Source organism: Acidaminococcus sp. HCP3S3_H5, from assembly GCF_052122235.1.
Taxonomy (GTDB): domain Bacteria; phylum Bacillota; class Negativicutes; order Acidaminococcales; family Acidaminococcaceae; genus Acidaminococcus.
This window is the reverse complement of sequence record NZ_JBQKCS010000007.1, coordinates 1-57,671: the sequence shown is the minus strand read 5'-3', so window position 1 is coordinate 57,671 and position 57,671 is coordinate 1. Positions and strand designations below refer to the sequence as shown.

43 protein-coding genes (1 of these 43 running past the window's edge) are annotated in these 57,671 nt (G+C 46.1%); 3 read left to right on the top strand and 40 right to left on the bottom strand.

The features are described from left to right. Positions 1-385 carry the beginning of a glucose-6-phosphate isomerase gene (locus ACTQY5_RS09360; protein ID WP_441369121.1) on the bottom strand. Its footprint begins 1,052 nt before the window's first position, so 385 of the gene's 1,437 nt are visible here — the first part of the coding sequence; its start codon is at positions 383-385; its stop codon lies off the left edge, out of view. A gap of 472 nt (positions 386-857) precedes the next feature. Next, entirely contained in the window at positions 858-2,369 is a 1,512-nt protein-coding gene (locus ACTQY5_RS09355; RefSeq protein ID WP_441369120.1) for a capsule assembly Wzi family protein, read from the bottom strand. Positions 2,370-3,114: 745 nt separating this feature from the next. On the opposite strand from ACTQY5_RS09355, the gene ACTQY5_RS09350 reads away from it, so the two are divergent. Next, positions 3,115-3,318 carry a hypothetical protein gene (locus ACTQY5_RS09350; protein WP_195839591.1) on the top strand — a complete coding sequence of 68 codons (204 nt, stop codon included), beginning with the start codon at positions 3,115-3,117 and terminating at the stop codon, positions 3,316-3,318. 985 nt (positions 3,319-4,303) lie between these two features. Here the strand turns inward: ACTQY5_RS09350 and ACTQY5_RS09345 are convergent. The 30 genes from ACTQY5_RS09345 to ACTQY5_RS09200 all read right to left on the bottom strand — a co-directional run bounded on the left by ACTQY5_RS09345 (position 4,304) and on the right by ACTQY5_RS09200 (position 43,170). Then, a complete protein-coding gene (locus ACTQY5_RS09345; protein WP_074707775.1) occupies positions 4,304-4,687 on the bottom strand; it encodes a protein-export chaperone SecB in 384 nt (127 codons plus the stop codon). Positions 4,688-4,698: 11 nt separating this feature from the next. Further along, complete coding sequence (locus tag ACTQY5_RS09340) at positions 4,699-4,959, bottom strand: hypothetical protein (RefSeq protein WP_022488212.1); 261 nt, start codon at positions 4,957-4,959, stop codon at positions 4,699-4,701. A gap of 12 nt (positions 4,960-4,971) precedes the next feature. Then, complete coding sequence (locus ACTQY5_RS09335; protein WP_154487418.1) at positions 4,972-5,493, bottom strand: hypothetical protein; 522 nt, start codon at positions 5,491-5,493, stop codon at positions 4,972-4,974. 722 nt (positions 5,494-6,215) lie between these two features. Then, positions 6,216-8,183, bottom strand: a complete 1,968-nt coding sequence (locus ACTQY5_RS09330) for a hypothetical protein (RefSeq protein ID WP_441369119.1) — start codon at positions 8,181-8,183, stop codon at positions 6,216-6,218. Positions 8,184-8,317: 134 nt separating this feature from the next. Continuing rightward, positions 8,318-10,288, bottom strand: a complete 1,971-nt coding sequence (locus ACTQY5_RS09325) for a hypothetical protein (protein WP_154487422.1) — start codon at positions 10,286-10,288, stop codon at positions 8,318-8,320. Between the two features lie 58 nt (positions 10,289-10,346). Further along, complete coding sequence (locus ACTQY5_RS09320) at positions 10,347-10,787, bottom strand: P-loop NTPase fold protein (RefSeq protein WP_441369118.1); 441 nt, start codon at positions 10,785-10,787, stop codon at positions 10,347-10,349. 76 nt (positions 10,788-10,863) lie between these two features. Further along, positions 10,864-11,724, bottom strand: coding sequence for an abortive infection family protein (locus tag ACTQY5_RS09315; RefSeq protein ID WP_074739810.1), 861 nt, complete (start codon positions 11,722-11,724; stop codon positions 10,864-10,866). Between the two features lie 231 nt (positions 11,725-11,955). Beyond that, positions 11,956-13,476: a UvrD-helicase domain-containing protein gene (locus ACTQY5_RS09310; RefSeq protein WP_441369117.1), complete on the bottom strand. Its 1,521-nt coding sequence runs from the start codon at positions 13,474-13,476 to the stop codon at positions 11,956-11,958. Continuing rightward, positions 13,473-15,158 carry an ATP-dependent nuclease gene (locus ACTQY5_RS09305; RefSeq protein ID WP_074739812.1) on the bottom strand — a complete coding sequence of 562 codons (1,686 nt, stop codon included), beginning with the start codon at positions 15,156-15,158 and terminating at the stop codon, positions 13,473-13,475. The genes ACTQY5_RS09310 and ACTQY5_RS09305 overlap by 4 nt, the downstream gene beginning before the upstream one ends. A 481-nt stretch (positions 15,159-15,639) precedes the next feature. Continuing rightward, a complete protein-coding gene (locus ACTQY5_RS09300; RefSeq protein WP_441369116.1) occupies positions 15,640-19,347 on the bottom strand; it encodes a YobI family P-loop NTPase in 3,708 nt (1,235 codons plus the stop codon). A gap of 281 nt (positions 19,348-19,628) precedes the next feature. Next, positions 19,629-20,870 (bottom strand): nucleotide sugar dehydrogenase, encoded by a 1,242-nt coding sequence (locus tag ACTQY5_RS09295; protein WP_441369115.1) that lies wholly within the window; start codon positions 20,868-20,870, stop codon positions 19,629-19,631. Positions 20,871-20,927: 57 nt separating this feature from the next. After that, a complete protein-coding gene (locus ACTQY5_RS09290; RefSeq protein ID WP_292297931.1) occupies positions 20,928-21,839 on the bottom strand; it encodes an ATP-grasp fold amidoligase family protein in 912 nt (303 codons plus the stop codon). 17 nt (positions 21,840-21,856) lie between these two features. Beyond that, a complete protein-coding gene (locus ACTQY5_RS09285; protein WP_441369114.1) occupies positions 21,857-23,317 on the bottom strand; it encodes a flippase in 1,461 nt (486 codons plus the stop codon). Between the two features lie 8 nt (positions 23,318-23,325). Further along, positions 23,326-24,075, bottom strand: coding sequence for an SGNH/GDSL hydrolase family protein (locus ACTQY5_RS09280; RefSeq protein WP_292297933.1), 750 nt, complete (start codon positions 24,073-24,075; stop codon positions 23,326-23,328). Between the two features lie 3 nt (positions 24,076-24,078). Next, positions 24,079-25,335, bottom strand: a complete 1,257-nt coding sequence (locus ACTQY5_RS09275; protein WP_441369113.1) for a glycosyltransferase family 4 protein — start codon at positions 25,333-25,335, stop codon at positions 24,079-24,081. A 3-nt stretch (positions 25,336-25,338) separates the two neighbouring features. Next, entirely contained in the window at positions 25,339-26,739 is a 1,401-nt protein-coding gene (locus tag ACTQY5_RS09270; protein ID WP_441369112.1) for an O-antigen polymerase, read from the bottom strand. A gap of 20 nt (positions 26,740-26,759) precedes the next feature. Next, positions 26,760-27,950, bottom strand: a complete 1,191-nt coding sequence (locus ACTQY5_RS09265) for a glycosyltransferase (protein ID WP_441369111.1) — start codon at positions 27,948-27,950, stop codon at positions 26,760-26,762. Between the two features lie 149 nt (positions 27,951-28,099). Then, positions 28,100-29,266 carry a non-hydrolyzing UDP-N-acetylglucosamine 2-epimerase gene (gene wecB, locus ACTQY5_RS09260; RefSeq protein WP_441369110.1) on the bottom strand — a complete coding sequence of 389 codons (1,167 nt, stop codon included), beginning with the start codon at positions 29,264-29,266 and terminating at the stop codon, positions 28,100-28,102. Between the two features lie 15 nt (positions 29,267-29,281). Next, the gene (locus ACTQY5_RS09255) at positions 29,282-30,523 is read right to left on the bottom strand and encodes a polysaccharide biosynthesis C-terminal domain-containing protein (protein ID WP_441369109.1); all 1,242 of its coding nucleotides are present in this window, start codon (positions 30,521-30,523) and stop codon (positions 29,282-29,284) included. A 24-nt stretch (positions 30,524-30,547) separates the two neighbouring features. Next, positions 30,548-31,111, bottom strand: coding sequence for a PglD-related sugar-binding protein (locus tag ACTQY5_RS09250; protein ID WP_292297940.1), 564 nt, complete (start codon positions 31,109-31,111; stop codon positions 30,548-30,550). Between the two features lie 17 nt (positions 31,112-31,128). Then, positions 31,129-32,184 carry a polysaccharide biosynthesis protein gene (locus tag ACTQY5_RS09245; RefSeq protein ID WP_441369108.1) on the bottom strand — a complete coding sequence of 352 codons (1,056 nt, stop codon included), beginning with the start codon at positions 32,182-32,184 and terminating at the stop codon, positions 31,129-31,131. Between the two features lie 18 nt (positions 32,185-32,202). Beyond that, on the bottom strand, positions 32,203-33,414 hold the full coding sequence (locus ACTQY5_RS09240; RefSeq protein WP_441369107.1) for a glycosyltransferase family 4 protein: 1,212 nt from the start codon (positions 33,412-33,414) through the stop codon (positions 32,203-32,205). Between the two features lie 14 nt (positions 33,415-33,428). Beyond that, on the bottom strand, positions 33,429-34,835 hold the full coding sequence (locus ACTQY5_RS09235) for a sugar transferase (RefSeq protein ID WP_308664654.1): 1,407 nt from the start codon (positions 34,833-34,835) through the stop codon (positions 33,429-33,431). A gap of 133 nt (positions 34,836-34,968) precedes the next feature. After that, entirely contained in the window at positions 34,969-35,694 is a 726-nt protein-coding gene (locus ACTQY5_RS09230; protein WP_308664655.1) for a CpsD/CapB family tyrosine-protein kinase, read from the bottom strand. Then, positions 35,682-37,130: a GumC family protein gene (locus tag ACTQY5_RS09225; protein WP_441369106.1), complete on the bottom strand. Its 1,449-nt coding sequence runs from the start codon at positions 37,128-37,130 to the stop codon at positions 35,682-35,684. The genes ACTQY5_RS09230 and ACTQY5_RS09225 overlap by 13 nt, the downstream gene beginning before the upstream one ends. Before the next feature lie 14 nt (positions 37,131-37,144). Then, positions 37,145-37,798, bottom strand: coding sequence for a polysaccharide biosynthesis/export family protein (locus tag ACTQY5_RS09220; RefSeq protein ID WP_308664657.1), 654 nt, complete (start codon positions 37,796-37,798; stop codon positions 37,145-37,147). 419 nt (positions 37,799-38,217) lie between these two features. Next, entirely contained in the window at positions 38,218-39,012 is a 795-nt protein-coding gene (locus ACTQY5_RS09215; RefSeq protein ID WP_441369105.1) for a tyrosine-protein phosphatase, read from the bottom strand. Positions 39,013-39,473: 461 nt separating this feature from the next. Further along, positions 39,474-40,916, bottom strand: a complete 1,443-nt coding sequence (locus ACTQY5_RS09210) for a TrkH family potassium uptake protein (protein ID WP_441369104.1) — start codon at positions 40,914-40,916, stop codon at positions 39,474-39,476. 15 nt (positions 40,917-40,931) lie between these two features. Further along, positions 40,932-42,287 carry a Trk system potassium transporter TrkA gene (trkA, locus tag ACTQY5_RS09205; protein WP_441369103.1) on the bottom strand — a complete coding sequence of 452 codons (1,356 nt, stop codon included), beginning with the start codon at positions 42,285-42,287 and terminating at the stop codon, positions 40,932-40,934. Between the two features lie 322 nt (positions 42,288-42,609). Continuing rightward, complete coding sequence (locus ACTQY5_RS09200; RefSeq protein ID WP_441369102.1) at positions 42,610-43,170, bottom strand: hypothetical protein; 561 nt, start codon at positions 43,168-43,170, stop codon at positions 42,610-42,612. A 300-nt stretch (positions 43,171-43,470) separates the two neighbouring features. On the opposite strand from ACTQY5_RS09200, the gene ACTQY5_RS09195 reads away from it, so the two are divergent. Then, entirely contained in the window at positions 43,471-44,547 is a 1,077-nt protein-coding gene (locus tag ACTQY5_RS09195; RefSeq protein ID WP_326831139.1) for an acyltransferase, read from the top strand. A 301-nt stretch (positions 44,548-44,848) separates the two neighbouring features. Here ACTQY5_RS09195 and ACTQY5_RS09190 read toward each other — a convergent pair whose 3' ends face one another. The 8 genes from ACTQY5_RS09190 to ACTQY5_RS09155 all read right to left on the bottom strand — a co-directional run bounded on the left by ACTQY5_RS09190 (position 44,849) and on the right by ACTQY5_RS09155 (position 56,872). Further along, entirely contained in the window at positions 44,849-45,208 is a 360-nt protein-coding gene (locus ACTQY5_RS09190; protein ID WP_154488622.1) for a four helix bundle protein, read from the bottom strand. A 207-nt stretch (positions 45,209-45,415) separates the two neighbouring features. Next, complete coding sequence (pyk, locus tag ACTQY5_RS09185) at positions 45,416-47,164, bottom strand: pyruvate kinase (RefSeq protein WP_022487062.1); 1,749 nt, start codon at positions 47,162-47,164, stop codon at positions 45,416-45,418. Positions 47,165-47,278: 114 nt separating this feature from the next. Beyond that, positions 47,279-48,301, bottom strand: a complete 1,023-nt coding sequence (locus ACTQY5_RS09180) for an electron transfer flavoprotein subunit alpha/FixB family protein (RefSeq protein WP_022487063.1) — start codon at positions 48,299-48,301, stop codon at positions 47,279-47,281. 12 nt (positions 48,302-48,313) lie between these two features. Next, positions 48,314-49,105, bottom strand: coding sequence for an electron transfer flavoprotein subunit beta/FixA family protein (locus tag ACTQY5_RS09175; protein WP_022487064.1), 792 nt, complete (start codon positions 49,103-49,105; stop codon positions 48,314-48,316). A 303-nt stretch (positions 49,106-49,408) separates the two neighbouring features. After that, on the bottom strand, positions 49,409-52,825 hold the full coding sequence (locus tag ACTQY5_RS09170) for a DNA polymerase III subunit alpha (protein WP_441369101.1): 3,417 nt from the start codon (positions 52,823-52,825) through the stop codon (positions 49,409-49,411). Positions 52,826-52,887: 62 nt separating this feature from the next. Continuing rightward, positions 52,888-53,217, bottom strand: a complete 330-nt coding sequence (locus ACTQY5_RS09165; protein ID WP_279128416.1) for a cell division protein SepF — start codon at positions 53,215-53,217, stop codon at positions 52,888-52,890. Positions 53,218-53,317: 100 nt separating this feature from the next. Then, on the bottom strand, positions 53,318-55,138 hold the full coding sequence (gene typA / locus ACTQY5_RS09160) for a translational GTPase TypA (RefSeq protein ID WP_154488624.1): 1,821 nt from the start codon (positions 55,136-55,138) through the stop codon (positions 53,318-53,320). 126 nt (positions 55,139-55,264) lie between these two features. After that, on the bottom strand, positions 55,265-56,872 hold the full coding sequence (locus ACTQY5_RS09155) for an MBL fold metallo-hydrolase RNA specificity domain-containing protein (RefSeq protein WP_154488625.1): 1,608 nt from the start codon (positions 56,870-56,872) through the stop codon (positions 55,265-55,267). Positions 56,873-56,984: 112 nt separating this feature from the next. Here ACTQY5_RS09155 and ACTQY5_RS09150 point away from each other — a divergent pair, with 112 nt between their 5' ends. Next, positions 56,985-57,506, top strand: a complete 522-nt coding sequence (locus ACTQY5_RS09150) for a surface-adhesin E family protein (RefSeq protein ID WP_022487070.1) — start codon at positions 56,985-56,987, stop codon at positions 57,504-57,506. The last annotated feature ends 165 nt before the right edge of the window (positions 57,507-57,671 follow it).

Here is a 57,671-nt window from a genome sequence, read left to right as displayed (position 1 = left end):
GATGACGGTGCCAATAGCTGCTGGCGCAGCAGTCCGCCAGCACCTTGCCCCCCAGATAGGAGCCGCCAACGCCGCAGAATACCACCGCATCCTGCTTTTCCCGGACCTGTTCCCCGAATTCCTTCAGTTCCTGGAGCAGTTCCGGGGTGTTGGGAGAATCCGGTCCTGGGTAAGGCAGCCGGGGAAACAGTACCGATTCCGGAGTCCCATCCTTGGAAAGATGGTTTTTGGCCCGTCCTTCCTTCCGGATCTTGTCCACCCCTTCCGCCGCCTGCCGGATCCGGGGAGCCAGTGCCTCCACTTCCGCCGGCTGGATCCGGCCTTCGCCCAGCATGTTGGTCACATCAAAAGAAAATCCCGATGGTAAAACAATTGTCTGCTGCATGGGTATCAACTGCTCCTTCATCTGTAAAGTTATGACAGTTTATGTAAAATATCATACCATCTTTGCAAAAGAAGTGCAACAAAAAATGTACAGCAAGTGATTATTTTTTAACGATTCCGAATATTCCGTTTATTTAAATGAACCGGGTTTATTCCATAGCAGACAAATGACAAGACAATAGAAAAATCGTTCATCGTGAGTCGTTTTGGTATCACAGATCCAACGAGAAATCACAGAAACGGGTTTCTCGTAGACACCATTCCTGTGACCGTTGTATCCAACATCCGACCCCACCCACATATATCCGCCCTTTGCAAGGGCGGGGGACCATTGCGCTTGCGCAATGGTGGTGGGTTAGCAGCCCCCGGCTGCGTTCTCCTTCAAGAGCATCTGCCTCCGGCAGATGCTCTCCGACCGCGTAAGACGTGAGATGCCCCCTCGGCCAGAGGCCTGCTCTTCACTCTTCACTCGCCTATAAATCCCACTCTACCTCCGCACCGGCAAACAGCGCATGGTCCTTTGCCCCCTGTTTGATGGAGGCATACCCCAGCGTCCCGTTGAGATACACCGCGTCCTTCAGCTTCTTCCGTCCCGTAAGCCCGGTTTCCTGGATCACCGGCCCGTCACTGCCCCGGTCCTTCTCCGTCCGCTGGTAGTACAGCCCCAGCCGGTCCGCTCCCGGGAAATAATGGTTCACCCGGACATAGTACTTCCGGGCGTCATTGCCCATCCAGTCCCCCAGTATGTCCCCGCTGTAGGTCCAGCCGTCCTGGTAGGTGCCATGGACATACCAGTCCTTGTTGGTGTGGGCCATTTCCGCCACCAGATCCCAGGATCCGTCCCGGGTCAGCTGAGGCAGGTACACTCCGCCCCGCCAGCCCCAGTCCGACGGCATGCCGTGAGCCTGGTCCTCCCCGTACATCTCTCCGTAGAACTGGACCCCGGGCAGCCGCAGCCGGAAGTCGAAGCCCCCGATATCGTTCCATTTGTCCCTGGTATCCGCATTGTGGCCGTAAATCCATTTCCCCCAGTCGTGAGAAGAAAGACCGTTTTCATCCCCGCCCAGCATGGAAATCCGGGAAGCCCCCAAGGTCAGCCACCGGGTGGGAGTCACATCCAGCCGCAGCCCCAAAAGCCCAGGATGGTTGTAATCCTTCCGGCCCCACCGGGCCGCATCCTCCGCCCGGTCCCCGTCCAGACGGCCGTAAAAGGCATGGAAATCCACCTGGCCCAGAAACTTCAGGAAGCCCCCGGCCTGGATGGGTTCATTCAGATGGGCCTGGAGAGTGGTAAGAGGCTTCATCCCGTTCCCCAGCAGCAGATGGCCACTGGCCCCCTGTCCCCAGGTCATGGCCTGCCGGCCCAGTTCCCAGGCCCAGGCCCCGGTCCGGGTCTTCACATAGGCTTCCTCCAGGCTGGCCGTGCCTTCGTTGTCCTTGTCCCAGGACGCCCGGCCCCGGATTCCCAGGGCCACCTCATGGCCCAGGTTCCCGGACGCCTCCACTTCCCCGGCCATACTGCCGTTCCGTCCCTTTTTGTGGCCGTTGGTCCCGGCAAACGGAGCCCATTCACTGGCCGTCCGGCTGTCCCGGTAGGAGAATCTGTCCCCATGGAGATACCCGGTGCCCACCTGGAAAGACCGGAGCCGGAACCCGTCCCCGCCGGTGCCGTTGCCCTGGAGGGCCGCCACCTCCGGCGCCACATAAGATTCCAGATCCGCCAGATCCGCCTCCAGGTACCCGGGAAGAGGCTTCTCCGCCGCCTTTTCCTTCGCTTCCAGGGCCCATTGGGCCATCTGGAGACGGCTGTAGGGCCGGGCCCCGTTGGGCAGCGAAGACAGGTACCCCATCCCCGAAAGTTTGTCAATGGTCTCATAATACCGGCTGTCCACCGGCACATTGGCCGCCACCTGGGCCAGTGCCGTCCCCGGCCCCCCAGCCAGGCCCAGCCCCAAAGCAAGCACCACAGCAAAAGTATGTTTCATAGCACAAAAGCCCCCTTTTTCAGCAAAATCATCCCAGTACTGGGATTTGTGTAGACAAGTAATTATACCATATATGCAGGTGAATGGACGAGGAATTGGAGGGGGGATTAGGTGATTAGGTGATTAGGTGATTAGGTGATTAGGTGATTAAGTGGGTAAGTGGGTAAGTGGGTAAGTGATCACGGGTCCGTAGGGGCCGCACGCCGGGCGGCCCGCCAGGATCAGGAGCAAGATGGAACGGCCACCGTAAAATCCGGCGGCCGTTTGTTCATCGTTGGTCGTTCATCGTTCATCGTTTCGGATGCCAGATGCTGTGCATCTGCCTTTGAACATGAAACCCGGCGGCCGGGATGGGCTCCCCTGCGGGAAGCCCCTACCACGTTGGGGTCAGAGATACAACAGAAAATCAGAGAAACGGGGTTGTCAAAAACTCCGTTCCTGTGACCGTTGTATCCAACATCCGACCCCAACGCCGTAGGGGCGAGCCGCAGGCACGCCCGTCCCGGCCTCCGGTTTTTATACATTCCCAGGAACCCGCCCGGCGGGTTCCCTCCTTCCGCTAGAGACCAGAGACTAGTGACTGTCAGCTCATGACCATCTGCGTGAGACAGAAAAGCGGCCCTGCCGCTTTTCCCCTTCCTCCCATCCCCATCAAATATGATAAAATTAACAATATAGAAATCGTATTCTTTAGCTAAAATACAACATCCCTATGACCGTAGCGATGAAAAAGGAGGCGGAAACCATGTGCGGTATCGGACACGCCATTGCAAGAAAGAACCTGGAAAAAGGCCGCTTAGAAGGAAAACAGGAAGGCCGTCAGGAAGAACGGGAATCCAACATTGTCGCCATGCTGAAGGAAAAGATCCCCATGGAAACCATTTCCCGGATCACCCATTACTCTCTGGACCAGATCCAGAAACTGGGGAAATTGCATGGATTGCTTTAGGTTGGAAAACGCCCCGGCGTTTTCCTCCCCAATGGAAAGGCCGCCGGAAAATCCGGCGGCCTTTTGGTTCATCGTTGGTCGTTCATCGTTTCGGATGCCAGATGCTCACGCATCTGCCTTTGAACATGAAAAACCGGCGGCCGGGACGGGCTCCCCTTCGGGAAGCCCCTACCACGTTGGAATCAAAGGACCAACGGAAATTCACAGAAACGAAGTTATCGAAGATTCCGTTCCTGTGACCGTTGTATCCAACTTCCGACCCCAACGGCGTAGGGGCGAGCCGCAGGCACGCCCGTCCCGGCCTCCCTTTTTTATACGTTCCCAGGAACCCGCCCTGCGGGTTCCCTCCTTCCGCTAGAGCCTAGTGCCTGTCAGCTCATGATCATCGGCATGAAACGTGAGACGCTGAGCGTGAGACTGAAAAGCGGCCCTGCTGCTTTTCACCTCCTAATCACTTTCTCCCCCTGTGTGACTCACTTTTTCATGATCACAGTGGCTCAATTTTTGGCAAGCGCGTGGCTTACTTTTTCTTTGACATTCACATCAGCGACAACCATTTTAGACAGATTGCTGCACCATGCACATGTGGTGAACACAAAACCGGGACACAATAAGGCCCCATCTGCTTTGTCAGTGGGAATTTTTGAAAGAGGCATGTACCATTATGTACTATGCCACTTTCAAAAATTCCCACTTTCGCGCATCTGGAACCTCCTTGCGCCCCGGGAACGAGTCGGAGGAAAGAAAACTGAAAAATGCCAACCGCCTGCCGGGCGTCCCGCCCCCCCCCGCACCTTTTCTGTCGAACACATGCTGTTCTATCGAAAATTCTCCATCCCTGTAGGGTGCCGCCCAACGGGCGTCCCTCCACCAGGCCGCCTAGTGGTCTGTATTCATTCGTTCGGCAATCACCTGATTCCTAAAAAATAAAAGAAAGCCCTTTAAAGATGGAAAATGATATTCCAGCTTTAAAGGGCTTTCCTGGTTATTTTACCAGATTATTAATATTAATAATTGGTAATATGATCGGTCTGAAATTTGGTTGTGATGTAACCAAGGTAACTTGACTTCTTAAGAATGGAAACATGATGGCAATCGCATTTTTTAGCATGCTTTCAACTGGAACATTCCCATCTGTCTCAAAATCAGCAGCTAATTTTACTTGCATTTGAGCAATTTCGGGAATATCAATATCACAACTTAATTCCACTGCCATTTTACTGTCAGATTGGACATTTTTATCCACATGAAATGCAACATTCATTTTAGTAGGTCGAACTGGTTCTTTTCCAGTTGCAGAGAACTTTATATCCTTGACATGCAAATGCTGCATCTGCAAACTGCTTAGCTGTTTTTCCTGAAAATCCATATTGTCTCCTTCTATGCGGCCTTTAAAATTTCATCTGTAGTATCTACTAAAATATCAACAGGCAAATCTGAATCCATCTCATTCCCATCATTTCCGTCAGGATATTCCAAAACTAAAGCAATATCCTTCGTATCAGGAAAAATGGTATGATCTTTGAAATACTCGTCTGCCTTTTGCCCATCTATCACAGCAGGACCCGGTTCATCTACCCATTCAATGCCCAATTCCAAACAGCATTCTTTTAATAATGCGTTAAGATCACTGTTTTTCATTTCGACTGCCTCCTATCGAAACTTTTTCACTTCCCCAATATTTTTATTACTGCTCACAGCATATTGTCTTTGTTTCAAACAAACACGAAACCCAAGTTTATTAACCATGATTCTTTTAGGAAAAGAATAGGCCAAAATTTTTATTCCTTTCAATTTCTTGTAGAAATTGCATGCTAGGCATCGCAGTTTTACACCGCTATTGTCGCCATTAATAACAGGATGTCCTTCTTCTCCTTTTTCCAAAAATGGAAGAATTGTTCTTTCCATTTCAGCCATATTCTCTTCTATATCCAAGTCAAGAAATTCGTCATCATTACAAAAGATATTAGCTTGCAGAAGACACGGTTTTGTTACTTTATTCTTTTTCTTCGCAGCCTCATTTTCTGCCCACAATTCAGCATCTTCCCGCTTGGCAAAAAAATAGATTCCTGTACCAAGCCATTCAATATCTTTACTGCTTTCTATGAATCCCTCTTTTACTATAGCGTCAGCTTTTTGCTGTATTGTTCCATGATAGACTGTTTCTTTGAACATTGCTGGCTCCTGAAATCATGAAAAATGCTTATACTGTTCCATTTAATTATTCTAACAAAGTTCTCTCATTTTGTAAACTCCGAACAGGTATTCTTGAATCAATTGATAAAGTAAGTTGATATTTTAAAATTTTCCCTACTAAAAGACCTCTATACAGACTCTCGATAAGCAAATCGGCTCAACGACCCAAATCACCTAGCCACTTATCCACTTAACCACCTAATCACTATTATTAGGGCCCATCTGAAATCGCCATTTTCAGCCCAACCAAGTCGCCACACCATACTTCCCCCATCCTATATGATCTTGGAAAGCAGCTGCCTGGCCACATTCCATTTAAAATGTCTCCAGGCAAATTGGCTGTTTTAATCCGACTGAAATTGGTCATTTTAACCCGACTCTACTTGGTCAAATTAACCCGACGCTAGAACCCTGGTGAAAATGGGGAATTTCCCATGATGACAATGGGGAAAAGTGGTTGATGAAGAACGCCTTTCTTTTATGCTGAACCTGTAATTATATCTCCGCCCTTTACAAGGGCGTAAGCAGGGCGCATCCGCTTTAGCGGATAGCGAGGTCGCATATGCCGTAGCTGGGGTATCCATGCGCCAGCATGGGTGGTGGGTTAGCAGCCGCAGGCTGCGTTTCCATTCAAAGGAATCCACTGGTGGGTTCCCTCCATTGTTGTAAGCATGAAAAGCGTCTCCCACTTTCACGCCCCATCAGCACCACTCAATAAAATTCTCCTCCGGATGCTTCAAACAGAACTCCTCATTGATTTTTAAGACCGTCACAATAACAATCAATAAAATCATCAGATAATCATTATATTGCGTGTTCCTATCTAGGGAATAAGTTCCATGAATATATTTATTTCGTAAATCAGTGCCATCACTGTATTGTGATTTATTCAAAATATAATTTAAAATATTTTGTTCCGGAATGCTAAATAAAGTATTCTCATATCTCACATCTTCAGTTGCTATCATATTTTCAATACATTGTTTTCTACGGGGATTTCGGTTATAGTAATATGCATTAATTACCCCATATTCATAAAGCTCCCATAAAATGCTGCACTTTATTTTATTCAATTTAATTAACCCATTCGAGGCTATTTCAATAACATTTTTCTTTTTCAGAAGCTGTAATGCGCCTCGTTGATAATTCTCAAAATCTTGATCAAATACTTGATGTTTCTTTATCAAAGAAACAAAATTTTCTTCATATGTATATTTTTCATCACTTTGTCCTTTCTTTGCTATTATTGTTAAATCACTTTGATCCGAGAAGAGTTGAACCATAGTATACTTTATTTCAGGGCTATTCGCATATAAATATTTATCCTTTAACAAAGAAGATATTGCTTTAATGGGAACAGGATTCGATGACATCTCCATAAGTTCTTGATTAATGGTACCATCCGAAGCATAATAATGAAATTCTTTCAATACCCGGTCAAATTGAGTCAATAATTGTATTGAGGAATCAGCATCAGCATCAATGATAGTTGGCACTCCAAATAAGAAACCCTCGGCTTGAAACTCATTTTTTAAGTACTCTTTAAAGAACCAGGGTATAACATCTTCCAATCGCACATGGAAGTTTTGTAAAAAATCTCGATAGGCTGCTAAAGATGAAACCATTGCATTTATTCTCATATGTTGAACAAGGCTCATTTGATATTCTTTTTTCCCTCTAACGCCTATAAATTTTAAAAAGCTTGGTTTATCAGTGGCATATTCAGTTAAAATACATCTTCCGTCCAAATCAATCAGCCCAACTAAATATATAAAATTATTAAGAATGGTTGGAAAATCTAAATATTTTTTCAGCCAACTTTCACTATAAATAATTTTTAAGTTTAGTGGAACTGAATATTCTGTATCTACAGGATTTCGGGTTTTTCCAATGCCTATTGTAATCGAGGTGTGTATTGCAGAATTTGGATCAAATATCTTTTTTTCGATATCTTCTATCCTTTTTTTTACTTTAAGTCTAATGTGCTCATCTATAGGAAATTCTCCTGAATTCGGCGCATTAAAAATAGCCCGCAAATAATTTAAATTAGCTCCAGGATAATCTATATATTTATTCAAGATTGTTTTATAATCATCGCCAGTAAACGTATCAGGTATATTTATTGTAGGTTGAGTCGGGGGCTTTTTTTCAATATATTTACGAATTAAGATTTCAGCGCTTTTTTCTGCTGCCAGCATATACTCCCGCAGGCATTTTCCATAAGATTGCGTGGTGTTCCTATTTTGCAGGATATAATAAATGGTTCGATTTTCACAATCTAAAAGTTGCCTGATAATGCTTTCATCAATAATTTTATATTTGTTGCTCTTTTCAAATAAGCTCCAAAAATCATCTAAATATCTAATATTAATTGCTTCATAGATTTCCACCATATTTGTATTCGTTATTTGATTAAAGAAACGAAAGTACTGTTTTTTCAATTTTTCTTGTACTTCTTTTGAATTTTTTATACTCTTAATCTCAACATCCGGGTTTGATAATATTTTTCCCACATTATATGCTTCTATCGCATCATTAACATTTTTTACAGGTTCATCGAGCGATAGTTTTTGCAATAATTTTTCTGCTCTGGAAACATTCAAACCAAAAGACCAATCATTTCTATCATATGCTTTAACTCTATCATATTTATTTTCTCTGTCAGCCATTCCAATACTCCTTCGTATCGCATAAAAAAATATTAATTTATTTATAAGCCATTAAAACTGCCTGGAAACTGACTCAGGCTGCCTTTCGAAAGCAATCCCATGTTCCCAATTCCCCTAGTCACCTCCACTTCCCATCAGCACCACTCAATAGAATTTTCCTTTGGATACTTCAAACAAAACTCTTCATTAATTTTCAATATGACTGAAACAACAACAAGAAGGACAATCAGATAATCCCACTCTTGTTTTCTTTCATCTTTGGAATAACTGCCATGGATATATCTGTTTCTTAAATCTAAGCCATCACTATATTTGGATTTATTCAAAATATAGTTAAAGAAATCTGCCTCGGGTTCACTAAATAAAGTATCTTTATATTCCAATTCACCATTCTGAAGTAATTCTTCTATATACGCTTTGATCCGAGTATCTTTTTTCAAACAATAAAAATTAAGCACCCTATACTCATATAATTGCTTCAAAACCTGGCACTTCATTTCATTTAATGAAATCTTACCATCATCTTCAATTTGAAGAACTCCTTTATCTTTTAAGACATTAACTATTGCTCTAGGTCTCTGAAAAAAGTCATTGTAATAGATCGGATTCTTTCTGACCAATGAGTAAAAGTTATTTTCATGAATAAAATTATTACCTTTTGGGGTATCTCTAGCAATAGACGTTAACCCACTGCTTGCAGAAAAAATCCAAAAGAGCATATTCTTCAGATCTTCACTTTTAATATATAAATACTTTTTTTCCAAAATAGACGGTATTTGACCTATTGTTATAGGGCTGGAAGATATTTCAAATAATTCCTGGTTTATGAATCCATCGGTAACATAAAGGCAATATTTTCTTAATATCTCATCTAGCTCAATAAACATTAATTTTATCAGTTCTAAAATAGATTTTCCTTCGACTGAAACATTGAATGTAAAACCAGTTACATTAAATTCATTAGGCAAATAGTTTTCAAAAAACCATACGAAAACATCTATAAGGTTAATGCCTCTTTGTTTCAAAAAATTGTAATACGCTTGAAGAGATATCAACGACTTCGTAAGACGATGTTGCTGCGAAGGCTCCATTCTATATTCATATTTACCATGTACTCCTATAAAATATGAAAGACTGCCTTCATCGCATTTTTGCTTAACAAAATCTAATCTTCCCATATAGTCTGTAACTTCAAATACATGAATAAAGTTGTTTAATATAGTAGAAAAATCGGTGAATTTATTCAGCCAATTAGAATCATAACCAATTTTCACATCCAAAGGATTATCTAAATCTGTAGCACAAATTGAAGTTAATGGTTTTATTTCAACAGTAATAGAAGAAATAATCTCCTGATCCTTTTTAAAAATTGTTTTTCCCAATTCTTCCATTCTTTTTTTGCACTTATATTTGAATCGATCTGAAACAGGAAATTCTCGAGTTGATTTCGCTTTTGAAAGGACGTCCAAATAGTTCCATTTCACTGTTTCTGATTCAATGTACTTTTGTAAAATCAGCTCATATTCATTCGTTTTAAGCGTACTAGGTATATAAAATATTGGTTGAAAGGAATCACTTTTCTCTATAAATTTTTTAATCAGTATCTCTGCACTTTTAGGATGCGCAAGCATATACTCTCTTAACTGTACGTTATATTTTTCAACAATCTTCCTGTTCTGCAAAATATAAAAAAGAGCATTGCCATTTTCCATTGTGAGAATCCGTTCGATTAAATCAGAAGAAATTCGCTCATATACGCGTCCCTTTTCAAACATCTCCCAAAAATCATCAAAATAAAGACAATTGACCCTGCTATATTCTTCTATTATGTTACTATCATGGATCTCTTTAAAATACCGAAAGCATGCTGACTTTATTTTTTGTATCCAAGATTCGATATTATCCAAATCGGCAGTTTTGATTTCCGCTCTTTCTATAATTTTAACGATATTGTATTCTTCAAGTACATCATTGATATTTTTACATATTTTACCATTCGGAAATTGCTTTATATACGCAATAGATTCATCATAATAAATTTTAAATGCCAAATCAGTCCTGTCATAGGCTTTAATTCTTTCAGATTTCCTTTCCCGTTCATCCATGTCTATCACTCCTATTAGAACCCATCTGTTTTGATTATTTGGCTACTTTACCCCTTGGCTACATCCCTTTTAAAATATCCCCAGGAAAATTATCTTTGTTCTTAAAATTTTTTTCATTAAAATGCTTATATCCTGCCGTGATACTGCAAATCAAAGAATAAATTGGATCCAGATCACAATCACTTTTCCATGCGTCGTAATAAATGCAGCATTGATTTTTAATTTGCTGATCTTTCAGTTTGAGGCTATCTTTTATTGCATTTCTTTTTTCATCTATCATATCGAAGTCTGTATTATAAGCATCCAAAACCATTTTTGCCTGTTTCACGAAGAATGTTTTTCCACTTCCCCAGGTTCCATTTACTGCGATACTATAGGGACCTTCAATACTGTTTAATAACTTTATGAAATACTGCAACTCCTGATTCCGTTCAAATATATCTTCTTGCAGCGATTTTAAAATATTCTCATCTGTTGGCATCAATTCTAGTCTCTTCATATTTATTTTCCCTCTCTAAGAAGCTATTATGCGCTTACGGTAGAAAGCACATCTGCTGCTTCCTACCGCTCCCCTATTATCCTTGCTTTTGCTGTTTCCATGTACTCCATATAAATTCACAAAATGTTGCAGAACAGTCTACAGCAAGACGAGCATGCCTTGCTTCTAACCCTTTAAACCCATCTCCTTTTCCATGACCACTTCCATATACATTTCGAATTTCAGCGATTTTCGTAACGATGCCACGCAAATTTCCACAAATTGCTTTTAATTGCGAACTCACAGGACTATTACCATCTATCGTCTTGGGAGTTAATTTTAATAAATCTAAGGTCTTATTCGTTAAAATCGATAAGTCCCATTTCTTATCATAGTCTACATGCATTTCAGATAGAATTGTTTTACAGCAAGATTCTATAAGTTCTTTCGATTTTCCTATTGCATCCGTAGGATTTGATTGTATTTCACTTATCATCAAATCTATTTCATTCTTTAAATATGCACTGGTAAATAAATTCTTTTTGATTAAATCTGATTGAGCTATACAGCTTGTTCTTATTTTATTATGCTCTATTAATAATTTTTTACATTTAAAATATAAATTTCTATATCCTTTATTAAATTCTACTCCAAAAGCATGAACTCCAGGCACATAATCATCTGCCCCTAACTCTGGGTTATATTCCTGCTCATATTTTTGCTCATAATATTCTAAGAAATCCGTTACCAATTTCCACTTTTCGTTTTTCTTAACACCTGGATCATACAAGTATTCTCTCAATGATTTGCCTTTTGATAATTTATATTTTGCTTGAATTGCCGTTCCTACACATTTGGCAGTAAATGTATCGAATCTGGCATTACTAAAATCAAGAACATATCCATCGCGATTAAATAACCCAATAAATAAGTCGAATTTATTTTCATTGTTTGTCATGATAATCCTCACTTTTAGAACCCTATTAAAGCCTATCTGGTTTAGCCAATTAGAGCCAATCTGAAATTGCCATTTTCATTCCAACCAAACAGCCACATCCTATTTTTCATTACTCTTGCTTCTTTTAGAACTGAAGGTTTTAGACGCATTCATTTTAAAAAATTTCCTGGGAATTTAAAAATGTCTTTTTAACACTGTCTCCTATTCTCTTTTCTAAGCTTCTCTTCTTTTTTACTCAATAATTTGCATCACATCATCAGGACGAATTCCTGCCTTTTCAAACATCTTTGTCAGATTATCAAAATATTTCATCCCATTATATTGCTTATAATCACAAAGTTTAACGATTATTACCCTTGATTTTGCTCTTGTTACAGCAACGTAATGATTGCAAATACTATCATTATCATCTAACTGATAGTCGTTCGCAAAAACAATTACCTGATCAAATTCAAGTCCTTTTGAAGAATGAAATGTTATAGAAACATGTTGCAATTCGTCCATTTTAAATGCTGCATGATATTCTTCATCATTAATTGTAGCTATCAATTTTTTTATATTATTTTCTGAACTAGTGTATCCGAAATAAGCTGCAATGTTTTCTACTTCTTGAATTACATCTCCATAAAGCTTATTATTCAATGCTTTCTCTATAAAATTTAACTTTTCCTTAAGATATTGTTTGATTTTTCTATCACCAACAGATTCTTCTGGTATTTCGTCCATAAAATCATAAATAGAATATTCTTTTAGGATAAAATACTGCGCAATTGCATTATATAACCAAGAAACATCTGTTGTAATATCCGAAATCGGAGTTCTTGGTATATATGTAAATGGAGTTCCCATTTGACTTAGTTCTTCTGCACCTATTTGAGCATTTCTATTACTAAATCGCAGCAAAGCACATGTCTTATTCAAATCTAAATGGTCACAGACTTTCCCAACCCAATTATACGAATTTGCGTTAACAAGCAAAATAGCACTTTTATCGCTACAAGGCGTATATAGACTTCGGGTTTCATCCGTCAGCAGATTGGAATAATTTTGTATTTGTTGGCAGGATCTATAGTTATCTCTTAATACTTTTTTCTGGAAATCGTCCATCAAAAAAATACTCCTAAAAGCCTCCGGATATGCTCCCCGCCAAATATAAATAGATTGTTTGGGGTCCCCTAAGACAAATAAATCTATCTTAAGTGTTTTACAGATATACATAAAAAATTCATGCATCATCTGGTCACAGTCTTGATACTCATCAACATAAATTTTGATATATTTCGCTTTTAAAAAGAGTCTGCATGCTGCTGATTGTTTTACTATTCTCAGGGCAAGGTCAAATACAAAATTCTTTTCGTTGTCAGCATAAGAACAAATTGTTTTATACTCTGAAAGGTAAGCTAGGCCCTCTTCAAACGTATTTTTCTTTATAGAGTAGTCCGTATTTATGTCACCTTTGAATTCATCGCCATATACATCCTTAGCAAATGGTTTTATGATTTCTTCGATAACAAAGCTATTATTTGTTCCAATAAAGTGATCAGAGCTATCTATTTTCAATCTTTCTTTTATTTCTTTTGCCGCTTTCACTGTAAAGGTAATTGCAGCAATCACCTTATGCGTATGGTTGTCTTCAATTTCCTTCTCTATCTTGGCAACCATTGTATGCGTTTTACCTGTCCCTGCGCTTGCGCTCACAATCATATTGCCATGCGTATCTACAATTTCCTGTTGGATTTCCGATAAACTCATTTCAGAATTTCCTCCAAACATGCAAAATTATAATGATGGAAAATTTTCTCACAATCTTCGTTTGTCAGCTTCTCTACAAGCTTTATCATATTATATTTCTTATGCCCTTTAAGATATGCTATGATATCTCCATCTGCTTCCGGTAAATACTGAACCATATTATCATGGAGGACTTCATCCAAATCTTCTTCCAAGCTTACTCTTGATAAATAGATATGGTGATTTTTCCTGATATCATCTAATTTTTCTTTGTTCAAATCATATAGATTTCTTCTACTTTCAATACCATCTTCATCAACAGGATCTACGGGCAACAGCTCTTCGCCAATCATGGTATTAATTCTAGAAAATCCGATTGGTTTATACTTATTTTTATTTCCTGATTTTCGCAGATCATTATCTGTTTTAACTACGTACGGTATTTGTAGTTCCTTAAGAAGTTTTACATAAGGACTAAAATCAATTCCATTTACTGCCAATATATATACACCCATAATTGGGTATTTTGGCTCTTTTTCATCTAATACTTTTTCGAAAAGGACTTCCTCTGAAGGGCCTTCAACCAGTAAAACTTTGTCCGCAAAAATTGCTTCAACAAGTCCTTTATTTAATTGTTTCTTTAACTTTTCGAATCCTTCCGGTACTGTATAAAATGAACTAGCTGAATCGACTTTTGTATCATTGAATATTCTCACCAAATTTACTTTATCCATTTCTGCTAAGATATATGAGGAATGAGTAGTCATGAAAGTATATTTATATTTTTTCCCAACAAAAATTTCATGGGACAGTGCTATTTGTATTGCTCTATGAAGATGGTTTTCCGGTTCTTCAATAAGAAAAAGGTTTATTTTGGTTTCATCTTTTTCTCTTGCCAATATATTGTAAATTGCATAAACCAATAATTTTTTCCGTCCCTCTCCTGAAGTTGGGTAGAGTTCTTCACTCCCTGCAACCTTTATATAAGGGACAACATTCGAATATAATCCATTAACAGCCAGTTCTGATTTTATAGTAACTTCGATATCATCACCACGAAAATTACCATAAATTGGAGTCACTTCTTTCTCAAAATTCTTTATCCCAGATAATGATGATATTTTGTTATTTAGCGTTTTAATTCCTTCATTGATTTCATTTAATGTATCTCGATCCTGATCTTCATCGTTTTTCAGTAGTATTGCGGTATTCTTCTTGAATAACCCATATAAATTAACGTAAGCATCTATATATATGACATTAAACACACTATCAATATCGAAAGTATAGCCTTTCGCTCTTATTGGCTCTAATTGGGTAACATCTCCGCCCCATGATAGTTCTATATTTGCGCTCATATCTTTAGAATCATATTGTGCTTTTAATTGGATAAAAACAGTGTTTTGACCGCTTCTCAAGGCGCCTTTAACTTTTGCCCGCAGTTTTTCACTATCTGGATCATTTATATCACTGATATCGATGCTAACCGTAATTTCAATAGGCTTATTTGTATGTTTTTTATAGAAATCCGTGTCAATAAGATTCCTTTTTCGAATTTCTCTATCGAATAAATACCTTAGAGCATAGAGAAAGTTGGTTTTTCCCACATCGTTCATCCCAAAGAACACATTTTTATTGTCTAGTTTAACAGTAATATTATCGAAATTTCGGAAATTTTTAATAGTAATCGAATCGAATTTCATGAATTACACCTTCCTTTTTTCTATTACAATAAATGGCCAAACCAAGTGCACAAAACCTTAAATGATAAGATTGCTAAGCCTTCGTTTAAATATATCCTGCCAATGCATCTGTAAAATCTGCTATTTATAAATGAGCCGTTAGGTAAATGGTCATTTGTATTTTTGTTTGTAATAAAAATATATCTCCGTTCATTATATCACGAGAAAACGTCCTTCTGTGGACAATCCGGTATATTGTTAGTATTTATGTCATTAAAGAAAAATGCCACCGCCCATCACAGTAATGGCATTTTTCCTTTTCAACCTCTCCAGAACAAATCCCTGATATCTCCCTTCTTCCTCGAACTCTCCAAATAAGGAACAACCCATTCAACACTATTATTGCAGCTTTCAGAATTAAACCCCACCTGATTTAATTATTTGGCCGTTTTCCCTCAACTTTCCATGGTTAAACTGTCCCATCACCTTAGCACAACTTAAATCATTGTACTTTCTTTATTCGCATTTCAATTTCAGTATCACTCTCGTTCCAAGGAGTAATATATTTCACTTTCACTAGACAATTCGCCAGTTTCCTATTATCAGGTGTATTGGGAAGTTTTACTAGCTTTCTTGCCTCACGTTGAGCCAACTTCTCAAAAGCAGGATTCTGATCTTTTAGCTGTTGGAAAATATCTTGGAAATCATTGGCTGTTAGCAATTCAGCATACTGGTACAATAACTTAATTCTTAGTTCTTGATTGACTTGATCAGCTTGATCAATTTGATTCCACATCTCATGAAATTGCTCTCTATCAATTTTTAACTTCAGCTCAATTATCTTTACTGCAATTTTTAAATCAATAGTACCTGCATCTATTGATGCAATCAATTTATTTTTATTTTCAGTACTGATTTTATCTTGACAAATCAAGTTTAAAATTAAATTTTGATATTCCAAAAGATAATCTACCCATGCACTGCCTTTAGAAATTTTGCTAAAGAACAAATCTTGATGAGCGATAATAAATTTAGCCACTATTTCTTCATCATCAAAATTATCATGCAGTAAATATAAGTTATCTAACGTAAATGGGATAACACCTTTTTCTAACAAAACTTTAACTTTATCCTTGGGAACTCCCTTAATAATATCTTCTGCATCTGTAAAGACTAAGCCAAGGTTTATTTTTTTCAACAAAGAAGCATCAACCAAATCTGACTTAATGAATTGAATAACGAATTTCAAATTATCATCTTCATTATCCAATTTGTCTAACTTTGCACAATTTACACCAACAAAAGAAACCAGATTTTTAGTGACTCCAAAGTATTTCCAGTAGACTAGAACATTATTCCAGGAAGCTGCGACTTTATTTTCTTCCAAGATAAGATCCCAAATTGCCTTTACGGAATCTTTATGTTTTTCCATCTGTTCAATATTACAATCTGCCAAATCGTTAAACTTTATTTTCTCCTCGTGCCTGATAACATCACAGCAAAGTTCCTTATTCTCAATAGTCTTAGTTAATAACCCAACAACCGCTTTATTACTTTCTTGGGTATTTTCTTTTGCTAGAGTAACTTTTCTTACGTATTCTTCAATATTCTCATCTATGTATTCCAGTACGGGGCCTATATCTGAAGCTAAGATTACCGTATAATTTTCTTTCAATGCTGCATTTTCCTTTTGTGGAAACTTCCAGGAAATAATCTGATTCAGCATATATGGATTCAGAAGATACATTCGTTGCTGTATGATATGATCTACCAGCTTTTCTCTGACCCCATTCAACTCGGTTTGGCTAAATTGAATTTGCAGCTGATCTATTAAATCAATCAATTTTTCTTCATCAACATCATGAAGCTTCTGTAAAATATCATGAGTTTCTCTAAAATACGTGCTTAATGAACCAGATTTATCCATGAGACAAAGATCATCAACATTAGCATCATCAATTAGTAACTTCAAGTAAAATATCTTACGCTGCTCTAATAACGAGGATTCAAAAATATAATTCCACATGTTCGGCCAATAATGTGCTAAATATTTTATAAAAAGAGCTTGTGATGAAGTATTCTCAACAAATTCATCTATAAAATTCCATCTGTTCTTATCATCTCTCCCCAATTGTTTCATAAATTCTTCAATCTTCTCTTTGTAGGATTCTACGTGCAGGAGCATTTCATTAAGTAAATCAAAATTATACACTGCCGGATAGTCAAAATCTCCAAGCTTTAATTTTTTAATGACTTGAGAGATTTTGGCCAATCTGTAGTTAAAAGGCAAAGATTCCCTATTCTTCACCGACAAAATGAAATTTCTATCGTCATAAGTTGTACTGTTTGCCTGGAAATAGTTGATATAAGAGGCATATGTCTCATCCAAATAACCATTACGCAGCAAAAATACCAACAGTTTATTTTCCTTGATTTTTTCAGGAAAAACATCATTTTCTTCACTGTCTAAAAGCTCTTTCATTGTCATATTACGGCATTTTTTTATTTTCTCACGTGCAACATTGATTTCAAGTTTAAGTTCTTCTATCTTTCCATCATACTTATAATGACGCTGCCATACTGGATAATACTTTTCAACTTTTTCATAAAGAGAATTTTGTGAAAGTTCACCTTGATAATAATGTATTTCACATCTATTAATATTTTTTAATTCCCTCAAATCAAAATTTGCATTCATGATCTCTTTAAAATCAAATGATGAAGAATCAGACGAGGTTTCATTATCTTTCCATGAGAAGACGTAAATCTTCGTAGCAATTCCCTTCCAATCTGTAAAATCAGCAAGCATTGCACTTTTAATCGCATTTACACTTTTCAACTCATCATTTTTTAAATTTTTAAATGTTACTTCTTCTTTTTCAAGCAAATCATTTAACTCTTGTATTTTTTTCTTAATGATTTTTTCTTTTTCTGAAAAGGCTTCCTTTACTATCCCTTTCTCATCCTGTAAATCGGAAAAGTCAGATGGATATATATTTTTAAATGCGATAATCGAAAACAATTTCTTTTTCTCTAAATACAATCCAGTCCTATTGATAATTTGATCTTTATAAATCTCATATTCATTAAAAATATTTTGAAGCACACGCATATCATCAATATACGGAGCAATATCATCAATAAAATCTTCATCAAAAAATTTTCCATAATTGCGCTCTGTTACCCATTGGCGAATCACTTCCCCTGAATTCGTAGCATTAATAATAGGAATCACCGGTAAAATAAATTCAAAGAATTTAGTACGGTCTTCTTTTTCAAAAATATCATCTTTAACAGCATACACAAACCGAATCGGCTGTTCTAAAACATCGCATTGGTTCAACATATTATTAAGAGACCTTAGGTGCACAAACAATCTGTTATTTTGCAGACGATCGAGGTCTTCAAAAAATATAGTAGTATATTGGGTACTCTCAAAAAAATAAATAATTTCATCCATATTTTTATCAAATACGGACTCTTCATCATTTCCTGTTTCTGCTTGAATTGAACCTTGAATGGTTACTCTTTTCAGATGAAAAGATATTACTATCCATTTTACTATTTTTTTTACTAAACAGATTCCTGCTAAAATAAGGCCAATAAAGGTAACAAAGGAAAATATGTTAATTAGATTTTTGCATAAAACGGGAAAAATACGGTAATATCCATAATAAATTGATTTGGTTAAATAATTAAATTTTTGAGGCCAAAAAAAGTAAATACAGAAAAAGAGAAAAATAAATACACTCACAATATTAAAGAAAATGTCCTCATCTTTTACTATACGGATTCGATGAAAACGGCTTTGTGGTATTTTTAAAGGATCCACTTTATAAAAAAGTTGCTTTAAAATACTTTTTTCAATCTCATCAATATCGAGTCTGATAGTCTTATCTTCAGTAGAATTCTTATCTTGATTCTCCTGTAACTTATCGATAAAGCTTGCCAAAGATATGGTCAATGTATTTTTTCTTATGTTGTCATATTGTTTCAAAAAAGAAAGTAAAATACTGCTTTTACCGGCTCCATATGGCCCGGTTAATGCAATATTTTTAATTGAGGAATCATTAAAAGCCCAATTTAAAGCCTGAATATAGACATCATCCTGTGATAAAGTATTTATAGGGGCAAGATTATTATATTTGTTCTTGTAATCTTTTTTCATTTCATTTTGTTCAATTTCTTTCATAGCTTTTTTCAAGGCCATATTATCCCTCCTAGCTGTGCAATATTGTCATTGTACAATCTGTCCAATTAATATTTGATATTTTATAGCGATATGGAATTCTAATTCTTACAACTTCCAGAGCCATTGGTTCAAAATATAATAAGGACTACCGGTTTTATTTTCCTACTTGCCTAATTAAATTTATGTAAGTATTATATCATAGCTAAAATTAGATCTGTGGGAAATCCTGTGTATTGTCAATATCCCTATTACAAAAAGGGAATGCCACCGCTCATCCCAGCGGTGGCATTCCCTTTTCCTCAATCTCTCCCAAACAAATCCCTGGTATAAACCTTCTCTCTTACATCATCTAGGCAGCGATCATAGCGGTTAGCGATGATACTATGGCTTTTAGACTTGAACTGATCCAAATCATTGACCACTTCACTGCCAAAAAAGGTCGTCCCATCTTCCAGTGTTGGTTCGTAGATAATAATTTGAGCCCCTTTAGCCTTGATTCGTTTCATGACACCCTGAATGGAACTTTGGCGAAAATTATCGGAGTTGGATTTCATAGTCAACCGATAGATACCTATGGTTATAGTCTGTTCTTTTTTCGGATCATACTTGCTGTTGTCGTGATAATATCCTGCCATTTCCAAGACCCGATCTGCAATGAAATCTTTCCGAGTCCTGTTGGAATCGACGATAGCCTTGATGATTGTTTCGGGAACGTTAGCATAATTGGCCAGCAGTTGCTTGGTATCTTTGGGAAGGCAGTATCCGCCGTAACCAAAAGAAGGATTGTTGTAAAACTCTCCAATCCGGGGATCCAAGCAGACACCATCGATGATTTCCTGGGTACTCAACCCTTTTACTTCTGCATAGGTATCCAGTTCATTAAAATAAGACACCCGCATGGCCAGGTAGGTATTAGCAAACAGCTTCACAGCCTCGGCTTCAGTGAATCCCATAAAGCGAGTTGGAATATCTTTTTTGATGGCCCCTTCCTGTAGCATACCAGCAAAGGTGTGAGCAGCTTGTACCAGTTTCTCATCATCTGAATCCGTTCCTACAATAATACGGCTGGGATAGAGATTATCATAGAGTGCTTTGCTTTCCCGCAGGAATTCAGGACTGAAAAGGATATTTTTCGTTCCCATCTTCTCCCGGATCTGTTTTGTGTATCCCACCGGAACGGTAGATTTAATGACCATAATGGCATTCGGGTTGGATTCTTTTACCAGCTTAATAACAGCTTCTACAGAAGAAGTATCAAAAGAATTCTTCTGAGGATCGTAGTTAGTAGGGGTTGCAATGATAACAAAGTTTGCATTCTTGTATGCCCCGGCTGCATCCGTAGTAGCTGTCATATCCAGCTCTTTCTCAGCCAGATATTTTTCAATATATTCATCCTGGATAGGAGATTTCCGGTGATTTACCAGTTCCACTTTTTCCGGAACGATATCCACTGCAGTTACATGATGATGCTGTGCCAAAAGGGTTGCCAAGGACAGACCTACATAGCCTGTGCCGGCTACTGCGATATTTATTTTAGACATTCTTTATTTCTTCTCCTTATCAATTTTATTCTTAACCTGTAAGTCCATTATTTTAACTCAATTGTGCTTCATAGTTTTCAAGTCTAATAATTGTCCCAATTTGAAATCCCACTCTTTGGGATAAAAAGGAGCAAAACCACTCTCGTGATAAAAAGTTAACTCTCCAAAATAAATTTCTCCATCTATATCATAAAAATCGACCCTCACCTCTGGGATATCCGCAGAAAGTTGCTTTGCTAAATTCTTCATCTCATCAAATTTCGCAGGACGTTTAATCTTCTTATTTCCGCAACTGGGATGGACCCATTCAAAAGGCAGGTGATTGAAATTCATATCAAAGTAATCGAATGACAAAGCATTTTTCTGTCTATCCATGCATATACACAATACTTTAGGTTCACCATTGATGCAAAGCCACTTATAATCAGTCGGATTTAAATCAACCAATTTCTCCGCGATAATTCTTGGCTTTACATTTTTATATGGCCATTCCCTGCCGGACCAATAATAATTTCTGGCAAGCCTACGTTCCAGTTTCTTTTTGGCAGCATCTTTATCCCAATGATTCTTATCCTTAACCAAAACCACACTACCGCTGTCATGAGTACATTTCAGGACAAACGAAGTAGGGAACTGTGAAAAGTCAATATCATCAAAATGTTCCCATACTCCCAATGTAGGAATAATATATTTTTCTCCAAGAAGTTTACTTACATATTTTTTAGCCTCATATTTATCTACCATAACAGTATATATGTCTTTCCGATCATGGAGTTTCAACCATTGCATTTTTTCATTTAAAGTTTTAGGATGTTTTAAATCTGGTTCATAGCCATGAAAAGCTTTGAAAGCTCTTTTTAAATACTCTTCATCAGAAACATCTCTATTCATCCCTAATCGACTGGTATTTATCACCAAACGATAATTACTGTCTGAAATATATCTTATTAACTTCTTGATAATATCCATAACAAATCACCAACTTCTTACCTACTATTCTTTCCTCTTAATTTTAATTTATCCATCATTTTTGAAAATGATTCTATCAAGAGCAACGCCATTTTATCCTTTGATATTATTAAAACCATCCCATATAATAATCCACCAGCCAAAATTTGTACTAAAGTTGTTGTATGAGCTGCAGGCATTACTTTTGCTAAATATAATACCAACAGCAACATGGGAAGAGATTTCCATAAATATTTAAAAGAATCAAGGATACTATCTAACAACGAGGTTCTTTGAAGCAAAACTTTATACTGGATAATTAGGATAACCCCATAAGCACAAATTGTAGCAATGGCAGCCCCTACTTCAGCATATCGAGGAATTAAAACAATATTGACTAAAACATTTACCAATGCTGCTATGACATATGACAATGTGAGTACCCGTGTCTGGCCAGTGGCCACCAAATACTGATCCCCTGAGATACCTACCATAGATGCGAAAATGATTAACGGAGCCAAAGCCCAAATAACTGGGATAACAGGCAAAAATTCTATTCCCAAGAACCAAGGAATCAAGTTAGAAGCAATCCCCATAATTCCAAGCATCATAGGAAAAGCCAGCATTGAAGAAAATTGAATCGTTTTTGAAAGATATTCCTTAATATTATCTACATTGTGACTGGCAAACTGATTAGCCAGCCGGGGCATCATAACCGTACTCAATACCGTTATAAAGGAAAGAGGAATTTTTATGATTTTTTCTGCTTGATCATAATAAGCCACGGAAGCAGGCGAAATAAAATATTCCAATAAAATTTTATCTGCAGAAAGATAAACCAAAATTGCCATCTGCGGCCAGAACAGTTCGAGAGATCTCTTTGCATGAAAAATAATACGGGAGAAAGAAACCTTCACAAAATGAATATTAAAATATTTCCAAAGCTGAGGAATTGCCAGTAATGAGGCTATAAATGTCATAGAAGACAACAGCCAGATATATTTCACATAATCTTCCTGTGATTTCACTATTACAAAAATACCGATAACATTCGCTGCCTTAGCAAAAAAATTTCTTGCTACTGCTTTCCCCATATCTTCCATACCAATAAAAAACCAGCATGGATCTATAAACCAAGCTGCTATATATACGGTCATAATTAACATAAGATATGGATAAGATGCTAATCTAATATAAAATGTATAGATTATCAGTGTTAAAAGTCCTAATATTAAGCGAAGCTCTAAGATTTCATAAAATGTTTTTTCCAATTTTACAGGGGAATCTTTAACATAAGCTATTTCTCTAATAGCATAATTTTGCGTACCTAACAAACCCACAGTACCAAAAGCAGTAGCAATGGTCAGCACGTAATTAGAAATACCAAGTCTCTCTGCTCCTAAGACTCTAGTTAAATAAGGAGCCATAACCAGCGGAGCAACAAATACTAATATCTGGTATAGCACATTATATATATAATTTTTAACCAGTTTTCCCATAATACTTGTCAGCTCCTGCTGATAGAGACATGCTGAATCTGTTGTGCTAATATATCTGATATCAATTTATACCCACCCTCTTTGGGATGAAAATGGTCATAATTATAGTAAGCTTCCCATCCAGATTCCTTCACACCCTTTTCAAGAGGGCTATATAAATCAACAAACATACAGTGATATTTTACTGCTATTGCCGAAATTTCACTATTAAAAATCTTATACTGTTTTAGACTGCCAGGAAATACTGCATCATCAATAAAAACAGTAGAACATGCTACTACCTGACATTCTCTCATTAAGAGTTGTCGGCAAACAAACCCATATGTTTCTTGAAACAATTCCTTTCCAACCCATTGTTCAGCACCGTCAAACTTATAGATAAGAAAACTAAAGAATCTACGCAAACTATTATCTATTTTTTGCCCTATCTTTTTTAGAATTGAATGAGAATAAAAAGGCCGTGGCATGAGCATACCATTTTTCTGAAATCGACCAGGGATATGAGGAAAAATAGTACCTTTTCTATTAGGTCGTATTTGAGCATCCACATTTCCATAAAGGATGACTACGTAGTCGGGCTTCTTTGCTATAATTTTATCTAAAATCTGCTTAGCGTATAAAATTGTTGTCCCTGTTAAAGCCATATTTTCAACACTATAAGAGGAGCCCAATCTATCCTGAAGAGCTTGAGTAAAGTTTATTTTCTTGCTCCCCAGTCCTTGCGTAATACTATCCCCAAGTAGAATTATTTTTTTCATTTTTTACATAAGACCCCTCTGGATTTCTTTAACTGCTGTCTTATAATATCTTTCCCAAGTATACTCCAATGCTTTTTTCCTTGCAGCATTCCCCATGGATTGGATTTTTTCTGGATGATCAATGAACCATTTCACAGCATTTTGTATAGCTTCAGAAGATTGTATCGGTATGATTATCCCTTCCGCAAAATTTTGAATAAGATCAGCTACTCCACTGTTTTCAGAAATAACGAGAGGCAGCCCTACTGTAGCGGCCTCCAAAACAGACAAGCCAAATCCGTCCCCAAGAGATGGAAATATAAAAATATCAGCTTTCTGTAGTAACTTTGGAATTTCCGAATGCAAAACCATGCCTGTAAAACGAACCCGATTTACATAAGGCTGTATATCCTTATCTTTGGGATTAAATGCACCGACTACAGTAAGCTCTGCTTCCTTTTTAGGAATGTTTTGAAACGCTTCCAACAAATAGGATATTCCCTTTAATTCTTTAACACCGCCCACATAAATAAAGCGGAGTGGCCGATATTTTATCTTATCTGCATCATCATATTTTTTTTGAGGAAACTGAGAAACATCGACACCATAGGGACAGTAGAGCATCTGACTTTCTTCAGCTCCAGAATATTTTAAAGACGTAGATACAAACTTTGAGGGTACAAGGAACTTTTGAGCAGCTGCTATTTCACGTTCTGCCCTATCCATAATAACAGGATTCCAGCATCTTGACATCTCATTTTTTAAACGTTTCGCAAAAGCTGGGGTCATCAACAAATCTTTATCGTAAATTCTCCGCATATATAGAGGATTAGCAGCAGATACATCTAAAATTCTTAAAATCTGGGGAGCCCGATTCTTTAATATTTCAAAAAGCAGCGGAGAGCAGTCGTCGTAGGTAACAACTGCATCTACATGATGTGTTATTGCATAAGATGCTACCTTTTTGGCAAAGTGGTCCGCTGTATCATATTTTAATTTGTTGTAAAAGCGAAAGAAAAAAGGGATATTAAGAGCCAGTAATTTAAGAAGACCTTCTATTTCACAAAATTGTATGACCTCATTATTCTCCAGTTCGCTTGTCCTTCTGCCTTCAGCCTTTTTCTTAAATTTTCCTTTAAGCAAAGCAGCTACGAAACGTGTAAAAGATTTAGGCTTGTAATAAACTGTAGTAATATAAGAGTCCAATAAATTTTTTTGTTTTAAAGCCGCTGCAAGTCTGTATGAATGTTGTTGAGCTGGATGACAAACGATAATTTTCAAAATTTAGAACTCCTTTCTTCTATTACTCGAAAGCAACCAGCATACACCCATTGGCAAAAGACCAAACAATAGCGTATATACTGCATTTGAAAAAGATCGGGTAGTCAATTGAAAACAAAACGGCCACAAACAAGCATATAAGATAAGAGCTGGTTCACTTTCCATTCTATATAATTTTCTAATTTTCGACATAACTACACCATAAAGAAACATCAAAATCAATGTACCAACAATACCAAATTCACTGTAGAAAATCCCTATATTAGGGTAAGCATTTCCGTTATCCATTGCTTCCTGCCCCATTGCATCGTATACTACTTCGCGTTCCGGTGCATCAGGCTTATCAGGCCAAAGAGCTCTTGGAACAATCAGAGCTGCTGTGTATCCAATCATTCCCCGCCCATATAGATAATCATATTGCTCAGGAAATGCATTCACAATTCCATAGTAGACTTTATAGGTAGAAAAATCACTATCAAGAACAGACATATAAGTTTTTACAGAAAATAAATTATCAGCTAAACTTTCCCTGAAATCATGACCTTGAGAAATATCCTGCCGGGCAATTTGTAAAACAGCAAATAAAGAAATAGCTACTGCAAAAGATGCACATATCGTTCTAACTGTGGGAGATTTTTTTTGTTTCAAATACCATAAAATAACTGGTGCTGCCAGCATATCAATCATAAGCATACGCCCACCGCGCATAAACAAAAAAACAAATGTAAATAAAAAGGTTGTAGTTTTTAAGAACGCATTTTTACTGTAATTTAATATCATAATTTCTGATACTATCATTGTCGGGATAAGCATCAATAAAAATAGAAGGCCGCCGCTTGATGAATTAACGATGATATCATCCTGCCCCACCGATCCCATTGATAAAATAAAATTCCAAGAAAACCCTCGACTGATTTGCCCTGCCATAGCACCAGCAAATGAAACTATCCAACACACAAAAGCAATTAAGGACATTTTATTTGAATTCAATCGTTCAATTCTCTTAAAAAACGTAGATTTTCTGTTCTTAACAGCACTCCCAAAATAACCGCAGCAAAAAAACAGATAGGATATCATAAATATCAATGTACCTTTTATGCAGCCACTTGAAGTATCCACTCCACTCTTATATACATTGAGATTCGTATAATCGTATAACGGATAGATGATTAAAATCATCATGTACAAGAAAGAAATTATCGTAAATGGTTCAAAGAATTTTACTTTTCCACTGCTCCAAAATAAGAATGTGACTCCACCAATAAGAATATATGCTAAAAGTAAAATTCCATAATTTATGAAATATATATCAGGTATATCCAACCATAAATAAAAGAATATGGCTCCCAGTAAACCATAAATTAATAAGAGACCTGCAAGGTTTCTTTTTATAGAAATATTCATATGGTATCCTCATACTTGCACTAACATTTGACATTAACAAGTTTTTTTAATTTTGTATAGAAGATGCGTCTTCTTTCATTCAACTTGTCATACTCATAATTTCGAGCTTTATTTACATTTGTTTGACTCATTTGGCTCATTTCCTCAGGATGTTTTATCAATCGCTCAACTGCCATCGTAAAGCCCTCTACATCCATTGGATTAAACATATAACGAGACGGCAACAATTCAGGTATCCCATTCACTGGAGTAGATAAACAGGGTAATCCGACTGCCATAGCTTCTATTATCGCCCGTGGCAATCCTTCTGCTTTTGTTGGAAAAATAAACAAATCTGCTTCAAGTAATTTACTTCTCACTTCATCAGATGAACTCAAAAAGCCGGTAAACTGGACTTTATCACCAATACCTAGACTCTCTGCCATCTGTTCCAAAACTTTACGTCGATCACCATCTCCAATAAAAGTAATGTTGGCATCAATTCCATCATCAAAAAGTTTCTTTATCACTTTAATAACAATATCGTGGCCTTTAACATCATTATTCATATTGTTAGCAGTGTGAATTAATCTGATTTTATTATGCATCGCGCCATAAATTCTAGGCTTCGCAAAAAAATTGTTTTTTAAAATGATTGAAGAATAATGACTTTCAAAATATCTTGCTGTTTGATGATGTTGGAGATGGGCTTTAGATGGGTAGTCCTTTTGCAATGCAAACTGAGTTACATAAGAAACGCCATTAGATTTTAAGCAAGCTTTTCGCAAGAAGAAAGATAACACCCTAGCAATTAATGGTCTTTCTGCATAAGCATTTTGAGGATCTGCTACAACTTCAATCGCATAAGGCTTTGATATCCATCTATAAAACAGTTCTACAAAAGTTGCTGACAAAGATGGTAACCGTATAATAGCACAATCACTTTTGAGAGAAGCTTCTATAGCCGAAATTAAAAAAGCCAAAAAATGAACAATATATCCCTTAGAGCCTCGTACCATAGGCATCCCTTTAAAATTTACATGTGGACCATCTGACCTCAGCCAACCTTTTACATCATCATAAGTGGCATTGCCTAACCGTGAGATAATTGTAATATCCTCAAATACAGCAAGATACCGTGTCCAAAAATCATAGCCGTATATCGTTTTACACCAGACTTTACCATCTGGAGTACGATACAATCTTGCATCCGCTGCAATTAAAACATTCATGTTAAAACCCCTATCAAATTTATAATAATCCTATTTTATCTCACGTTATGTTAGTGGTTCCCCATAGTTAATCACAATTTTCCTTAATAGGTCACCAGAACAAACAATTATAAAGCTCAAAATATATTACAGATTTACAAATCAACAAATTACTTTCTCCACACCATCCGATTCACAATCCCTGTATAACTCTGGATGATCTTCACTACTTTGTTGGACACATTTTCATCCAGGTAATCAGGGACTGGTTTACCATAATCTCCGTTCCGGTTCATCTCCACAGCCGTTTTTACTGCCTGGAGCAGGGATTTTTCGTCGATGCCGGCCAGGATGAAGCAGCCTTTTTCCATGGCTTCCGGGCGTTCCGTAGAGGTCCGGATACAGATGGCCGGAAAAGGATGGCCCACGGATGTAAAGAAGCTGCTTTCTTCCGGAAGGGTCCCGGAATCAGAGACCACGGCAAAGGCATTCATCTGGAGGCAGTTGTAATCGTGGAATCCCAGCGGCTCATGCTGGATGACCCGGGAATCCAGCTGGAAATGGGACTGCTCCAGTCTTTTCCTGCTTCTTGGATGGCAGGAATACAGTACGGGCATATCGTAGGTTTCTGCCATTTTATTGATGGCGGTGAATAACGAAGTGAAGTTCTTTTCCGTATCGATATTCTCTTCCCGATGGGCAGAGAGCAGGATATACTTTCCTTTTTCCAGATGGAGACGCTGGTGGATGTCACTGGCTTCGATCTGAGACAGGTTGGCATGGAGGACTTCCGCCATGGGAGAGCCAGTTACATAGGTCCGTTCTTTGGGCAGGCCACATTCGGCCAGATATCTCCGGGCGTGTTCGGAATAAGCCATGTTCACGTCGGAAATGATGTCCACGATCCGGCGGTTGGTTTCTTCCGGCAGGCACTCATCCTTGCACCGGTTTCCGGCTTCCATATGGAAAATGGGAATATGCAGCCGTTTGGCCCCGATTACAGCCAGGCAGCTGTTGGTGTCCCCCAGCACTAGTACGGCATCCGGCTGGATGGCAGCCATCAGTTCATAAGACCGGGCAATGATGTTCCCCATGGTGGCTCCCAGATTGTCTCCTACGGCATTCAAATACACTTCCGGTGCCGCCAGACCCAGGTCATGGAAGAAAACCCCATTGAGGTTGTAATCATAATTCTGGCCGGTATGGGCCAGGAGAGTATCAAAATAGGTCCGGCATTTCTTGATCACGGCGGACAGCCGGATGATTTCCGGCCGTGTCCCTACAATGATCAGCAGTTTCAGTTTGCCATTTTCTTTCCAATGGATATTTTCAAACATCGCTTCCCTTGCCCCCTATTTTACGACTTTCTCTGAAAAAGTATCCGGATGTTCCGGATCAAAAATTTCATTGGCCCACATGACGGTGACCAGGTTTTCCGTTTTTGACAGATTGATGATGTTGTGGGTATAACCGGGCAACATATAGACTGCCTGGAGATGGTCGCCATCCACCTCATATTCCAGGATTTCATCCGCCCCGATTTTCCGTTCCTGGATCAGCCCATGACCGGAAACTACAATGAAAATTTCCCATTTGGAATTGTGCCAGTGTTCACCTTTGGTGATCCCCGGTTTGCTGATATTCACCGAAATCTGGCCATGGTCCAGGGTCTTGATCAGTTCAGTAAAGCTTCCCCGGGCATCCTGGTGCATTTCCAGAGGCACAGCAGCTTTTTCTTTGGGCAGATAGGAAAGATACATGGAAAACAGTTTCTTTTCCAAAGAGCCTTTCGGGATGGACGGCATCAGGAGCGTCCGAGGCTGGTCCTGGAACGTATGCAGCAGGTCCACAATCCGTCCAAGGGTGGCTCGATGGGTCACTGGCACCCCACAGTATTTCCCTGCCGGGGTGAAACAGGGAGTCATGCCATCATAGGTTTTCCCTGCTATCACAGTACCTTTTTCCGGATAGTCACAATGGTGGGCTTTTCCTTCCAACGCCATTGCCATTTCCTCCATCAAATCATCTATGAAGAGCAATTCCAGTTCCGTCTGGGGATTATCCACCCGAATGGGCAGGTCCCGGGCTATATTATAACAAAAAGTGCCTACGGCACTGTTGTAATTGGGTCTGATCCACTTGCCTGCCAAATTGGGAAACCGATACACATAGACCGTTGCTCCCGTTTCTCTTGCATAAGAAAAAAACAGCTCTTCCCCGGCCTTTTTGCTCAATCCATATTCACTGGTTCCAAACCGTCCCTGGAGAGTCGCCTGGATGGAACTGGAAAGCATCACCGGACAGGCGTTGTGGTGTTTTTTCAAAGTATCCAGCAGGATGGAAGCAAAGTCAAAATTTCCCTTTTGGAATTCTTCTTTGTTTTGAGGGCGATTTACGCCGGCCAGATGGAAAACAAAATCACATTTCCGGCAGAAGGCATCCAGGTCATCCAGGGTATTGGACCGGTCAAATTCGTAGATTTCATTGATGTGCAGTGTTGGATGGGTACGGTTTTTCCCGTCCCTGATGTTTTTCAGATTTTCCACCAGGTTTTTCCCCACAAACCCGGCAGCCCCGGTAACCAGAATGTTCATGTGCCTGCTTTCCTCCTTTTCTTTTTACAAAAGAGTATGGCCGTTTTCCACAACTCCGTCATCTGGCACTTTCACTTCATTGCTGATGGTGAGAGTGCTGCCGATATGGGCCCGTCTGCCTACAACGGCCAAAGAACGGACCACTGTATTGGTATAAATCAAGGCATAATCTTTCACTTCACTATCATGATGGATTTCCACTCCTGGGTTGAGGATAACTCCATTGCCCACCCTTGTCCCATTCTGGATCACTGCATTATTCAAAAAGATGCAACCCTGCCCAATCTGGGCATAGGGACTTACGTATACAGAGGAAAGGATGATATTGGGAAAGGCATAGCCGACCCGAGCCGCTTCCTGGTAAATCCGCTCCCGCAGAGGATTGTTCCCGATGGTTACCACCAGTTTATCATATTCCGGATAGAATTTTTCCAGGTCTTTGACCGTACCAATAACAGGGACGCCGCAGACAATGGTCCCACTGGGTTTCCCATCATCCAGAAAGGCACAGTCATAGATTTTACCCGCATGTTCCGAAACCACACGGCCCAGGCCCCCGGCCCCTACCAGCAGCAGTTTCTCTTTCATGACTTTTCCCTTCTCCCTTACAGATTCTCTTTATGTTCCCGGTTCTGCAGCTCATCCTGGACATAATCGGTGGTCAGCAGCTTCTTCACAGTGCCTTCCACATCCAGACGGCGTGTATTGTGGCTGGTGTAGGCTTCATCAGCCATGGTGTGCACCTCACCTTTGACCACAAACTGATCATAGTTCAGATCCCGGCTGTCAGCCATCACTCGGAAGTAATTGCCCATATCCTCTGCCCGGAGTCTTTCTTCCCGGGTCATGAGGGTTTCATACAGTTTTTCTCCATGCCGGGTCCCGATGATGTGAGTACCCGTATCTCCAAAAAGCTGTTGGACCGCTTTCCCCAAGTCCCCAATGGTACTGGCATCAGCCTTCTGGATGAACAAGTCCCCTGGATTGGCATGCTGAAAAGCAAACTTCACCAGATCCACCGCTTCGTCCAGGTTCATCAGGAATCGGGTCATATCTGGGTTGGTGATAGTAATGGGATGATTGTTTTTAATTTGTTCAATGAACAGGGGAATAACAGATCCTCGGGAGCACATTACATTCCCATAGCGGGTACAGCAGATGACCGTACCGCCCCGTTCCGCTGCCACCCGGGCATTAGCATAGATGACATGTTCCATCATGGCTTTGGAAATCCCCATGGCATTGATAGGATAGGCTGCCTTGTCAGTGGAAAGGCATACTACCCGCTTCACACCGGCATTGATGGCTGCATGGAGCACATTATCCGTACCGATGATATTGGTCTGGACAGCCTGCATGGGAAAGAATTCGCAGGACGGGACCTGTTTCAAGGCTGCCGCATGGAAAATATAATCCACCCCAGGCATGGCATCTTCCACAGAGCGGAGATCCCGCACATTTCCCACATAGAATTTGACTTTCCCCGCCTGTTCCGGATACTGTGCCTGAAGCTCATGGCGCATATCATCCTGTTTTTTTTCATCCCGGGAAAAAATCCGAATCTCGCCAATATCCGTTGTTAAGAAATGCTTTAAAACGGTATGGCCAAAGGACCCTGTACCGCCTGTAATCATCAGTGTTGCGCCATTAAATTCCGACATCCGTCGTACCTTCTTTCATTATTCCAGCAGCTTTTGAACCATCTCATAATATTTTTCCAGTCCAATCTGCATTTGGTATTTTTCATTATACAATTTCTCTGCATTCTTTCCCATTTGAGCAATCTGATCAGGCTTTTTCTGCAATTCTTTTACCATTTCAGCCAATCTATCGCTGTCGCCGATTTCTACAAAGCAGCCAATTTCTTCCTGTTCCACTTCCTTTGCCAGATAGGAATCTTTTTCCACAATGGCAATAACAGGATGACCACCCTGGAGATAACTGTAATATTTACTAGGAGCACATGTCCCCATCAAGCCATTTTCCAAGCTCACAACACTGACAGAGCTAATGGAAACTGCCTGTTCAAAATCCCTGCCCACTAAAAAATCAAGGACTTTTACATTAGGTGATTCATGGACAATCTCACTGACCTGCTCTTTTTTACTGCCATGTCCTACAATCAGGTATTGAATTTGGGGATTATCTTTGGTTTTCCGAATCGCCCCCAAAAGAGTTTCCATATCCTGACAGATACCCATATTGCCGAAATAAGAAACCACAAACTGCCCTTCCTTATACCCAAAGCGATGATAGGCTTCTGCTGAAGGGGCTATCTTCTTTTCATGAGCCCAATTGGCAATGGTGCAGATTCGAGATGAATCCAGCTGGGGACGATGTTGAAGCATAAAATTCTTCATTTCATCCGTCAGTGCCACTACCATAGAGACCCTGGCATAAAGGGAGGCATTAATCCATTTCATGACTCTGTCAATCAGGCTCCCTGGCTGCAGGCTTTTGGAAGCATAGGCCACTTCAGGATATACATCATAGGATACAAAAGCTATTTTTGTGTGAAACAGTAGATTGGCAATAACGGATATACAAGGAAGAACAGGAGGATTGGAGTAAACCAAGACTACCTTATAGTCTTTTATATAGAATAAATTTCCTAATGCACCCATCGTAAAGGAAAAATAATTGATTAATCTACCCAAAATGGACCGTCTAGAAAGTTCTATATATTTAATCCGTTTAATGGAAATACCCTTTACCGTCTCCTGTAGAGGAACATTGACTGCTTCCGTATATTCTTTGGGATATCCGCACAGCGCCCCTGTCTGCAAGCCCTGTTCTGCAAAATAGGCGGCAGTATCAAAAGGAAGGGTTGCAGAGGAATTATGCTCCGGATAAAAAAACTGGCATAAAAATAAAACGTCTTTTTTATCCATAAATAAACATTCCTTTATTTAAAAGTTTGACTTATATTTCCTTGAGCGCCAGTTTCCACCTCCGCCGTTACCTGCCCCTCGGCCACCCCTTCTGTGCTCTCCTTCATGAACAGGATCTTCACCGTGGCAAAGATGATCTTGAAGTCCTCGAACAGGCTGGGCCGGGCGATGTACATCAGATCCAGCAGCAGTTTGTCGTAGGGGGTGGTGTTGTACTGGCCATAGACCTGGGCGTAACCGGTGAGGCCGCATTTGGCCTGGAGCCTTAAATTCCATTCGGGCATTTCCTGGGCGTACTGGGCGGAGATCTCGGGGCGTTCGGGTCTGGGCCCTACGATGGCCATATCCCCTTTCAGGATGTTCAGCAGCTGGGGCAGTTCGTCGAAGCGGACGGCCCGGATGAACCGGCCCACCCGGGTGACCCGGGGATCGTTTTCGCCGGTGCTGAGCCGGGCCACGCCGTCTTTTTCGGCATCCATGCGCATGCTGCGAAATTTCAGGACGGAGAAGATTTTCCCGTCTTTGGTGAGCCGTTTCTGGCGGTAGAAGATGTCGCCGCCGTCGGTGATTTTGATGGCCACGGCCACGCAGAGCATCACCGGAGAGAAAATCACCAGTGCCACCAGGGACAGGACGATGTCGTAAAGGCGTTTGAAGAACAGGAATTCGGGACTGGGGTTGTACCGCTGCACAGCCATCATGGGCAGGTGGAACAGATGGACTTTTTTGGCGCTGTCCATGATCACATCCCCGATCCGGGGAATCACATAGGTCCCGACCTTATGGGCCACACAGTATTTGGTGATCCGATTCCGGTCATGGCTGTGAAGGCCGCAGCAAAAGACCACTTCGGCCTGGCCGATGGTGCCGGGGATATCCTGGATGCATTCCTCCACCGGGACTACGGACTGGACATCGAAATGGACATCCATGCCGTACTGCTTCACCAGTTTGTCCACGTTCTGGCCCTGGCCCAGGATCACCACGGTCTTTTTGGGCGGGAACTCCCGGAAGTACCACTGGTGGGCCGCCACGGTCCACAGGGTGATCAGGAAGAACTGGAGCAGGAAGGTGGGCACAAAGGGGAAGAAGCTGATGTAGTGCCGGTTGATCAGGATGGTGATGAGATACAGGATACCGTCGCTGATCAGGGCGGCCAGGGCCTGGCTGTACACCAGCTCGTAAATGCGGCTGATGGGCAGGCTGTAGCCGTTGTACAGATGGGATGTAAAGTAGTAGAACAGGCCGAACAGGAACACCATGATCAGGTTGCCTACGTAGTAGAAGGGATGGGTGATCTGGCTGGCATAGAAGTAGGACCAGCAGAGCCAGAAGGCCCCGGTGACCAGCAGGATGTTGAAGCCGTTGAGAAGTTCCTGTTGTATTTTTTTGTGCATGGATGTGGTCATGAAACGGTTCATGGTTGACCTCCTATTCGTTCATCGTTTGTCGTGGGGCGGGCCTGCTGCCCCTACGGTTCCAGTGCAGGATCTGCGTGCTGGGGAGTGCAGGTACGTCGCTCTTCACTCTTCACTCTTCACTCTGCACTCTGCACTATTCCTGTTCCCGCTTCCCCTTTTTCTTGTGATGCTTCACATGGTTCTCATCGTAATAATCGTAATAATAATAGCCGTATCCGTAGCCTTTGTGCTGCTGGGGAACGCCGTTTAAGACGACCCCCAGGATGTTGGCTTTGCCGGCCTGGAGACGTTTTTTGGCTTCCTGGACTTCTTCGGGAGCCACCATGCCGGAACGGACCACCAGAACCACGCCGTCGGCCAGGTTCCCCAACAGAGCGGCGTCGGTGACGGCCAGCACCGGGGGCAGGTCGATGAACACATAGTCATAGGCTTTGCCCGCCTGGTCCAGCAGCTGTTCCATTTTTTCCGATCCGATAAGCTCGGAGGGATTGGGCGGCACCGGGCCGCTGGTCAAAAGATCCAGGTTGGGGAACACTTCCGGATGGACCACCTGGGCAAAGGGGACTCCCTGGGCCAGGCAGTTGGTGACCCCCTGGTTGATGACCCCGAAAATCTTGTGCTGGACCGGCTTCCGCAGGTCGCAGTCCACCAGGAGGACTTTTTTCCCGTCCTGGGCCAGGGTCAGGGCCATATTGGAAATGGTGGTGGACTTCCCTTCCCCAGGGACGCTGGAGGTGAAGCAGATGTATTTCAGGTCCTGACCGGCTCCTGCAAACTGGAGGTTGGTCCGGATGGCCCGGTAGGTTTCCGCAATGGGAGACTTGGGGTCATTTTCCACAATGAGTTTTATTTCTTCCATAATTTCCTCCGCAGGCCGGCCCAGAATCCTTCTTCTTCCGGCTGTTTATGGTCTCCCGCTTCCGGGATCACCCCCAGGACGGGCAGTTCCAGATACTGTTCCACGTCAGCAGCAGTACGGATTTTCCGGTTCAGCAGGGTCCGGGCAATGGTAAAGCCGGTGCCTCCAAAGAGACCCAGGAACAGGGCCAGCACCAGGGTCAGCAGCTTCCGGGGTTTGATGGGTTTGTCCGGCAGGGTGGCTTCGTCCACCACCTGGACTTCGGTAGGCACCATCACTTCCGCCACTTTGGCTTCTTCCAGCCGTTTGGCCAGCATCACGTAGATTTCCTGGGCTACGTCCGCATCCCGTTTCACCTGCAGGTAACCCTGCTGGGTCTGGGGCAGCTTGGCGATTTCGTCAGCGTTCTTCTTTTCCAGCTGGTCGATGGCGGAATTCTTCCCCTGGGCCACGGCGATCAGGGCTTCGTTGGTGAATTTGTCACTGAGGAGCTTCTGCTGGACGGTGCTGGAAGAGGGCGCCTTCTGGGCGATGATGGCCTGGATCTCCCGGCGGAGACTGTAGCGGGCGGCCCCAATCTGCCGGTTGATTTCCTTCATTTTAGGGTTCTCGCTGGTGTATTTTCCGGTGTAGCCGGCCTTTTGGGTTTCCAGATCCACCAGCTTGTTCTTGGCCTGCTGGATGGAAGGGCTGTCGGCCAGGGAGGCCCCGGCTCCGGACAGCTGGTCGTTGATGGACCCCAGGGCGGCCTGGGCGGTTTCCATATCCAGTTTGTTCTGGGCCTTGGCTTTGTCCAGGTCGGTGATCCGTTCCGCCAGGCTCTTCATCTGGTTGTCGGTGGAGAAGATCTTGTGCTTCACCTGGTAGTTTTTCAGTTTGGTTTCCGCATCATCCAGCTCTTTTTTGGAAGATTTCACCCGCTGTTCCAAAAATTCCCGGGTGGCAGCGGATTCCGCATGGGACAGCTCCGTCAGCCGGTCCAGGAACCCCTGGACCAGCAGCTGGTTGGCTTCCTGGGCCTGTTCCGGGGTCTTGCCGGTTACGTCCACTTCCAGGATTTCCGTATCCTTGTAGGGCTTGGTGATGATGTGAGCTTTCACATAGTCCTCGTACCGGGGATACTTGCCGTCTTTTTCCTCTTCGGTCTGTTTGATCACCGGGATCACCACATGGCGGCTTTTGAGGATTTCCGCATGGGTGTTCATCTGCTGTTTGGTGAGCTGGGCGTTGCCCATGGGCAGCTGTTCCATAATGGAACTGGACAGGCCTTTTTCCTGTTTGATCCGCAGCAGGGCGGTGGATTGGTAGGTATTGGGGACAATGAGCAGATAGGCCACGGCCAGGCCCAGGAACCCGCCAGTAATCTTGGCGATGGTTTTCTGGTTGGTCCGGACGATCTGCCACAGTTCCCGCAAATCGATTTCCTGTTCGTTCAAGATGGTTTCTCCTTTTAATCGTTGTTGTCCTTGATTTCCGAAATCATGTAAGCACCGCTGAGGAACGGAGCAATATCCCGGGCAAAGTCGATCCGGCCGTTCTTGGTGAGATACAGGATGTCCCCTTCCTTCAGGACCAGGTTGTCCTTCAGGTTGCCGGTTTTCAGCATATTGTTCAGGTTGATCTTGATGGCCTTGTTGGTGTCGTCCTGGTGGATCAGGAACACCTTCTTCTTGGCCGCATCCCAGGTGAAGCCCCCGGAAGCCCCCAGAGCGTCCATAATGGTGTGGCTCTTGGTAAGTTCATAGGTGCCGGGCTTCTTCACTTCTCCAAATACATGGACCCGGATGCCCCCCAGTTTCACGATGTTCACGGTTACGTCCGGTTCCACATAGTACCGGGAAAGGCCGTTCCGGAGATATTGGGTGAACTGGTCCACGGTCATGCCGCTGGCGTTGATTTCCCCCACCAGAGGAAAGGAAACGGTGCCGTCAGGACGGACGGTGTAGGGTGTCTCCTGGGAATTCTGGAGATTGGAGCTGATGTCCTGCTCCTGGATGACGACGATATTCAACTGATCCCCCGGGCGCAGGGTGTATTCTTCCGCCCCGGCAGGAAGGGCCAGGGAAGCCAGGGCAAAGGCCATGGCCAGGATTTTCTTCTTCATGGAGCCTCCTTGGAGTCGTTGGTTTCTTGCAGAAAACTATTTCTGTAAATACCAATATTTGTACAGGAAAATCATTCTGTTTTGTCACAAAGCAAGAGGGGCACAGGTAAACGCCTGTACCCCCCCAAAAAGTTGTTCACAACTTCTTTATTCAGTTGACGGAAGACCGCATTTGTTCTTCCTTTACAGGCAACTGTCCAATATACCATATACTTCCGTATAATTAGATATACAGTATTATAGCAAAAGAATGGACCGTCTGCAACTCAAATTTGACAGATTTGAAAACCAGGTGAATTTTAATCGAGAATTGATGATTTTTAAGTGTATTTTGTTGCTTTTTTCACCAGGGAGGGGAAGTTTTCCATCTGCTTTTATTGTACAAAAAACAGTGGGTAAAAATCCTCCCTGAATAGGATTCAGCCAAAAATTTTTGCCCAGAACCCCCGTTTTTTCCGTGGGGGCTCGTGAGGCGGGTCGGGGTAGAACACCTTCCCCTGGGTCAGGAGCCGGCTGTGGCCATCGCAGGAGGCCAGGAAATCCGTCCCCCCGGCCAAGGCAAGGACGGCTTCCCGGGCCTTCCGGGTGTCGGGATTCCGCCAGTCGGTCCGATGGGCATCGCTGCCCAGGAAGTGGATCATCCCCCGGTCCAAGAGCCAATGGACGCTGCGGACGGCGGATTCTCCGAAATCCCCGGTAAAACTGCCCCAGTTGCTCTGGAGCAGGATCCCCTTCTCCACCCACTGGCGGACCGCATCGGGATGGGACATGATGTGCCGGTACCGTTCCGGATGGGCCAGGATGGGCAGATAGCCCCGGAGCTGGAGCTGGTACAGCAGGTTCCAGGTTTCCAGGGGAGCGGCGGTGGGCAGCAGTTCCACCAGAAGGTAGGCGGTGCCGGCCAGGCAGTAGGCTTTGCTTACCCCGGGTCCGGGGAGGTAGTTGAGGGTGTCTGCATCCAGGCTTACCTCGGCCCCCGGGTGGAGGCGGATGGGAATCCGGGCCTCGTCCGCAGCCTGCTGGAGCTGGGACAGCCGTTCCGTGATGGTGTCCCAGTCCGGGCAGATGCCCCGGCGGTGGAAATGGGGGGTGGCAAAAAGATCGGCGGTGCCGGCCTCCGCTGCCTGGCGCAGCATGGCCAGGGACATGGAAAGGTCCCGGGAACCGTCGTCCCCGGGGATGTTGTACAGGATGTGAGAGTGAAGATCGAACATGGTTGATACCTCGTAATAGTGGAAGGTGCCGCATCAGGCGGCACCTTCCGTCACTGGTCAATTGTCACTGGCCCCAGGAAGCCAAACGCGGCTGGCGTTTGGCTTTGAAAGGAAACGCAGCCTGAAGGCTGCTAACCCACCACCAGCCTTGCGGCTGGTCCCCCGCCCTTGAAAAGGGCGGATATATCCTCGATTGCTTTTACGCCATGCAGGCTATACACCGGTTTCTTTATCCACCTTTTTACAGGGCTGATGTTCCCGCAGCCAACGCCCATTGTTTTAAGTGGGCACCAGGGCATAAAGCCAGTGCCCACTATCCGCCCTTTTCAAGTGCGGGGGACCGTTGCGCCTGCGCAATGGTGGTGGGTTAGCAGCCCATGGCTGCGTTTCCCCTGGCGGGAACCTGCTGCCAGCTGGTTCCTTCCTGACGGCTGACAGGTCTGCTGCCCTGCAGCAGACCCTTAATTTTTCGTCCAGGTTCTGGGATAGAACAGGATCAGCATGGGCAGCAGTTCCAGTCTGCCGGCCAGCATGTCAAAGATCAGGATCAGTTTGGACAAGTGGCTGTATGCATAGAAGTTCCGGGTGGGGCCTACTCCGGCCAGGCCGGGACCGATGTTGTTCAAGGTGGCAGCCACGGCGGTGAAGTTGGTCTCAAAATTGAACCCGTCCAGGCTTACGGCCAGTACGGACAGAAAGAAGATCAGGAAATAGGTAGTAAGGAAGATGTAGATGGAATTGAGCATTTTGCTGTCCACGGTCTTCCCGTCCATACGCATCCGCTGGACCCCATGGGGATGGAGCACCTGGCCCAGTTCCAGGAAGATGGATTTGCAGGTGAGCACCACCCGGCTTACCTTCACCCCGCCGCCGGTGCTGCCGGCGCAGGCCCCCACAATCATCAAAAGGACCAGGATGCATTTGGAGAAGCTGGGCCACAGGTCGAAATCCACGCTGCTGTAGCCGGTGGTGGTCATGATGCTCCCCACCTGGAAGAAGGCGGCCCGGAGGGCTTCCTCCAGGGTCTCGAACCGGTCCCGGATCTGCCAGGCAATGGCCAGGCCAGAGGCCAGGATGATGCCAAGGTAAGCCCGGACTTCTTCCATGGCAAAGGCTTCCTTGAAGCGGGTGATCAGGAACAGATAATAGAAGCCGAAGTTCACCCCGAAGGCGATCATGAACAGGGTGATGATCCACTGCTGGATGGGGGTGTAGCTGGCGCAGCTGTCATTGATGATGCCGAAGCCCCCGGTGCCGGCGGTGCCGAAGGTGATGCACAGGTTGTGGAACCAGTTCATGCCGGTAAGGGCCAGCAGGGCGATCATAATAAGGGTCATGCCCAGGTAGATCTTGTAGAGCACAATGGCGGTGTTCCGCACCCGGGGCACGAATTTGGACACGTCCGGACCTGGGCTTTCCGCCTTCATCAGGTTCATCTGGGTGCCGCCCCTATTTGTGGGGATCAGCATCAGGATGAACACCAGCACCCCCATGCCCCCGATCCAGTGGGAAAAGCTCCGCCAGAACAGGGAGGTATGGGACAGGGCCTCCACATCGCTGAGGATGGATGACCCGGTGGTGGTGAACCCGGAAACGATTTCAAACACCGCATCCACATAGCAGGGGATCTCTCCGGTGAGCACAAAGGGAATGGCTCCGTAGAGGCTCAGGAGGACCCAGGACAGGCCCACGGCCACGAACCCTTCCCGCTGGTAGATGGCCTTGTTTTTCACCTTCCGCCGGCCGGTAAGGTACCCCAGGGCAATGGCCAGGATGGCCAGGGCGAAATAGATCATTCCCTGGTCTTCCCGATAAATGAGGGAAATGATGCAGGGCAGCAGCATCAGGGCCCCCTCGGTACAGAGGATCCAGCTGAGCACCTGCCCGATCACAGGATAATTCATACAGCTCCGTCTCCTTTATTCCAGGATGTTTTCCATATCGTGGAAGCCCAGATGGGTGGTGACCACGATCACCGTATCCCCCACCTGGAAGGCGTCCTGGCCACCGGGAATGATCAGCTTCCCTTCCCGGACGATGCCGGCGATCAGCACGTTCTTCTTGATCTTCATTTCCGCCAGTTTGGGCCCAATCAAAGGAGATTTTTTGTCCAGGAGGAATTCCAGGGCCTCCACCCGTCCGTTCATGAGCCGGTACAGGGTTTCCACGTTGGATTCCATGCTGTTGCCGGCAGCCCGGACATACTGGACGATCTGCTGGGCAGTAAGCTGTTTGGGGTTGACGATGCTGTCCAGCTGGAGCCCTTCGATCACGTCCCCGAAGTCCACATGGTTCACCTTGGTAACCACTTTCTTGGTCACATGCTTCATGGCATACAGGGACAGGATGGCGTTCACTTCGTCCATGCCGGTGCAGGCCACGAAGCCGTCCATGCTTTCCAGATGCTCTTCCTTCAGCAGTTCTTCTTCGGTGCCGTCTCCGCAGTCGATGGTGGCCCCGGGCAGGGCTTCCACCAGTTCTTCGCATCGGGCCATATCCCGCTCGATGATGGTCACATCGGTGTGGCTCTTCAGGAGCATTTTGGCCAGGTAATAGCTGAGCTGGCCGCCCCCTACGATCATCACGTTTTTGCATTTGTTGGTGCGGACGCCGATTTTCTTGAAGAAGGCCTGGGCATCCCGGGGCATGGCAATGATGGTCAGGATGTCCCCTTCCCGGATCACCGTATCCCCGTTGGGGACGATGATGTTGCTGTTCCGTTCGATGATGCACACCAGAACGTTCTCAGTCAGGTCGGCAATGTCCTTCAGGGACCGGCCGATGAGCACGGAAGACTGGGGTACCCGGAACCGGAGCATGTCGATCCGGTCCTTCGCGAAGCTGACGATCTCAATGGCGGAGGGAAAGTTCAGCAGCCGGGAGATTTCCTTGGCGGCTTCCATTTCCGGATTGATGGTCATGGACAGGTTCAGGCCCTTCTGGAGGTAGTGGCGTTCGTCGGAATAATGGGGGCTGCGGACCCGGGCGATGGTGTGGCACTGGTGGTTGTTCAGTTTGGCAATGACGCAGGTAAGCAGGTTCACCTCGTCGCTTTCGGTGACGGCAATGAGCATGTCCGTATGTTCCAGGTCGGCTTTGGCCAGGATGTTGAAACTGGAACCGTTGCCTACGATCCCCATTACATCGTAATTGGTGGAAATGTTCCGGATGATGGTGGGGTTGGTGTCGATGACGGTTACATTGTTGTCTTCCTGGGTGAGCTGGGAAATGATGCTCCGCCCCACTTTGCCGCACCCTACAACTATGATTTGCATGATTGAACTCCTTTTGCGCAGGCGTTGCACGCCTGCGGTCAATTGTCAATGGTCAATGGCCAAAGGAAGCCAAACGCTGCTGCGTTTGGCTGGGATGGAATACCCCTCTGGGAGGCCGGGACGGGCTTGCCTTTGGCGAGCCCCTACGGGCGTTGGGGTCGGACCATCGGCGAACTGTCCCAACAACCGCCTGCAACAGCGTAGGGGCGTGCCGCAGGCCCGCCCTTCCCCGGCCGCCCGGAGGGCCCTTTGTTAATCTCCTCTACTATACACCAGCCGCCGAAAAAAATCCACAGTTTTGTTACATTCCATACAATATCTTCTATAACTTTTTTCTTTTTTTCTGGCTGTTCCGGGCTTTGGTCCGGGGCTGTACCGGGGGCCGGACGGGCTGGAGCCGTTGTTCCACCCCTTTGGCCAGCATCAGGCCCAGGACCCCGGTGGCCAATTGCAGGGGCAGGAACAGGGCCAGGGTTTTGGCAACGGCCCCCCAGGGCAGCTGGAGCAGATGGAGAGCCCCCACCATGCCGATGCCCAGGACCAGGGTCTTCCCCAGCGGGGCCCCCAGGTACAGGGCCGGCCCCCGGACGGCACCCCGGGTCAGTTCCACGTACATGCCGTTGCCCAGGGCGATCACCGGCACCACCGGGCCCAGGATGTGCCCCTGGAAAAAGGCGATTATGGCCAGCGCCCAGCAGATGGTCCAGGCCAGCACCCGGGTGGTGAACCGGCCCGCCAGCACCAGCGTGGCGTTCACCAGGGTTCCGATAAGCAGGGTCATCACCGGCACCGGCAAAGGCAGCACCAGCCGCAGCTGCTGACTGAGCACCCCAATGGCCAGAAGCAGGGCTCCCCGAACCAGAAGAGGAAGAGAATGGGACATGGAATTGGCTCCTTTCAGGGTATGTGCAGATATTCTGAACTTATTGTAATCAGCCGGACGAAAAAAGGCAAGACGGACGGTGTTCAATAGTCGGAAGTCGGAAGTCTGGAGTCGGAAGCCTCTGGATAGAACCTGTCCCCTGGCCAGGTTCCTTTGAAGATGTAAAACCCTAGTGCTCACAAAATGAGGGTTGAGAATCCCGTTGGCGGTCATTATAATAGATAAGATAGATTCATTTCAATACTGCAGGGACCGATCCTGCGTACCCCATATTCCTGTAAACCTGCAAAGGAGCTTTCTGTGAAACAGCGCAATCTTGTATTCGACAACCTCCGGGGCATCTGCATGCTGGGGGTCATTGCCATCCATGTGGGGAGCATGGCGGTCAGCGACGCCGTAGCTTCTCCTTTTCTGGTGCTCATCACCAACATCCTGAGCCGCTACAGCGTACCGGCCTTCTTTTTCATCTCCGGCTACGGGCTGTTCTACAGCAAGCCTCTGGAGCAGCCCCTCCGGTATGGGAGCTTTGTGAAGAAACGGATGAAAAGCATCGGCCGTCCCTATCTGCTGGCGTCCCTGCTGTACCTGTGCTACTACGCCTTTTTGAACCGGGACATGAGCGTGCTGGATCCTTCCAACATCCTGTTTTCCCTGTTCTTCGGCACGGCCCAGTACCACATCTATTTCCTGGTGATCCTGATTTGGTTCTACCTGCTGTTCCCTCTGTGGCGGGCCCTGATGAGGGGAATGGAAAAAATCGGCCTGAAACTGGCCCTGCCGGTGCTGTTTGCAGCCCAGGTGCTACTGTTTGAGGGAAATTTCCGGTTCTGGGCCTATCCGGACTGGATCGCATCCAGCCCGGCCCTGCTGAACCTGTGCAATTACCGGCTGAACTATTTTCCTTTTTTCTACCTGTTCATCTTTATTCTGGGAGGAGTGATTGCCCGGCATTATGACAGCTTCCAGCAGCTGATCACTGGGCGGAAGGCCCTGCTGACGGCGTTCTTTACTGCCAGCGCCGGGTTCAACACCTGGCTTTTTTACCGCTGGACCTTCAAATGGCAGATGCCCTATGAAAGCACGGTAAACTACCTTCAGCAGCTGAGTCTGCCGGGGCTGGTCTACACCATTGCTTCCATACTCTTTTTCAGCATGGTGATCCAAAGCGGCCGCTATCCTCTGAAAAAAGCCCTGAAGGGCATGAGCGACCGTTCTTTCATCATCTACCTGATCCACCCGGTGTTCATCGATCAGCTGGAATATGTATTGAACCGGACCGTTGGGATGCAGCGGGTTCCCATGGAAGCGTTCTATCTGGCAGTGCTGCTGCTGTCCTGGGGATGTGCGGAGATATGGCATCGGTGGAGACAGCGATAGTCGGGAGCTTCTGGACAGGAGCTGTTGCACATAAAAAATATATGTGCAACAGCCCTGTAGTCGGAAGTCAGAAGTCTGAAGTCGGAAGCCTCAGGACAGGACCCGCCTGGCTGGACGGGTCCTTTTGATTATATAAAACCAGAATCGAAATCAATCTGAGTGATCATTTCGTCTAAGGGTTCTGCATATTCAAAAATTTGCGTGCAAATTTTTCATTCGGCTCCAGACTTCAGACTCCAGACTTGAGCCGCTACGCGGCTCTATAGCTAGGGGCTGTTGCACAGAACGTGCAACAGCCCCTTTATTTTTGTTTTAAACTTTCAATTAATCCAGTCAGGCATCTGCTTACTTCAACACACAGACTGCAGACTTTATCTCTTTTCTCCTTTGTCAGATACCCTCTGGCTTCACTGAGCAGAATTTGTGTATCCAATTCAGCACAGGAGCCTCTGGCAATCAGCAAAAAACGAATAAAATCCTTGTCACTGCTGCGTGCTCTTCCTTCTGCAATATTACTGGGAATAGAAACGGCTGCCCGTCTCATCTGATTGATCAAGCCAAGGTTTTCTTTTGATGGATAAGTTTCTGTAACGTCGTAAATGCAATTGGCCAGCTGCATACTTTTCTGCCATACAATCAGTTTTTTATGCAAATATTCCATATTGTAACTCCTGCTGCATCCCTTTATTCATTTTCTTTGGAATAATCGGGAGTTATGCAGACCTGGATGACCATATTAGTAGCAACCAGGTCTGCTTTCTCTCCACGATACTGGTTGACATCTTCAAAAAATTTGCCTGCAAATTTGTCCTGAGGCTTCCGACTTCAGACTCCCGACTTCCGACTGGTAAGCCCTGCACCGCAGGGCTTACTTCACATTAATCTTCCCCGCATATACACTCCCTGTGGTCACATCCAAAGTCACCAGGTCCCCGGTTTCCAGGGCTTCCATGGCTCCTTTAGCTCCTACGATCACCGGGATGCCGTAGTTGATGCCGATGATGGCAGCCGGGGAGGTGAAGCCGCCTTCTTCGGCGATGATGCCTCCGGCCTGGGCGGCACAGGTGCCCATTTCATTTTCCAGGGCGGCTACGGCCAGGATCATGCCCGGTTTGAACTGGTCCAGGTCTGCTTTCTTTTCCACCCGGAGGACAATACCGCTGGCGGCTTTCTTGCCGATGCCCTGGCCGGATACGATCTTCTGGCCTACATTGACCACCTGGATCAGGTTGGTGCTGCCCACTTTGCCCACGTTCATGCCGGCGGTGACCACCAGGGAATCCCCTTTCTTGATCAACCCTGCATCCAAGGCGTTCTTCAGGGACGCTTCGATAAGGGCATCGGTGCTGGCTTTGTTTTCCCCTTTCAGGGGGGTCACGCCCCAGTACAGGTTCATCCGCCGCAGGCTTTCCTCTTTGGGAGAAACCCCCAGCACATGGGCTTTGGGCCGGTATTTGGCCACCATACGGGCGGTGTAGCCGCTTTCGGTAATGGACATGATGGCGTTGGCTTCCAGTTCCTGGGCAATCTGGACGGTGGCGTGGCTGATGGCGTCGGTCATCTGGACCTGGGCCCCGATGCCCTTGTGCTGGAACACCCCTACATAGTCGATGGCTTCTTCCGTCCGTTTGGCGATCCGGGCCATGGTCTGGACGGCTTCCAGAGGATAAGCCCCGGAGGCGGTTTCCCCGCTGAGCATAATGGCGTCGGTGCCGTCAAAAATGGAGTTGGCAATATCGTTGGCTTCTGCCCGGGTGGCCCGGTAGTTGGTAATCATGCTTTCCAGCATCTGGGTGGCAGTGACCACCGGCTTGCCCAGGGCGTTGCATTTGGCAATGATCTGCTTCTGGACAATAGGCACGTCTTCCATGGGGATTTCCACCCCCAGGTCCCCACGGGCCACCATGACTCCATCCACCACCTGGAGGATTTCGTCGATGTTGTCCACCCCTTCCTGGTTTTCGATCTTGGCGATGATCCCCATGGGAGACCCCAGTCTTTCCAGAAGACGGCGGATTTCCATGGCGTCGTGGGCATTCCGGACAAAGGAGGCGGCCACATAGGTCATGCCGTGCTGGGCCGCAAAGGTAATGTCGGAAACATCCGCATCGGACAGGAAGGGCAGTTTCAGGAAGGCTCCGGGGACGGCCACCCGTTTCCGGGAGGAGATTTCCCCGCCGTTCACCACGAGGGTGTGGATTTCCCGGTCGGTGGTGGACTGGACTTCCAGGGACAGTTTCCCGTCGTTCAGGAGGATGGTGTCCCCCCGCTTCACTTCTTCCGGCAGGCCCTTATAGTTCACATGGGCCTTTTCCGCAGTCCCTTCCACATCGTCGATGGTCAGGGTGAATTCGTGGCCGGGCACCAGGGTGGTCTTGTCCCCCTTGAACAGCCCCAGGCGCATTTCCGGCCCTTTGGTATCCGCCACATACCCTACCAGCCGGCCTGCTTCCTTTTCCGCTTCTTTCAGCAGGTTCAGCCGGGCTTCACATTCGCTGTGAGAGCCATGGGAGAAGTTGAACCGGGCCAGGTCCATGCCGGATTTGATCATATCCACCAGCAGGTCTTTTTTGTCGGTGGCCGGTCCCAGGGTGCAGATGATTTTCGTTTTCTTCATGAAATGTTCCCCCTCTGAAATATCCATGATGGTTCCGGGAAAAGCATCATGTACTTTTTCCAAAAAAAGTCCGGACTTGTAATAAGCCCGGACTTTTCAGTTCCGTTTGTAAAATTAGGATTCTTTGAAGGCTTTGATCTTTGCAGTCAGCAGAGGCAGAATCTTCAGAGCATCGCCAACGATACCATATTTGGAGATCTCGAACATAGGAGCGTCCGGATCCTTGTTGATGCAGACAATGGTATCGGATTTGCTCATGCCGGCTTTGTGCTGTACAGAACCGGAAATACCGCAGGCGAAGTAAATCTTCGGGGTAACGGTTTTACCGGACTGACCCACTTGCCGAGGATGTTCGATGAACCCTTCATCCACTGCAGCACGGCTGCCGCCTACGGCGCCGCCCAGTACATGGGCCAGGTCATACAGCAGGGAGAAGTTTTCTTTGGCTTTCATGCCGCGGCCGCCGGAGCATACGAACGGTGCATCGTCGATGGCCATTTCCCCTTCGCTGACCACTTCTTCTCTGCGGATGCAGGTTACCCGGTCATCCACATGGTTCTTCAGGGTGTAGTTGATTACTTCGCCGGTACGGGAAGCATCGGGTTCCATAGCCTTGAAGGTCTTGGGACGAACGGTACCCATCTGAGGACGATGTTCTTTGCACAGGATGGTAGCCATGATGTTACCACCGGCAGCAGGACGGGTCCATTCGATCAGGCCGTCTTCTTCAGCGTCCAGGATGGTGCAGTCTGCGCACAGACCAGTGTTCACCCGGGCAGCGATACGGGGCCCCAGGTCACGGCCGTCGTTGGTGGCACCGATGAATACAGCGGAGGGCTGGTAAGCATCGATCATTTCGCAGAAAGCATTGGTGTATTCGTCAGTGGAATAATATTTGAAAGCAGGATCCTGGCACACATAGACCAGATCAGCGCCCCGGGCAATCAGTTTGGACGGAACGTCTTTGGCATCGTCAGTGATCAGGACAGCAGCCAGTTTCTGGTTGCATTTGTCAGCCAGTTTCCGGCATTCACCCAGCAGTTCATATACAACATGGACAGGTTCGCCTTTGTAATGTTCAACATAGACCCATAAATCTTTTTCGTTACCGGTCTTTAAACCTTTCGTGTTAGCCATTTATACCCAACCTCACTTCGTAATAATCTTGTCTTCGATCAGTTTGTTAACCAACTTATCGACTGCAACAGCAGGATCTTCATCGTCGAAGATTTCGCCGTGTACCTGGGTCACTTTCGGAGTGAAGCTCTTCATAACCTGAGTCGGAGAGCCGGCCTTGCCGATGATGTCCAGAGGGATTTCCAGGGCAGCGGCGGTGTAAACAGGGATTTCAGCCTTTCTGGCTTTCATTTTGCCTCTGATGCTGGCAAAACGAAGATCCTTGCTGCGCATTACGGTTACTACGCAGGGCATCTTCATGGTGAAGGTCATGGACATCTGTTCGTTGTCTCTGTCAACCACGACGGTGTCATCTTTGACCTGAACCTTCAGAGCAGCGGTAACCTGGGGCAGATCCAGATGTTCAGCGATTTCAGGACCAACCTGGGCAGTATCCCCATCGATTGCCTGACGGCCGCAGAGGATCAGATCAGGAATGCCGAAATGTTTGATGGTGTTGGCCATGGCTGCGGAAGTAGCCAGGGTATCAGCACCGCCGAAAGCTCTGTCGCTGACCAGTTTGGCTTCATCAGCGCCAACAGCCAGGCAGTCTCTCAGGACGGATTCAGCATGGGGCGGTCCCATGGTGATGACAGTTACATGAGCACCCAGTTCGTCTTTCAGCTGCAGAGCCGTTTCCAGAGCATACTGGTCATAGGGGTTCATAATATTGGTTACACCATCTCTGACGAGGTTGTTGGTAACCGGATCGATCTTCATTTCAGCGGTATCCGGTACCTGTTTAACACATACAACGATGTTCATTACAAAGCGACCTCCTAAAAATCATATAGTTCAAAACCACACAGCCCCATTGTAACACGTGTGTTCCCGGTATGCAAGGGATTGCAGGAACTTGTCAGACTAGCCTTTCAAATTTTGTAAACTCCTGTATACAATCTGTATAGTATGATTTTCTCCATTTTCCTCTTTAATTCTAAATTGACGAATAATTCCACGCAAGTTCTGTAACGGAAATTTCTACAGAATTGTGGGACAAATAATTGGGGATTTTCTGTGAATATAAGGGATTGCTTATGAAAAAGAGGGTGTTGCCCAGGCAACACCCTACAATTCCATACTCCCCTTCCCCAGCACCCGTTCTATGGCCTCGGAGAACCCAGGGGCATCCAGTTCCACCCAGAACCTGGGATTGGTACGGATGACCTTTTTAGTGTCTGCCACGTGGAGGTACACCGGGTTCTTTCCATGGAAGGCGGCGAAGATCCCTCCCAGCTGCTGCTGAACAGCCTGGGTGTTCTTCCCTGGGCCGATATGGAGATGGACTTCTTTGGCCGCCTCCTGGAGGGGCTCCACTTTGTTGGCAAAGATCCGGGCCTGTTCCTCGTCCAGCTTCAAGACCCCCTGGATCATGACGATCCGGTCCTTGTCGATGTTGGCCCGGCTGACGGCGTAAGCCCGGGGAAAGGCGATCACGTCCAGGCTGCCGGTCAGATCTTCCAGCACAAAGGAGGCCATCCGGTCCCCGTTCCTGGTGGACCGGAGCCGGAGATCGGTGATGATGCCCCCTACGGCGATCCGTTCCCCGTCCTTGTAATTTTCCTCGCTGCACCGGATGAGCGGCGTCAGCCGCCGGAGGGCATTCCGGTAGGCATCCAGAGGGTGCCCGGTCACATAGAACCCGATCAGTTCCCGTTCCAACCGGAGGATCTCCTCTTTGGGGATTTCCGGCAGGTTGGGGATGGGGATGGTGTTGGCACTGGCAATGTCTTCCTCCCCGAAAAGCCCCAGCTGGCCGGTGATCCGGTCCCGCTGTTCACTGGCCGCCGCTTCCAGGGCCGGGTCCATAATGGCCAGCAGCTGACTCCGGCGCAGGCCGAATCCGTTCATGGAACCGCTTTTGATCAAGGCTTCCACCACCCGCTTGTTCACCTTGGACAGGTCAACCCGGCGGGTAAAATCGAAGAAGTCCTTGAAGGGTCCCCGTTTCGCCCGTTCCTCCAGGATCACGGACACGGCCGCATCCCCTACGCTTTTGATGGCCCCCAGGCCGAACCGGATGGTATGGCCGTCCACGGAGAACCCGGCTTCACTGGTGTTGATGTCCGGAGGCAGCACCTGGATGCCCATATCCCGGCACACTCCGATGTACCAGCTGACCTTGTCCGCCACGGTGATGATGCTGTTCAGGAAGGCGGCCATGTATTCCACCGGGTAGTTGGCCTTCAGCCAGGCGGTCTCATAGGCCACCAGGGCATAGGCGGCGGAATGGGATTTGTTGAACCCGTAGCCGGCGAAGTGCTGCAGAAGGGCGAAGATCTTATCGCCCAGTTCCCGGCTGATGCCGTGGAGCTTCTGGGCTCCCTCCAGGAATTTTTCCTTCATGGAATCCAGGAGCTTGGCCTTCTTTTTCCCCATGGCCCGGCGGAGAATGTCTGCTTCCCCCAGGGTGAAGCCCCCCAGGGTGGATACGATCTGCATCACCTGTTCCTGGTACAGGATGACCCCGTAGGTATCCGCCACAATGGGCTCCATAAGCGGATGGAGCACCTGGGCGGTGCGTCTGCCGTGCCGGCCGGCAATGAAGTCTTCAGCCATGCCGCTGCCCAAGGGACCGGGCCGGTACAGGGCCACCAGGGGGATCAGGTCTTCGAAGCCTTCCGGGGCCAGCTGTTTCATGAGCCGGGTCATGCCGTCGCTTTCCATCTGGAACACCGCCGCTGTATCCCCGATACAGAGCATTTTGCAGGTTTTGGGATCGTGGAGGTCGATGTGCCGTATATCCACCTCCACCCCCTGGTTCCGTTTGATCATCTTCAGGGCGTCGTCGATGACGGTCAGGGTCCGGAGACCCAGAAGATCCATCTTCAGCAGCCCCAGGCTTTCAGACCGGTCCTTGTCGTACTGGGTGCAGATGTATTCATGCTCATCGTCGCTGCTGGAAGTGATCTGGAGGGGCACATAGTCCGTCAGTTCCCCCGGGGTGATCACCACTCCTGCCGCATGGGTGGAGGTGTGCCGGGGCATCCCTTCCACTTTCTGGGCAAAATCCAGCAGCTGGGCGATGTTGGGATCCTGGTCCCGGAGTTCCCGGAGCTCCCGGCTCCCTTCCAAGGCCCCTTTCAGGGTGGTGCCCGGGGTGTTGGGGATCAGTTTGTTCACTTGGTTCACCACGTTGAGAGGAATGTCCATGGCCCGGCCCACGTCCTTGATGGCGGCTTTGGCGGCCAGGGTCCCGAAGGTGATGATCTGGGCCACGTGGCTTTCCCCGTATTTCCGGGCCAGGTAGTCCACCACCAGGTGGCGCTTCACGTAGCAGATATCCGTATCGATATCGGGCATGCTCACCCGTTCCGGGTTCAGGAACCTTTCAAAGATCAGGTTGTACTTCAGCGGGTCGATGCTGGTGATGCCGGTAAGGTAGGCCACGATACTGCCGGCGGCGCTGCCTCTGCCGGGGCCCACCGGGATGTCGTGGCGGCGGCTGTAGTTGATGAAGTCCCACACAATGAGGAAGTAACCGGAATAGCCCATCTGTTTGATGATTCCCAGTTCGTATTCCATCCGTTTCCGGGCGGTGCCGTCGTCATCCGGGTACCGGGAGGGAAAGCCCTCTTCGCACAGTTTCCGCAGGTAGCCGTCCATGGTCTCCCCGGGAGGCAGAGGGAATTCCGGCAGGAGCAGATGGCCGAATTCCAGCTTCACATTGCACCGCCGGGCGATTTCCAGGGTGTTGTCCAGGGCTTCCTGGTCTTCCGGGAACAGGGCTTCCATCTCTTCCCGGCTCTTCAGGTAGTAGGAATCGTTGTTGAACCGCATCCGCTGAGGATCCAGGTACCGGGCGTTGGTCTGGATACACAGGAGGATGTCCTGGCCGGCGGCGTCTTCCTTGTGGATATAGTGAAGGTCGTTGGTGGCCACCAGCCGGATGTTGTGCTTTTTGGCCAGACGGTGGAGTTCCTGGCGGACGGTGGCCTCTTCCGGAAGCCCGTGGTTCTGGATCTCCAGGAAATAGTTGTCCCGGCCGAAAATGTCCAGGTATTCCAGCATGGTCTTTTCGGCGGTTTCCAGTTCTCCCCGGAGGATGTGACGGGGCACTTCCCCGGCGATGCAGGCGGACAGGCAGATGAGCCCCTCGCTGTACTGGCGGAGCACCTCTTTATCAATCCGGGGCTTGTAGTAGAACCCTTCCACTTCCCCAATAGACACCAGCTTCATCAGGTTCTGGTAGCCGGTCTGGTTTTCCGCCAGAAGGATCAGATGGTACAGTTTGCTCCGGGTTTCCAGGCTTTTGTCCAGATGGGACCCGGAAGTGATATACACTTCGCAGCCGATGATGGGTTTGATCCCGGCTTTCTCACATTCCTGATAGAATTCAATGACCCCGTACATGACCCCATGGTCCGTAATGGCCAGGGCCGGCATCCCCAGCTCCCTGGCATACTGGACCAGTTCCGGGATCCGGCAGGACCCATCCAGGAGGCTGTATTGGGTATGGGTATGCAAATGGACGAATTGGTTCATGGGTGCTCCTTTAAAAAAGGGGGCTGCGCTGCAGCCCCCGTCAATGGTCAATTGTCAATGACTTATCCTCTGATGGTATTCACTTCTCCCGGCAGATACATGGTCACTTCCGGGGAGACTTCGGTTTCTGTGGCTCCGATGGTGTAGGCTACGCCGGCCAGGTAGTCCTGAGCCCGGATCTTGTCCGGTTCCTGCAGGTCGTTGAGACACATAAGGAGGCCCTTGCCTTCCAGGATCAGCTTGCCGTAGGCAACAATTTCTTCCAGGCTGGCCGGTGTCCGCAGACACAGATCCAGGTTGGGCGTGTCCAGGAGCGTCAGTCCGGGATTCTCACTTTCCCCTGCCGGAGTTCTGGATGCAGAAGATCTGGACGATTTGAAACTGGCAAACATGAGCACATCCCTCCCTTCTTTGTATTTCTTTATTTTACACCAAAATGGAAGAGAAAGCAAAAAAGAGGGGCTGCTGCAAATGCAGCAGTCCCTCTTATTCTTATGCCCGTGCGTTCCGTGCTCTTTGACGGGAACGTTCCTGACGGGACAGGATCTTCTTTCTCATGCGGATGCTCTTGGGGGTGACTTCAACGGTTTCGTCGTCGTTGATGTGTTCCAGGGCCCCTTCCAGAGAGAAGGTCTGGGGCGGAACCAGACGGACAGCGTCGTCGCTCCCGGCGGCACGCATGTTGGATACGTGTTTCTTCTTGCAGGGGTTCACGTCCATATCGTCTTCCCGGCTGTTTTCGCCGACGATTTCCCCTTCGTACACTTCTTCACCAGGGTTCACGTACATGGTGCCTCTGGCCTGGCATTTGTCAATGCCGTAGGCCGTGGTGGTACCGGCTTCGAAAGCCACCAGGCTGCCCCGGGTACGGCCCGGGATATCGCCCTTGTAGGCACCCCAGCCGGCGAACACGTGGTTCATGATCCCGTTGCCTTTGGTGTCGGTGAGGAACTGGTTCCGGAAACCGATCAGGCCCCGGGCAGGGATGATGAAGTCCATCCGCAGGTAGCCGGCCACTTCGGTCATGTTCTGGAGTTCAGCCTTCCGGATCCCCAGCCCTTCCATCACAGGGCCCATGAAATCCTGGGGCACTTCGATGGTCAGTGCTTCCATGGGTTCCAGCAGCTTGCCGTTTTCATCCCGGTGCATGATTACGGTGGGTTTCCCTACCTGGAGTTCGAACCCTTCCCGGCGCATGGCTTCGATGAGCACGGACAGATGCAGTTCCCCACGGCCGGACACCTTGAAGGTATCGGCGCTGTCGGTGTCTTCCACTTTCATGGAAACGTTGGTTTCCACTTCTTTGTACAGACGGTCACGGAGATGGCGGCTGGTGATGAAGTCCCCTTCCTGGCCGGCAAAGGGGCTGTCGTTGACGGAGAAGGTCATGGACAGGGTGGGTTCGTCCACCTTGATCCCCTGGAGCTGTTCCGGGTTGTCCACATCGGCAATGGTGTCGCCGATTTCAGCAGTGCTCAGGCCGATCAGGGCAATGATGTCCCCGGCTTTGGCTTCAGGCACTTCCACCCGTTTCAGACCTTCGTAGGTGTACAGACGGCCAATCTTCTGGGTGGTGCGCTTGTCATCATGCATCAGGCACACGTTCTGGCCGTTCTTGATGGTGCCACGGACCACACGGCCCACCACGATCCGGCCCACATAGTCATCGTGGTCCAGGGTGTTGACCAGCATCTGAAGCGGAGCATCCACATCCACGTCAGGAGCGGGGATGCTTTTGATGATGGTGCGGAACAGAGGTTCCAGGTTGTCGCTTTCGTCATCCATGGACAGCTTGGCAATGCCCTTCTTGGCGGAGGCATAGACCACCGGGAAATCCAGCTGGTCGTCGTTGGCGTTCAGTTCGATGAACAGGTCCAGGACTTCGTCCACCACTTCTTCCACCCGCTGATCCGGACGGTCGATTTTGTTGATGACCACCACCGGTTTCAGATGATGTTCCAGGGCTTTCCGCAGTACGTATTTGGTCTGGGGCATGGGGCCTTCATAAGCGTCTACCAGCAGCAGTACGCCGTCCACCATGTTCAGCACCCGTTCCACTTCACCGCCGAAGTCAGCATGGCCCGGAGTGTCCAGGATGTTGATCTTGCAGCCATCGTGCATAACGGAAGTATTCTTGGCCAGGATGGTGATCCCACGTTCTCTTTCCTGATCGTTGGAGTCCATGACCCGTTCCTGCACCTGCTGGTTGGCCCGGAATACACCGCTCTGCTTCAGCATGGCATCCACCAGGGTAGTCTTACCGTGGTCGACGTGAGCGATGATGGCAATGTTACGCAAATCATTTCTAATCATAAAAGCCCAATCCCCTCTTATTTCCAGATAAATCAAGAGGATGCTTGTCTGGAAGCATCCTCAAAGTAAACTGCATCATTTCGACTTTCCTATTATATTCTTTTCCCCTCTGGATGTCAAATACTGTCACAATGTTTTCATCACATCGTCAATGTATTTGCGGATTTTGTCCATCTTGGCCCGGATATCGGGGATCCGGCGGGGATCGTGGGTGATGAGCTGTTCCAGACGGCCCTTGTACACCAGATAATCCTTTTCGAAGTTCCGCAGGTAATCCCGCATGTTCTGGATGGCCGGTTCGCTGGTGATCACCTTGGTTTCCTCGATCCGCCAGTCGGTGCCGTCGATGATGGCGGAATCACCGAAGTTGGGGATGTAGGTGGCGCAGCCCAGTTCCGTATTCAGCAGGTGGGCAAAGGAGCTGGCGGCATCGTATTCCCCGTGGACCACGAAGAAGGCCTTGGGCTTTTCCTCCATACCCTTGTACAGGGCCAGCATCTGGTTCCGGTCCGCATGGGCGGAAAAACCACTCAGGTTATAGATCTTGGCCCCCACCACAATGTCTTCGCCCATGATCTTCACCTTTTTGGCCCCGTCGATGAGCCGCCGGCCCAGGCTGCCTTCCGCCTGATACCCGGCAAAGATCACGGAAGAATCCTTCCGCCACAGGTTGTGTTTCAGATGGTGGAGCACACGGCCTGCATCGGCCATGCCGCTGGCGGAGATGATGATCATGGGGCTGGGCATGTCGTTGATGGCCTTGGATTCCGCCGCCGTCTCCGTGTACTTCACATTGGGCATGTCGATGAGTTTCCCCTTCTGCTGCCGGAAAATGGTCCGGGCTTCCTCATCATATTCTTCCGGGTTGAACTGCATCACCTGGGTGGCCTTGATGGCCATGGGGCTGTCCACCATAATGGGGACCACCGGCAGCTGGCCGCTGTGCATGAGTTTTTGGAAGTAGTAGAGCATCACCTGGGTACGGCCTACGGCAAAGGCGGGGATGATCACGTTGCCTCCCCGGCTCAGGGCTTCCTTCATCACGTCGCACAGTTCCTTTTCCCGGTCGATCTGTTCATGGAGCCGGTTCCCGTAGGTGGATTCGGTAATGATGAAATCGGCGCCGGAAATCTGATGAGGATCGTCCAGGATGGGCACATTGGGCTGGCCCACGTCCCCGGTGAAGATCAGCTTGGTCTTCTTCCCGTTTTCTTCGATCATCAGGTTCACCAGGGCACTGCCCAGGATATGGCCGGCCACCCGGAACCGGAAGGTGATCCCCGGATACAGTTCCACGTCTTCATCGTAATCGTGGGTGATGAAATGCTTCAGGGTCAGGTAGGCGTCGTCGGCGGTATACAGGGGTTCCACCACGGATTTCCCGGCCCGGAGACCTTTCCGGGTGGCGATTTCCGCATCGGATTCCTGGATGTGTCCGCAGTCAGGGAGCAGGATCTGGCACAGTTCTTCGGTAACCGGGGTGCAGTGGATGAACCCCTTGAACCCTTCCTTGATCAGTTTGGGCAGAAGGCCGCTGTGGTCGATATGGGCATGGCTGAGGATCACCGCGTCGATTTCTCCCGGGTTGAAGGAGAAGGGTTTCCGGTTCAGTTCCCGGATCAGCTTGGGTCCCTGGAACATGCCGCAGTCCAGCAGGATCTTCTTTCCGTTCACTTCCAGCAGGTGACAGGACCCGGTGACAATTTTGTCCGCTCCCAGGAAGGTGATTTTCATGAGGCGTCCCTCCTTTAGAAAAGTTTCCAAATTAATCCATCAGTTAAACTACCTATAGTATAACACGATGTGGTACAATAGTTCCATGGATTTACCAGAAAGGGTGTACATTATGAAAAAATCTCTGTTCTTTCCTTTATTATTTGTTTCTCTGCTGTCGGTTCCTTCCCTGCTTTTTGCCCAGGAAGAGAAAAAGGATTCGCCGAAAGCAGCAGTTACTGTTGCAAATGATACAAAGCAGCCTGCACCCTCTGGAAAAAAGACAGAGGAAGCCCTGCCCACCCCTCCTACGGAAGAAGCTGCGGCCTGGACCCTGGTGGGCAGCAACAGCAGCTATGATGTGTACTATGATTCCCGGAGTATCCAGTACGACGAAAAGACCGGGATCCTGACCATCTGGAACAAATGGGTGCGAAAAGGAGCCATGGGCACCGCCACCCGGACCATCCTGCTCCAGAGTAAATACGACGTACGGCTGCGGGTGGTATCCGATCTGGTCCAGTACACCTACAACGGGCTGGGGAATGAAACGGGAAAGCAAAAAGTGGAAGACCAGTCCTGGTATCCATTGAGCCCCAATACGTTGGGGATGGAGCTGTGTGAAGCGCTGAAAGGGTATTTGCTGAATAATTGAAAGAAGGGGCTGTTGCAAACGCAACAGCCCCTTCTTTCTGTCAGCGAACCGCTGACAAAAAAATTCCGCATCCATCAGATGCGGAATTTTTCTAACCGGCAGCTCCCTATCCTCCCGGACCGTTTCCAGTCGAGTACTTTCGGCGTATAAGGGCTTAACTGCTGT

Bases quoted from the DNA above. Each gene is read 5' to 3' on its own strand.
- ACTQY5_RS09155 (WP_154488625.1), bottom strand. From the start codon at position 56,872: ATGAAAATCACCTTCCTGGGAGCGGACAAAATTGTCACCGGGTCCTGT.
- ACTQY5_RS09210 (WP_441369104.1), bottom strand. From the start codon at position 40,916: ATGAATTATCCTGTGATCGGGCAGGTGCTCAGCTGGATCCTCTGTACC.
- ACTQY5_RS09230 (WP_308664655.1), bottom strand. From the start codon at position 35,694: ATGGAAGAAATAAAACTCATTGTGGAAAATGACCCCAAGTCTCCCATT.
- ACTQY5_RS09180 (WP_022487063.1), bottom strand. From the start codon at position 48,301: ATGGCTAACACGAAAGGTTTAAAGACCGGTAACGAAAAAGATTTATGG.
- ACTQY5_RS09315 (WP_074739810.1), bottom strand. From the start codon at position 11,724: ATGACAAACAATGAAAATAAATTCGACTTATTTATTGGGTTATTTAAT.
- ACTQY5_RS09285 (WP_441369114.1), bottom strand. From the start codon at position 23,317: ATGGGAAAACTGGTTAAAAATTATATATATAATGTGCTATACCAGATA.
- typA (WP_154488624.1), bottom strand. From the start codon at position 55,138: ATGATTAGAAATGATTTGCGTAACATTGCCATCATCGCTCACGTCGAC.
- ACTQY5_RS09250 (WP_292297940.1), bottom strand. From the start codon at position 31,111: ATGAAAGAGAAACTGCTGCTGGTAGGGGCCGGGGGCCTGGGCCGTGTG.
- ACTQY5_RS09290 (WP_292297931.1), bottom strand. From the start codon at position 21,839: ATGGATATTATCAAGAAGTTAATAAGATATATTTCAGACAGTAATTAT.
- ACTQY5_RS09320 (WP_441369118.1), bottom strand. From the start codon at position 10,787: ATGAAGAGACTAGAATTGATGCCAACAGATGAGAATATTTTAAAATCG.
- ACTQY5_RS09215 (WP_441369105.1), bottom strand. From the start codon at position 39,012: ATGTTCGATCTTCACTCTCACATCCTGTACAACATCCCCGGGGACGAC.
- ACTQY5_RS09200 (WP_441369102.1), bottom strand. From the start codon at position 43,170: ATGTCCCATTCTCTTCCTCTTCTGGTTCGGGGAGCCCTGCTTCTGGCC.
- ACTQY5_RS09255 (WP_441369109.1), bottom strand. From the start codon at position 30,523: ATGAACATTCTGGTTACCGGGGCTGCCGGGTTTGTGGGGAAAAACCTG.
- ACTQY5_RS09235 (WP_308664654.1), bottom strand. From the start codon at position 34,835: ATGAACCGTTTCATGACCACATCCATGCACAAAAAAATACAACAGGAA.
- wecB (WP_441369110.1), bottom strand. From the start codon at position 29,266: ATGTTTGAAAATATCCATTGGAAAGAAAATGGCAAACTGAAACTGCTG.
- ACTQY5_RS09300 (WP_441369116.1), bottom strand. From the start codon at position 19,347: ATGGCCTTGAAAAAAGCTATGAAAGAAATTGAACAAAATGAAATGAAA.
- ACTQY5_RS09245 (WP_441369108.1), bottom strand. From the start codon at position 32,184: ATGTCGGAATTTAATGGCGCAACACTGATGATTACAGGCGGTACAGGG.
- ACTQY5_RS09335 (WP_154487418.1), bottom strand. From the start codon at position 5,493: ATGTTCAAAGAAACAGTCTATCATGGAACAATACAGCAAAAAGCTGAC.
- ACTQY5_RS09220 (WP_308664657.1), bottom strand. From the start codon at position 37,798: ATGAAGAAGAAAATCCTGGCCATGGCCTTTGCCCTGGCTTCCCTGGCC.
- ACTQY5_RS09170 (WP_441369101.1), bottom strand. From the start codon at position 52,825: ATGAACCAATTCGTCCATTTGCATACCCATACCCAATACAGCCTCCTG.
- ACTQY5_RS09340 (WP_022488212.1), bottom strand. From the start codon at position 4,959: ATGAAAAACAGTGATCTTAACGCATTATTAAAAGAATGCTGTTTGGAA.
- ACTQY5_RS09330 (WP_441369119.1), bottom strand. From the start codon at position 8,183: ATGGCTGACAGAGAAAATAAATATGATAGAGTTAAAGCATATGATAGA.
- ACTQY5_RS09270 (WP_441369112.1), bottom strand. From the start codon at position 26,739: ATGAATATTTCTATAAAAAGAAACCTTGCAGGTCTCTTATTAATTTAT.
- pyk (WP_022487062.1), bottom strand. From the start codon at position 47,164: ATGAAGAAAACGAAAATCATCTGCACCCTGGGACCGGCCACCGACAAA.
- ACTQY5_RS09150 (WP_022487070.1), top strand. From the start codon at position 56,985: ATGAAAAAATCTCTGTTCTTTCCTTTATTATTTGTTTCTCTGCTGTCG.
- ACTQY5_RS09265 (WP_441369111.1), bottom strand. From the start codon at position 27,950: ATGAATGTTTTAATTGCAGCGGATGCAAGATTGTATCGTACTCCAGAT.
- ACTQY5_RS09280 (WP_292297933.1), bottom strand. From the start codon at position 24,075: ATGAAAAAAATAATTCTACTTGGGGATAGTATTACGCAAGGACTGGGG.
- ACTQY5_RS09355 (WP_441369120.1), bottom strand. From the start codon at position 2,369: ATGAAACATACTTTTGCTGTGGTGCTTGCTTTGGGGCTGGGCCTGGCT.
- ACTQY5_RS09345 (WP_074707775.1), bottom strand. From the start codon at position 4,687: ATGGATTTTCAGGAAAAACAGCTAAGCAGTTTGCAGATGCAGCATTTG.
- ACTQY5_RS09350 (WP_195839591.1), top strand. From the start codon at position 3,115: ATGTGCGGTATCGGACACGCCATTGCAAGAAAGAACCTGGAAAAAGGC.
- ACTQY5_RS09175 (WP_022487064.1), bottom strand. From the start codon at position 49,105: ATGAACATCGTTGTATGTGTTAAACAGGTACCGGATACCGCTGAAATG.
- ACTQY5_RS09295 (WP_441369115.1), bottom strand. From the start codon at position 20,870: ATGTCTAAAATAAATATCGCAGTAGCCGGCACAGGCTATGTAGGTCTG.
- trkA (WP_441369103.1), bottom strand. From the start codon at position 42,287: ATGCAAATCATAGTTGTAGGGTGCGGCAAAGTGGGGCGGAGCATCATT.
- ACTQY5_RS09165 (WP_279128416.1), bottom strand. From the start codon at position 53,217: ATGTTTGCCAGTTTCAAATCGTCCAGATCTTCTGCATCCAGAACTCCG.
- ACTQY5_RS09325 (WP_154487422.1), bottom strand. From the start codon at position 10,288: ATGGATGAACGGGAAAGGAAATCTGAAAGAATTAAAGCCTATGACAGG.
- ACTQY5_RS09310 (WP_441369117.1), bottom strand. From the start codon at position 13,476: ATGAGTTTATCGGAAATCCAACAGGAAATTGTAGATACGCATGGCAAT.
- ACTQY5_RS09190 (WP_154488622.1), bottom strand. From the start codon at position 45,208: ATGGAATATTTGCATAAAAAACTGATTGTATGGCAGAAAAGTATGCAG.
- ACTQY5_RS09305 (WP_074739812.1), bottom strand. From the start codon at position 15,158: ATGAAATTCGATTCGATTACTATTAAAAATTTCCGAAATTTCGATAAT.
- ACTQY5_RS09240 (WP_441369107.1), bottom strand. From the start codon at position 33,414: ATGGATAAAAAAGACGTTTTATTTTTATGCCAGTTTTTTTATCCGGAG.